This is a genomic window from Bacillus sp. TH19 (assembly GCF_016651075.1).
GTDB lineage: Bacteria > Bacillota > Bacilli > Bacillales > Bacillaceae_G > Bacillus_A > Bacillus_A mycoides.
Window position 1 is genome coordinate 2,137,774 of sequence record NZ_JAEKEO010000007.1, and the last position, 57,671, is coordinate 2,195,444.

The window sequence follows — 57,671 nt, forward strand, 5'->3', positions numbered from 1 at the left end:
GTTAGATCCTTTGGGGACAATTGAAATATTAATGAGTAACGAGCTGATACATATTAAGGGGAGTTTACTTTATAGTGAACTGCTCTTTTTTATTTTGGATAGATATTGAATTATAAAAAAATAAAATGTTATGATTATGGAAACGTATGAACATATGAACATGTATTCATGTATTTGTGATAAGGAGGAATTGGAATGAAAGATATAATTATCGTTGGAGCTGGTCAAGCTGGATTAACAATGGGATACTACTTGAAGCAGGAAGTATATAGTTTCTTATTACTTGAGGCGGGAAACCGAATTGGCGATTCTTGGAGAGACCGCTATGATTCTTTGCAGCTCTTCACACCAAGGGAATATAGTAGTTTACCAGGTATGATATTAAAAGGAGAAGGGAGTGGATTTCCATGTAAAGATGAAATTGCAATTTATTTAGAAGAATATGCAAGGTATTTTCAATTGCCGGTACAATTACAGACTCAAGTTTTAAAAATAAGAAAAGAGAAAGAAATATTTGAATTACACACTCCTACAGAAATTTTACAATCGAAAAAAGTTATTATCGCATCAGGTGGTTTTCAGCAACCATTCATCCCCTCATTTTCACAACATCTTTCATCACATATTTTTCAAATACATTCATCACAATATAAATCACCATTACAAATTCCAAAGGGAAAAGTACTTGTAGTAGGTGGTGGGAATTCAGGCATGCAAATAGCAGTAGAACTTGCAAAAACTCATGAAATTACAATGGCTATAAGTCATCCGTTAACCTTTTTACCGTTATATCTTTTTAGAAAAAGCATTTTTAATTGGTTAGAAAAAATGGGTTTATTGTATGCCGAAATACATACAAAGAGAGGAAGGTGGTTTCAGAAGCGAAAGGATCCCATTTTTGGTTTTGAAGGTAAGGAACTTATTCGTAGTGGAGCAATAAAACTACAGGGAAAAGTGGTAAGTGCATCAGGAAATAATATTATGTTTCAGAATGGTGGCACGTATAGTGCACAAAGTATTATATGGTCAACTGGTTTTGTTCAAGATTATAAATGGATTGAAATAGAAAAGGCAGTGAATATGAATGGATTTCCTAATCATACAAAGGGAATGAGTCCAGTAAGAGGATTGTATTATATTGGGCTGCCGTGGCAATCTCAAAGGGGTTCTGCGCTTATTTGTGGTGTAGGAAAGGATGCGGTGTATTTGCTTTCTGAAATCAAAAAATAGATCAGTAGCAACAGCTACTGATCATCCATATGTACATGAATTAGGAGAGGTCAAACATTTCAAACGTTTATTAGCTTTAGTATAATAGATTTTCATGAAATAAAAAACTGAAAATTATAATTTTTTGTTGAGAAAGTTTTTTGTATCGAAATATATAAAAAAACGGGGATTTCTATTGAAAGAAAATATGATATTTATATTTTAGTAAATTATGATATAGTCTATATAAGAATATTTTCCTTAAATTAGGTTTTTTGTATAGTAATTACATTCGCAGTTGGAAAGGGGAAAAAATTGTGAAGTTTGATGATCAACGTCTACTAGGAATACGATTAGGTTCTGTACTCATAACAGAAGAAAATCAATATTTAGTAATTAAGAAGAAAGATCATTATGCACTATTAAACATACATAATTTAGAATGCACACATGTCGAAGTGCAGTTAGAGCATATTGAAGAACTGCTGCATGAAGATTTCCAAGAAAGTATAACGGAAATTATCGCACCAGAACATATTAAAATTGTGGTGAAAAATGTTATATAAAGAAAGAAGCTGGGAGAATCAGCTTCTTTCTTTGTTTTATTTCGTTAATTATAAGGATAACATTTTTAAAATCTCACCAATAATCCCATCCTTTTGATGAACACCTAAATCCGAGTTCGTCATAATAACAGCGCCATTACCTCGGTGTGGATTACATATCATCATACATTGAAATCCAACACCCCAGCCAAGTGAATGAATTTGTAAGTCTTCATTAGAATACTCTAGAAAAACACCTAACCCAGTCCATTTGGTGCATCCTTGAGGAGAAATCATATCTTGTACTGTTTTTTGAGAAAGTTCCAGTTTGCTATTTCCCTGTAAGGACTGAATGATTTCAATAATTAAAGTTGATAAGTCAGTTGGTGTTGTCCAAATGCCTGAAGCAGCTGCGAATGGATAAAATGGATACTTCTCATTTGTAACGGTGCCATCTTTATTATGTCCACAAGCAAATGTATCTAATTTATTTATATCTTCAGTAGGGAATACCGTACTATTCTTCAGTTGAAGTGGTTGAAAGATATATTCTTCAAGTAAAAGGTTGAATGATTTTCCAGTAATATCTTCAAGTAGTTGTTCGATAATACAAAAATTTGCGTCAGAGTAGTGGAATTGGCTTTCTGGTGCATAAGTTACTTCTATAGGTACTGGGCAATATAATGTTTTACCAGCAAGAAGTTCAGGGATTTTAGGTATTCCTTGCACTAGCTTATAATGTTCAAAACTATTGGGGGGATCAATGATTCCAGATTGGTGACTTAATAAGTTTCGCAGCGTGACTTTTTTCTGTGAAGTAAATAAATTGGTAGGGATGTTCCAAGATGTGAGTCTATCATTTACGTCTTCATCTAAATATACGATTCCTTGATCTGATAACGTTAGTCCAAGCATTGAAGTGATGAATTTGCTAATAGAACAAGAATTGAATATGGAATTCGTAGTGACAGTTCTAGTTGTTCCAGATTCAAGTGTTCCGAAAGCAGTAGCTTCATCAAGTTTACCGTCACGTATAATGGCAAAGCTTAACCCTGCAATAGAATATTGGTTCATTTTCTCATATATATTGTTACTTTTTAAGTTCATAGTGACTCCTTTCTTTTAAAAACAGAATATTAACTTTATTATACAGTAGTAAATAGAGAGAAAAGGAAAACACTTCATTTTTTATCGATGAAGTGTTTTCATAGTTTAAGTTAATTCGAAGTAAATGCTTTAAAAAATTTATCTCTGTACATGTACATAAGCCATGAGGCTGTTATAAAGGAAATAAAGATTTGTTTGTTTTTAATTGGTGCATTGAAAATAAGCCAACCAACTATATCAAATAACAAATGTAGTGCAATTGAAAGAACTACAAATTGTAGTAACGTCTTAAAAAATCTTTTCATAAAGTGTCCCCCTAAAATAAAAGGTTTTATCCCGCATTAACGGGCAGTAAAACTCCCACCTCAAAATTCAACTGGGGCAAAGAAGTTAGGTGGGAGTCGGGCTGCCCGTAAACGCCCGATTGGTGAAGACTAATAATCAGTGGGGGACGAACAAAACCCCCACTGATTAAAGTTTCATTTTATCAACAATGTTGTATATTACTATTATACATTAAATGTGTCTTGTGGTAAAATTTACATAAGTTACTTAAATAAAACAATGCTAGTGAGGAGGAACAGTCTTGGAATTTTGGATTGTCATACCGATAGCGGCCTTTGGATTTATGTATCTCGCTGAAAAATTAAATAAAATCGAAAAAAAAACAGATACGCGTCTAAAGAGGATGGAAGATAGATTACAATTAATTTCGAAAGAAATGGGAATTATAGATAGAGAACCCGAAATTAATAAAGAGTTGCGGCAGCTTATGGAAGAAGGAAAAACAGTTACGGCAGTTAAGAGAGTGAGAGAGGCTTTTGGGTTTTCCTTACTAGAAGCGAAGCAATATGTTGATAAATTATAAAAAAGATCATCCATTTGGGTGATCTTTTTTCACTGCACCATACGTGTATTTACATAAGCAGCTATTATAACGTGGCCAATTATAATGATAGGAAATACGATTTTTGCATTAGGGGTAGTGAAGACACTACCAATTGTGGCGATAACACCAGCGGTTAAATTATAAAGACCAACTATCTTCGATAACTTAAATTTATCTGACACACGGCGTTCATTGAAACCTGATAAGAGCCAAGTGTATTGTTTTACTCCGATGAAATAAGCTAGTGCAAATGAAATGATTGCTAGTATGAATAATGATGGGGAAGCGAAGAGAGTCATTGAAAACACCTCCGTTAATGGGCTATAAATAAATTATAGTATGAATGTTATAATTTAACAAAATACAATTTTGATTTTAAGTTTATTAAAAATGAGATATTTACGATGAAGGGAGATTATATATGAATATTTCGGAATTCCAGCAATATGTATCGAGTTTCAGTAAAGAAAAAGGATTTCAAGATACAACAATTGAAGAGCGTACGATGTATGTGATGGCGGAATTAGGTGAATTAGCGGAAGTTATATTAAAGCGTGATAAAATACAAGATTCGAAAAGAGAGATTGGTTTAGAAATGTTTGATGTAATTTGGAATGTATGTGATTTAGCAAACAAGTTAGAAATTGATTTAGAGAAGGCGTTTGAAGAAAAAATGATTATTAATAAAAAACGTGAATGGTAAAAGGAAAGTTAAAAAGCGCACAAAATTTTGTGCGCTTTTTATTAATGGTATGAAAAATATGTAAAAAAAGATGGAACAAACATTTGAGACGAATTGTCTAATATAGGTAATAACCATTTAATTTGAAAGAAAGGATTGATAAAAATGAAAAAGAATACATTATTAAAATTAGGGGTATGTGTTAGTTTACTAGGAACAATTCAATTTGTTAGCACAATTTCTTCTGTGAAAGCGGAACAAAAGCTAGAGCAAAAAGTAATAAAGAATGAGACAGGAACTATTTCAATTTCTCAGTTAAACAAAAATGTATGGGTTCATACTGAGTTAGGTTATTTTAATGGAGTAGCAGTTCCTTCGAACGGTCTAGTTCTTAACACTTCTAAAGGGTTAGTGCTTGTCGATTCTTCTTGGGATGATAAGTTAACGAAGGAACTAATAGAGATGGTAGAAAAGAAATTTAAGAAGCGCGTAACGGATGTTATTATTACACATGCGCATGCTGATCGAATTGGCGGAATTAAAACGTTGAAAGAAAGAGGCATTAAAGCGCATAGTACAGCATTAACTGCGGAACTAGCAAAGAAAAATGGATATGAAGAGCCACTTGGAGACTTACAAACAATTACGAATATGAAGTTTGGAAATATAAAAGTAGAAACGTTCTATCCAGGGAAAGGGCATACAGAAGATAATATTGTCGTATGGTTACCGCAATACAACATTTTAGCTGGAGGCTGTTTAGTGAAATCTGCGGAAGCTAAAGATTTAGGGAATGTTGCTGATGCATATGTAAATGAATGGTCCACATCGATTGAGAATGTGTTGAACCGATATGGAAATATGAACTTAGTAGTGCCTGGTCATGGAGAAGTAGGGGACAGAGGATTACTTTTACATACATTGGATTTGTTGAAATAAGAAACTGTGGGAATATAAAAGCGAGGAGAAATAATTTTCTCCTCGCTTTCTTCTAACTATATTTAAATGCGAAGCTATCAATTATGCCTGCATAAGTTACTGAGATTTTAATTCCAAGTATACAAATACCAGTACCGTCATAATTGCTATAACAACGTAAGTAACATCAAGCATTATAAGTGTCTTTAAAGTTTCAGTCATCCTAATTCACCCCTGGTATGAAAATGTAACATAATCTCTTATCAATCAGTTAAGAGATTATAAAGATAACAATGTACATGAAATTTCTTAAGTAGTTCTATATAAATATATCATATAAATAATGTAAAAAATGTTAAGGTAGTGTAAATGTAATGTAAATAAAGCGATTTCCATAAAATCTTTAATCAAAAAATTGATAGTTCTTCAAAATGAAAAAACGCTATTCTTTCTGTTGAATGATAGAAAGAATAGCGTTTTTGTATGCTTATTAGTTGCTAATAGTTCTCTAAATCAATCATCTAGCTATTTGAAAGCATTAACAAAGGTGTCCATTTTTTAGCGCCAATAAAAATATTATGTCAACAATATGAACTGCCACAAATTTATATATATTATTGTGATTCATATCACATCCTTTTTTCCTAATGGGTATTATGCTTGATTTGTAAGGAATGATTGGGAGAGGGTGGGATGATATGTTTTGTTATCAATGTGAACAAACGCCAACAGGCGGATGTAAAGTGATGGGTGTTTGTGGTAAGAATGAAACAATTGCAAGTTTACAAGATACGATTGTGTTTGGATTAAAAGGAATTGCTGCTTATCGTACTCATGCTGCTCAGCTAGGGTATACAGATGCATTTGTAGATGCTACAACTCAAGAAGCGCTATATATGACATTAACAAATTCTAACTTTAATGAACAAGAACATATTGATATGGCTATGAAAGTAGGGAAATCGGCTTTACGAGTAATGGAGTTATTAGATGAGGCACATACGAATCACTTTGGTGTTCCGGAGCCTGTTCAAATTACGCAGAACCATGTAGAAGGTAAGGCAATTGTAGTTACTGGTCATAATTTATTTGCATTAGAAGAGTTATTAAAGCAAACAGAAGGAAAAGAAATTAATATTTATACGCATTCTGAAATGCTACCAGCACACGGATATCCACAACTGAAAAAATATAAACATTTAAAAGGAAACATCGGTAAGGCATGGTATGATCAACGACGCCTTTTCGAAAAATTTACAGGTGCCATATTAGCTACAACGAACTGTGTTATGCCAATTAAAGGATCATACTCTGATCGATTCTTTTCATATGATATTGCAGGTTTAGAGGGTGTACAAAAAATTGAAAATGATGATTTTGCACCATTGATTCAAAAAGCGCTTGAACTTCCAGAAGTACATATGGAGTCGGATGAGCAGTTAGTAACAGGGTTTCATCATAATACAGTATTATCATTAGCTCCGGAAATTATTAATGCAGTAAAAGAAGGAAAGATTAAGCGTTTCTTTGTCATCGCAGGTTGTGATGCTCCGGGAAAAGGCGGAGAATATTATCGTGAATTAGCAACGTCGCTTCCGCCAGAAACGGTTATTTTAACAACTTCTTGCGGGAAATTCCGTTTTAATGATGTGAGTTATGGTGTTGTACCTGGTACGGAGATTCCGCGTTACATTGATTTAGGACAATGCAATAATTCAATTTCTACAGTGAAAATAGCGGCCGCTTTAGCTGATGCTTTTCAATGTGAAGTGAATGAATTGCCAGTGAGTATTGTTCTATCATGGTTTGAACAAAAAGCGGTTGCCATTTTACTTGGGCTATTTAGTCTTGGTATTCAAGATATTCGCATTGGTCCAAAGGCACCTGAATTTATTTCACCTGGTGTGCTTGATGTATTACAAGAGACATTCGGTTTAAAACTAATTACAACCGCAGCAGAAGATATGAATATGATGTTATCGTAACAAAAAGGATGTCCTATATGTAGAGTTGACTTTATAAAGAGTTTGTATGTATTCACAAGCTCATGTATTAGATGCACAGGTGCATTAGTAGAAGAACAAAAAGATGATCCGTCTTTTTAATAAGGAGAGCTATCTACATTCATTAACTTCGGAATATTATAACGCCCAAAATAAAAATGCGGAATTTTTGTTTTGGGTATTTCCTTTTCTTAGCTGGATAGGTATGTGGTGAGGTTTCTTAAGAAGAAAATAGGCAGTATCCAATAGATAATAGCGGATTTAAGAAAAAATTTAAAAATCGAGTTGACATTCCATCTACATAGTCATACAATGTAGTGGTAATGAGTAATACTAAATAGCGTAGGTTTTAAAAATATATTCAGTATCCAATAGGCAAAAGCGGATTTAAGAAAAAATTTAAAAATCGAGTTGACATTCCATCTACATAGTCATACAATGTAGTGGTAATGAGTAATACTGAATAGTGTAGTTTTTAAAAATATATTCAGTATCCAATAGGCAAAAGCGGATTTAAGAAAAAATTTAAAAATCGAGTTGACATTCCATCTACTCAGTCATACAATGTAGATGTAATAAGTAATACTGAATAGTGAGGCTTCTCAAAAGCTATTCAGTAAAAATTAGCCTTAGTACTCTGTGATACTGAATATAAGTCAGACAGAATAGGGGGTAAAGGAGGATAAGAATATGGAAAATTTAACTGAAATGCTGAAAGGTTCGTTGGAAGGATGTGTTCTGGAAATCATTAGCCGCCGTGAAACTTATGGCTATGAGATTACCCGCCACCTGAATGATCTTGGGTTTACTGAAGTCGTGGAAGGAACGGTCTATACCATCCTTGTGCGATTAGAGAAGAAAAAACTTGTGAATATTGAAAAGAAACCGTCAGACATGGGGCCGCCTCGCAAGTTTTATTCACTAAATGAGGATGGCCGTCAGGAGCTTGAATTGTTTTGGAGAAAATGGGATTTTGTATCATCAAAAATTAACGTCTTGAAGTCAAACTAGCCTCATAAGATTAAATATTCGGCCGATATTTTGGGAGTTTCTTGTTCTGCTTTATAAAAAAGGAGGAAAAATAATATGTTGGAAATGTTCAAAAAATTAATTGGTGATAAAAAAGAGTACAAAATGATGATGGCACGGGTTGGAGCTCTGCCAGAGGACTATCAGTTTGTGTTTAAGAAAATTCAAAACTACATGTGGAATTTCTCAGCTGGTAACGGGATGGATATGCTACACATACAGTATGAACTAATCGATTTGTTTGAAGCCGGTGCGGCGGAAGGCAGACAAGTGCTAGAAATCACTGGGGAGGACGTGGCATCCTTTGCTGACGAACTAGTGGCAAATGCTAAAACTTATGTTTCCAAGTATCGTGAAGATTTGAACGAAAGTATCATGAAGCAATTGAGAAAAAAATAAATGCAACAGGTAATACCGACTGATTAGCTGGTTACAAATGTGAATTGACGCCATTGCTATTCAGTTATATTTTTAAATCAGTACTAAGTAATACAGATTATCAGTAATACTAAATAGAGGGTGTAGGCAGTCTATCTTTACAAAACATTTTTTAAGGAGGAAAAAAGTATGACCAATACAGCGATTTCTGTAAAAGGATTAAAAAAATCCTTTAAAGATAAGGAAGTGTTAAAAGGGGTAGATTTTGAAGTGCAGCGTGGCGAAATTTTCGCACTGCTGGGCTCAAATGGAGCGGGCAAGACGACGATAGTCAATATCCTCTCGACGCTGATGAAGCAAGATGGCGGCGAAGTAGGTATTTGTGGTTTTGACGTTCAGCGTCAACCGGATCATGTTCGTCAAAGTATCAGTCTGACAGGGCAGTTTGCAGCTTTAGACGGTATGCTCACGGGGAGAGAAAACTTGATAATGATTGCCAATTTGCGTGGAGTTTCTAGTCCTGCTCAAGTCGCTGATAATTTGCTTGCAAGATTTAGCCTGACTGATGCAGCCAACCAGAGGGCAGACCAGTATTCAGGTGGGATGAAGCGCCGGCTTGATATCGCCATGAGCTTGATTGGGACGCCAGCAGTCATTTTTCTCGATGAACCGACGACAGGGCTTGACCCCGAAGCGCGGATTGAAGTGTGGGATACCGTCAAGGAACTTGCCGGCGGCGGCACAACCATCTTGCTCACGACCCAGTACCTCGAGGAAGCCGAACAACTGGCGGACCGTATCGCTATCTTGCATGGCGGAAAAATTATTAAGACTGGTACTCTTACAGAACTTAAAGAGATGTTCCCGCCAACAAAAGTGGAGTATATCGAAAAGCAGCCGACATTGGAAGAAATTTTCCTTGCGATCATTGGCAAAAAGGAGGAGATGTAAATGAAGAGCAAAACAGGGGTATTATTAGGGCGCTTAATGCGCAACATCATGCGCAGTCCAGATACAATTATTACGGTAGCGATTACGCCGATTATGATGATGCTGTTGTTTGTCTACGTATTTGGCGGCGCCATAAAGACAGGAACGGATAACTACGTCAATTATTTATTGCCGGGAATCTTGCTGATGGCTATCGCATCCGGTGTCGCTTACACTTCCGTACGGTTGTTTACGGATGTAAAGAGCGGGCTGATGGCACGTTTCATTACTATGCCTATCAAGCGTTCGTCGGTATTATGGGCTCACGTATTAACATCACTTGTTGCTAATGTGCTTACTATCGTGGTGGTTATTCTTGTTGCGCTCTTAATGGGCTTCCGTTCCAGTGCTAATATTCTGGATTGGCTCGCAGTAGCTGGAATACTCGGGATGTTTACGCTGGCGCTGACATGGCTGGCTATCATTCCTGGGTTGACAGCGAAGTCTATGGAAGGGGCGACAGCCTACTCGTACCCACTAATTTTTCTGCCCTTTATTAGTTCGGCCTTTGTTCCTACCGAAACTATGCCAAAAATTGTTCGTGCGTTCGCTGAAAACCAGCCTGTGACTTCAATCGTGAATGCGATTCGTGCCCTCTTATATGAAGGGGCTGTCGGCAACGATATTTGGATTGCACTTGCTTGGTGTGTGGGCATTATGGTTATCGCTTACTTCTTCGCCGGCAAAGCATTTAAACGTCAGTTAGGGTAACACCACCAGTTAATGGCAACTAAATCTTCTGGAATAATATATATATGGGAAAATGGATTTAAATCACATTAATCTTAGTTATTGCTATAATTGTTAGTATTCTTACTGGTTATGTAGTTGGTACGTAAGTAGGCTCAGACGTTGAGAAAAAGCAGACTGAGAGGAGTTAAAAGGGAAGAGGTAATATTTTGATCTCAATTCTAATTGCCATATAATAAATGCAATTTTTATACATGAAAAGCCCACCTGTTTCCGTAGGTGGGCTATATCTTTATTACACAATTCGAAAGTATACTCTCTTTTTCTAAGTATGTAATTATGCATATTTAGAAAAAACTACACTTAATAAATATTACATATAGTAAATGGAAACTTATGGTGTAATTCTTTTAACAGGCTTAACATGATAACCATTATATAAGGTGCGTAGGCTCCTTTGGAAAAGTTCTTCTTTTCTGAAAAATGAATGTTAATTCGTTATATGTAATAAAAATTCATGAGAATAATTTTATGTTTTCTAAATTTATTCCTTTACATCAATGTGTATTATTTATTACAACAGCTTCATGTCAAAGATAAGATGTGAAAGCAAAGGGAAATATAAGTATCTTTATAACGAGTTCCTAATATAATCAATGTGTTAACGAAAGGAACTCTGTATTATGTTTATTTTTCTATTAACTAATACAGCTTCAAAAAATAGACACAATTGCTACATACCAATTGTAATTTATTATCTATTCATAATTCTGTTTATTCTGTCTTTCTAAAAATAAAAAAATATTAGACTCGCAAATATAAACGTTATAATGAGGGCGTCGAGAGGTAACCGATTACCTACGAAGAAAATATCAAACATTTTAAAATTGGACAGACTGAAACGATTAATTACAGAAAGGTGTGTGACCAGAAGGGGGATTTCTTCAAAATAGTTTAGCAGCAGCGGATATCGTATTAGCTGGTGTAAACAATATCATCAATGGTAAGTATAGGGTTGGAGGATAAATGCCTCGCACATTAAGAGAGACAGCTTTAGGTGGAATCGTTTACAATATGGTGCATCAAGTAAGCGGTTCATTTTTTAAGAATGGTCTATATTCTTAAGCCTAAAAAGAGACGTAAAAATAGGATACAAGGGGGATTTATTATATGAATGGGAATACTGCAAAAAAAATAGAATTTCAAGCTGAAAATACTGCAGTGAAAAATGAGAAATATCTAGATCCTAAAAAGTGGCATAAACAAGATACTACCTGGGCATTGAGCCTTTTTGGAACAGCAATTGGAGCAGGGGTGCTCTTTTTACCGATTAATGCAGGTTCAGGTGGTTTATTATCATTACTACTAATTACATTGCTTGCATATCCAGTTATGTATTACTCACATAGGGCACTTGCTAAAATGATTTACACTTCTAATTCTGCTGATGAGGGGATTACAGGCACAATAAGAGAGTATTTCGGAAATAAGGCAAGTATCATTTTTAACATCGTATATTTCGGCTCAATTTATACAATCGTATTGATGTATTCGGTTGCGCTTACAAATACCGCAAGTAGTTTTATCGTGCATCAATTGCACATGCCGGAGCCTCCAAGGGCCATTTTATCTCTTGTATTAGTGCTCGGCCTTATTGCTATACTAAATTTTGGTCAAGATATTACTGTGAAAATCATGAGTATGCTCGTATATCCTTTCATAGCTTCTCTACTTTTCATCGCAATATCTTTAATTCCACAGTGGAATACGTCAATGCTTAGCTTTTCAAGTGTTTCTACTGCTTCAACAGGAACAGGATATTTTGGAACGATATTAATGATTTTACCAATCATCGTATTCTCATTTAATCATTCACCTATGATTTCATCATTTGTTGTGAAACAGAAGGCTACGTATGGAATAGAAGCTACTGATGCTAAATGTGCACAAATACAAAAAGTTTGTTATATCATGACATTCGTTGTAGTTATGTTCTTCGTTTGGAGTAGTACACTGAGTTTGACTCCAGAGGATTTAAAAATGGCAAAAGAGCAAAACTTATCAATCCTTTCATATCTTGCTAATGAGCTTAATTCGCCTGTAATCACTATTGCAGCTCCAATCATTGCTTTTGTGGCTATTACAAAGTCTTTCCTTGGCCATTATATAGGAGCATTTGAGGTAATGCGTGACGTGATTATGAAGTTCGGTAAAACACGTGGAAAAGTTATTGAAGAAAAAACAATTAAGACAATGATCCTTACTTTTGTTGTATTAACATGCTGGTTTGTCGCTTATACAAATCCAAGTATTCTTGGAATTATTGATTCTCTGAGCGGTCCATTAGTTGCTGCTATCTTATGTCTATTACCGATGTATGCGATTAGTAAAGTACCAGTACTAGCTAAATACAAAGGGAAAATGAGCAATGTATTTGTTATTGTTGTAGGTATACTTACTGTCCTAGCAAGTATTAAGTCATTATTCTAATTCGCTATTGTTAGTTCAAGTGCTAAAATAGTGGGATATGAAAAAAGAATGAAAGAGATTATGGATAAGATAAGTCCATATTCGAATTTTAAACAAGCTGTTTTATGAGGGTTAAACTCTAATATAAAAAGACATGAACAAAGATTAGTTCATGTCTTTTTTTGTGTTGGCGTTATTCTTAGAAGAGCGTTTAAAGTAGGTAGCGAATAAAATGTTTTTACTAGGTATTTAAATAGAGGTAACTGGCATCTAGTCAAACTCAATATTATTTTGGGTTTAACTGGCCACTGCTTATGGGCAGTATAAACATAATCTCTCTTTTAAACCTTCTAACACTTCTTCAGGAACTTCCCTAATTTTGATATCTTTACCTAGGAAAAGTATCCAATTCGTTATTTCTGTTAATTCATCGGGATTGTTAACATTGATAAAAGTTTTTAGAATGGCTGTGGATTGGTAAGGATTTGTATAGGAAATAGAAATTTTTAAAGGATGGTATTTTTTGAACTGGGCAATCGCTTTTGGACCAAGTTCAAGTACAAGGTTGAGTGCTTCGTCCTTCTTACTTAGTTTTTCTAAAATCTTTTTCTTACTTAACCTCTTTTTCGTCGTATAGGGTTCGGCATTAATGAGATGATCGACAAGAAACATCTTCTTTTTTTCTTCTTTTATGTCAAAGCCTTCAATTATCCAATGGCTTTTTTCTTGATAAAGGTGTAGTAGATAAATTGGATAAGACTTGGTTTCCTCCTCTTCTTTTACGGTAATCAATAAATGGCTATCTAAAAGAAGGATTTGGATGAGTTTTTCTAACATAGGATGGGGGAGGTCAGAAAGCTCAAGTAGGTCAGGATTATGAGGGTTAGTCCCTTCAAAAAGAAAGATTTGATTTAAAAGAACAAGGTCATCCTGCTGGATTTCTGAGATGAGTCCTAGTAGTTTTTCGGCTAAAGACTGACGACTCTTTAGATAGGGAAGTTGTTGATTTCTTGTGGCCATAAAGGCAATAAAAAGAGCTTTGACCTCATTATCAGTAAAGCGAACAACGGGCAGGATAGAGTTATGCATGACAAAATATCCCCCATCCCTTCCAACTTCAGCGACGAGCGGCATCCCCATGGCTTCAATTTCTCTAATGTCTCTAATTGCTGTCGATCGTGAGATGTTAAATTCTCGTATGATTTCAGAAATTGTAAAGTGGGAGCGGTTGTTAATATAGCGCATGATCGTATTAATCCGTTCAACTTTTTTCATGGTGGTCTCCTAAACAGTATCATTTTTTGACATGATTTAAAGATATTATAAACTCATCAAGTGAAAAGATAAATCGTTTGATTAATTTAAAAGTGAGGAAGGTTTTAAATATGAAAAATTATACAATAGAAGAAAAAGATAGCTTTATCGTGTTAGGTATTGGAACTGAACTTAAGAGCCACTATACAGACTTTGCGGGCATAAACAAGGAAAAGGCAGACTTTTGGCTGGCCATCGAACAAGATGGAAGGTTGGACACTTTAAAAGCTTTAGCTACAAATGATTACATTTTTTCTGTGAGTGAAGCGGTGAATAACAAGATGATGTATTACGCTGGTGTCATGACAGAGGCAACGATACAAGAAGAATCTAGAGTTATCCAGTTTCCGAGGGGAGAATACCTAGTAGTTAAAGGGGAAGGCAATACAGCTGAGGAGCTAAGTAATAAGCTTACTGGTATTGCATTTGGTCAAGCATTAGCAGAAGTAAAAGATTTTGCCTATGTTGGTGGGCCAAATACAACAGTTGAGATGGGGCAGCGAAACGGCTTAGTATTTGGTGAAATATGGATTCCAGTTGTTAGGAAGTAAAGTGTTAAAAGGAGAGATGGAATTGTCCGATATAGTTGATTTTAAAAACGTAACTACAGCTGGCATGGAGTCTTCACCTGTAGCAGAAGCACTTGCTGGTTTACGTGCCCATGAAGCACGTTACTTTATGAATAAATACAAGCATGAATTTACGGTTGTGCCAGCTAGTGAAAGCGAGAAGACTCTTGATTATGTGAACCGCATTTTGAAAGAAGAACGTGATATTGAGTTTGCGGCAAAACCTTTAGAAACATCGTGTTTTCAAGTGGAAAATATTAAATTTGCCTATGTCTTCTATGAGGATGGTCTTGCAGTCAACGTCATGTATACGTTGGATAACCCAAAGAAGCGGGCTGTTGGATTTAAGCTTTCTGAGGGAATGGAGATACCAACGGAGTTAGTAGAGAAGTTTAAGTTTGCTAGACAGAAGTCTAAACTTGCTGGAACAATTCGAGGTTCGTTTTTTGTAATTAAAGGAGAATATATTGCAAGTTGAAGAATCAGTCATTTGTTGTATTGAGTTATTCTTTTAAAAGGCGCGATTAAGGCTAACAATCTTGAATTGTTAGCCTTTTTTACATAAGTATAATATTCATAGTCTGCTACACACTATGTTCAGATAAAATAAAACGAAAGGAAATTACTGTAGGCTGGTGGTATGAGATTTTGAGTCGATGGGCCTGTGGTGCTCCCCCATACCCATCAACTTAAGAATTCAGAATTACCCCGAAATGAAAAAATGAGCATTTTTGTTACAAGTTAGCACAAAATTTCGTTCTGGGGGTACTATAAAATTGTAGCTTGATGGAGATTTGACGTTACCCCTATAAAGGTATGGTTTTCGTACTTTTAAATACAATCATGTCACTTAAGTAATGTGAGCGTCGCTGCTATTACATTGTCCACAAATGAACGTTGGGGGCGAGATTTCATCATAACCGTTAGACCGATTAACGATACAATCAGTGCCTGTGCCAAAGACTTTGCATCTGTGTTGACTTCCAGCTCACCTGATTGAATTCCTCGTTCGATCGTCTCCTGAAAAATGACGGCGAGGTACATTTGATGTTCTCTGGTCAAAATTTCAAATCTCTCATCATGAGGTGCTAGTTCAACCATTGTATTGATACAAAAACAACCTTTACTAAGATCCACTGCGTATTCTTCATTGACGACATCGGCAAAGAAGATAGAAAATGCCTCTTTTACAGAGGAGTGACTTTGAAGCCTATTTCTTATATCAGAGGCCCGAGACATTGTATACCTGCGAAGTGCGGCTTCAAACAATTCTTTCTTATCTCCAAAAGTCGAATAAATACTAGGGCGTTGAATGCCCATTCTAGAAGTAAGATCACTTAATGAGGTAGCCTCATATCCCTTCTCCCAAAATAACTGCATTGCTGCATCTAAAACTTGATCCTCATCAAATTCACGGGTTCTTGCCATTAAGAATTCTCCTCCTCAAACTTTGATTTTATTAATTGTTTTAGGATAGGTGTGTAGGTAATTACAATTGTTGTTTTTGTTACCGAACAGTATGTAATTATTATATAATTAGCCATTCTTCCTGTCAAATCAAGCTCCATTCATTTAATGTAATATTAACTTTAGTGCAAAAAAATCGTTGACATCATGAATGAGGCTAAGTTATATTTACCAGTAATCATATTGTACTGAACGGTATGTTATGATTAAAAATCTAATGTGATTGGAGGTTAAGGGATGTGCAAAACAGAGACAAATATAGAAGATGATCCACTCTACACTAAGATAAGTCATAAATCTTCCGTAACAAAACCTAATTTGAATCAACAGCCATCCATGTCTCACGCTTTGGCATTATTGTTTGCGACTGCCTGTGGAATGTCTGTTGCCAATATTTACTTTGCACAGCCGTTGCTTGATCAACTATCTAATGAGTTTGGTATTAACCATTCCATTATTGGTGTTGTTATTACCATTACACAAATTTTTTATGGATTGGGATTACTACTACTCGTACCGCTTGGAGATTCGCTAAACCAGCGACGTCTAATTGTCGGTCAGATGCTATTATCTACAACAGCTCTGGTTATAGTTGGTACTGCTTCTTCCAGCATGGTACTTTTCGCAGGTATGGCTTTGGTGGGTCTGCTTGCAGTTGTGACACAGACTCTCGTGGCGTTTGCAGCGACCATCGCTTCCCCTACAGAAAGAGGACGTGTCGTTGGCATTGTAACAAGTGGGATAGTTATTGGCATACTTCTCGCACGTACTTTTGCTGGTATATTAACAGATGTTGCGGGATGGCGTTCTGTATATCTATTTTCTGCAGCGCTCATGCTTTTGATGGTTTTTATGTTTATAAAGATGTTGCCCAATGTTGAGCGCGAGGTAAAATCGCTATCCTACCCTCAGTTGATTAGATCGGTGCTTGCTTTGTTTATTCAAGAACGAACGTTACGCGTTCGCTCCGTTCTAGCCATGCTGATTTTTGCTGATTTCAGCATTTTGTGGACTTCACTAGTACTGCCACTTAGTACACCGCCAATTGCTCTATCTCATAGTGCAATTGGCGCATTCGGTCTTGTAGGTGTGGCTGGAGCCTTGGCTGCGGCACGGGCAGGGAAATTGGCCGATCAAGGTTACGGACAACGAACGACAGGCATTGCTTTAGCTCTATTATTGATTTCATGGTTGTTCATCAGCTATATAGAGCAGTCATTAATCGCATTAGTGATAGGGATAGTTTTACTTGATTTGGCCGTACAAGCAATACATGTCACGAATCAAACCATGATCCTTCCATTGCATACAGAAGCACGGAGTCGACTTACTGCTGGATATATGGTGTTTTATTCTATCGGCAGTGCTGGTGGTTCAATTGCGTCGACTCAAATATACGTACACTTTGGCTGGGGAGGGGTTTCCTTACTCGGAGCCTCTGTCAGTGCTTTAGCTCTTCTTTTTTGGGCTATGACCAGACGAGTTAAGATTTTATGAAATAAACGTGTGTTAGCCAATATGAGAAACACGTTACTACCATAAAGGAAATGATTAATTTTTTTGACTTAAATCTAATTGGACTAGGAGAGATAACAAATGGAAATAGGTATTACGTCTTTTGTAGAAACGAAACCAGATGTTCATAGTGGTGAAGTGATAAGTCACGCACAGCGATTACGTGAAGTTGTTGAAGAAATCGTTCTTGCTGATCAAGTAGGACTTGATGTGTTTGGTGTTGGTGAGCATCATAGGAAGGATTATGCAGCATCCTCTCCAGCGATGGTTCTATCAGCGGCGGCACCACAAACGAAAAAGATACGGCTCGCGAGTGCAGTAACCGTGCTTTCTTCAGCTGATCCTGTGCGCGTTTTTCAGGATTTTTCTACACTGGATGGCATTTCAAATGGACGCGCAGAGATTATGGCGGGTCGTGGCTCCTTTATCGAATCTTTTCCATTGTTTGGCTATAACTTGAAAGACTATGAAGAACTGTTTGAAGAACATTTGGACCTACTGCTCAAAATACGTCAGTCCGAAAAAGTGACTTGGGAAGGCGGACATAGACCAGCAATCAATAATTTAGGTGTATATCCAAGACCTGTTCAAGATCCTTTACCGATATGGGTTGGTAGCGGTGGGAATCAGGAATCTGCTATCCGTGCTGGTTTTCTGGGATTACCACTTATGCTGGCGATTATTGGTGGTAGCCCAATGCACTTTGCACGAATTGTACAGCTATATAAGAAAGCAGCGGCTCACGCTGGTCATGATGTATCAAAGCTTCAGGTGGGATCTCATTCAATTGGATTTGTTGGAGAGAATACGGAATCGGCAGCAGATACATTTTTCCCTTCCACTCAGGCAGGCATGAATAAACTTGGTAAAGAGCGGGGGTGGCCTTATTATGATCGTTCCAGCTTTGATGCTGCACGAAGTTTTGAAGGGGCGTTGTATGTTGGTGATCCAGATACAGTCGCCGAAAAAATCATTCATCTTCGTAAGCATGTAGGGATTACACGCTTTATGATGTATGTACCATTAAGTACCATGCCACATGATCAAGTCATGCGTGCCATAGAATTGCTTGGAACAGAAGTTGCCCCTCGTGTAAGAGAGGAAATTGCCAAATGGGAAGCTGAAGGAGAACAGGAGACACATCTATTCCGTTAATTATTCCATAAGGATTGCATCAAGTTTCATTATTTAATTGGAGGAATTTATATGAAAATTGACAGTCGAGTATTACCAGAATTAAAACAGGCTTTCTCGCAATTTCCAGGCTTTCAATTAGAGGAGGATTTAGAGGCGAGTCGAAGTCTCTTGTCGAATCCACATTTGGAAAAATCAGAGCTTGTAAACATGACCAAGCGAATGATTCCTGGCGCAGCCGGCGATATGTTAGTTAAAATTTACGAACCCGTTGAGAAAAATCTTGATAAACTTCCAGCTATGCTGTGGATTCACGGTGGTGGATACGTAATGGGCCACCCTGATATGGACGATGTTTTGTGTGAACGATTTGTTCAGACTGCTGAATGCGTTGTTGTGTCTGTCGATTATCGACTTGCACCCGAACATCCTTATCCAGCGGCTATTGAAGATTGTTATGCATGCTTGGTTTGGATGACAAATGAGGCAGACTCGCTTGGAATTGATGTGAATCGAGTTGCGATCGCCGGTGCAAGTGGAGGTGGTGGACTAACAGCAGCGCTTGCGTTAATGGCTCGTGATAAAGGAGGTCCATCTATTATTTTTCAGATGCCGCTGTATCCGATGCTTGATAGCCACAACATAACACCATCAAGCTATGAGATTATAGAAGACAATGCAACATGGAATAGATCAAACAATTTAACGGCTTGGAATATGTACTTGGGAAAGAAGAACGATACTAACGAACCATCTCCCTATGCCGTACCTTCGAGAGCAGACAACTTAGCGGGACTACCGCCAACTTATACATGTGTAGGTCAACTCGATTTATTCCGAGATGAAATTATTGAATATGTAACACGACTTGCACAAGCAGGAGTAGATGTTGAATTTCATCTCTACCCCGGCTGCTTCCATTGCTTTGAAGTGCTTGTGCCTGAAGCCGAAGTGAGTCAGCGTGCCAGTCAAAATTATTTTGATGCGATGGCACGGGCGCTTCATCCATAACTTATCTTAGTTCAGTCATCGGGGTGTTCAACTGAAGGCATGAGTGATAGCTCTAAATTTATTCGATGAGTAGAGATTACAGAAAGAAGTACAAATAGTGTCACCATATACTTTAAATTTTGGCCCATTCTCATTGATTAAAAACAGGAAATACTTCAAAGTTGGAATAGTTAACCGAGTTTTCAAAATAGTGTGCTAGAAATTCAACTTTTTTACTGCGGTTACGATGATAAGCGCAATCAACACTTTGGAGCGTTTTTTTTCGTAAGTCGAGTTACTTTTTTAATCGCATTCATACTAAACAGCAGCAGGAAAGGGCGCCAATTGAACATTGGCACCGTTTATAAGAAGCGATAGAATGCATCCTTAGCTGGATCTTCATTTCAAGCTCGGAAAAAATAGAATTAAGTTCTTTTGGTAGTTGATGATATTGGTTATTTTGAGCTATTGTAGTTAAGGCACCTCTTCTGTGGTAGTGATTTCTAGGTAATCTCACTATACCAAGGATCGAGGTGTTTTTCATTTACTCAAGTTGTACAGTACACAATTGATAGACTCTAAATTCAATATAGCTAAATCTCCCCGCTTATTTTATAGGTGCGAAAGTTGAGTTATTTGATTCCCATCTTAATGAAGAATTATTGAAATATATTTCTCCATTAGAATGGGAACACATTAATATTCTAGGAAAATACCGATTTAGTATAAAAGAAATTGCATCATTAGACTCCCTACAATCACTACAAACAACTTAACAGTAAAAAGCCAATTATTCTCTTAGAGTACCGGAAATCGGCTTTTTCTTATGAAATTTTGCTTAGCGTACGAAATTCGCGTTTTGATGGTGCTACCCCATTATGTTGAAAAGGAAAAGAACATCTGAGGAACTAGTGGTGACAATAGAGTTGTTCCACAAATGAGACAGAAGAATAGTGTGCTCTATCCGGGAAAATTGGAATATTTATGATTATAGAAACTGTAGCTATTGAAAATAGAACAAATAAAAGCTAAATAACAATAATATAATCTCTTTTCTAGATATGCCTTTATCAAGAATCAAAAAACTTAATACCACTTAGTACAAAAGCATCAGAACTTGGGCTATAACCAACTAACTTTCTTGTTCCTTCAATATCAATTCGTTTAAACCTGTTGTTAGATACACCATGTAAAATTGAAAATGGAGGTAAGTTCTTTGCCGTCATCGACTTTAAGAGAAGGTCCATAAAATCTTCTGGGCTTAAGTATGCACTCATATCTCTAGCTGTTAGTGGTTTACCATATGGATTATAATCATCATATGCACCTATACGAATAGCAAGACTTTGTAACCCTTCTTCATAAGCAAAATAAGAAGCAACAGCCTCTGCAAAACACTTACTTACCCCGTACATATTTTTGGGTCTCGTGGGTGAATAAGCATGTGGTTGATAATCCAAAGGATAGCCTTCAATTGTTTGAGCACTGGAAGCAACTATCACTTTGGATACATTATTATCACTAGCAGCTCTAAAAATATTATAGGTTCCCTTTATATGATTTTCTAATAAGGAGCCATAAAAATCAGCATTTGGCGAAGGATTACCTGCCAAGTGTATAACTATATCTATACCTTTCGTAAATTCTTGACAAGCAGCTAAATCAGAAACATCTAAATATATGATTTCATGATTTGTATCTTTAAAAGTTTCTAAAGCAGATAAGTTAATATCTGCTAGCCGTAACTGGTAATTCCCTTGCTTATCTAGGAATCTTGTAACATCTTGGCCAATCTTACCTGCAGCACCTGTAACTAAAATTTTTTGCATTTCACTTCATCCTTTCATAAAAAATACATCCCTTGTCAAGGGTCATATAATAGAGCATGCACTTATTGTATGTTGGTAATGGCATTAAATAAAACGAAGAAATATAATGGAGACATGAATAAAATTCATGAGGAGGACCATAGTGACTTTAACAAAATATGAAATATTTAACAAAGTGGCAGAACTCAATAGTTTTACAAAAGCTGCAGAAGTTTTAGGTTTCACCCAATCTGCTGTAAGTCATGCAATTAGCAGTTTGGAAAAAGAGTTTTCCTTTCCTTTATTTATTCGTAATCACTCTACTTTAACATTGACCAAAAATGCAGAGGAGCTTTTAATTACCGTTCGGAAAATTTTATACTATAACAACATGCTGAAGCAGGAAGTAGCCGCTATCAATGGGTTCCAAAAAGGAACAGTAAGAGTGGGGGTTTTTTCGAGTATTTCTAAAAACTGGATTCCTGGTATTCTTAAAAAAATGGAGGAAAAGTTTCCAAATATTGAAATCGAATTACTGGAAGGAAACTATGCTGAGGTTGAGAATTGGTTACAAAACGGGAGATTAGATTGTGGATTTATTAATAATGATACTTACTTTGAATCATTTGAAAAATCCTTTGAAATCGTACAATTGAAGAGGGATCGACTTTTATGTGTTGTATCTAACCAATCCCCATTATGTAAGGAAAACCAAGTATCAATGCAACAAATAGAAAATGTACCTTTTATTATGCCAACATATCAGTGTTATGATGATATTCAAAAAATATTTAGGGAGAATAAAGTTAGCCCCAATATTCGATTCGAAAATATGAATGAATACTCAGTGATCTCCATGGTGGAGAATAATCTAGGAATTAGTATATTGCCAGAAATGATTATACCGACATCAAAAATTTCTTTTGCAGCCATTCCACTTGAAAGTGATAGCTATCGAACTATTGGATTAGCTATAAGAAAACCAACCTCACTCGCGACTAAGAAATTTTCTGAGATTACTAAAAGGTGGGTATCATTTGAATCAATTTAATTTTGCCAAAATCTGAGTTATTTAAACTGATAGGGTTCTTCTTGAACGGAGTAGATTAGTTCAATAAGCAATGAGAAAAAGTTATATATTATGTGTCGATGTAGAACTATAATATACAAAAATCAGGAGGTAATTATATAGTAATATATAAATTATATGACAGAACACCCTAATAACTTTGACTAATTACTAAACCTATATAAATCTTTATGATGGAATTCACTTAAATTAACAAGTAATGATTTGGAACGAATGTGCAATCAAAGTTGATACGCCATACGCATTTGATGAAAAATAATTAGTGGGTATGGGACGTGTTATTTCAGATGGTGTAATTACTGGAGTAGTTTGGGGAATGTATGTTCTGTCAATCTGTCTGTCCGAAGGAATCGCCGCCATGTACAAATCGCGCTGGGCAATTGAATCATTTTTCCGCTGGATTTAGCTGAATTTGAACGTTCCCGTATTGTTTGGCACAACATCCAATGCGTTGTTCAATCAGTTATTCACAGCTATAATTGCCTATGCTTTGCTGAAATTTCTTCATGCACAAGGCCAAAAGACAAAATAAACGCTTGTCATTTGCAGGTTTCACATGCCTGTTTCTTTGTGAAGCCTTGTCAATTGAGTGGCAAATTAGTTTGAAAGAAACACTTGAATTCTACAGGTCGATAAATCAAGAAACTGTATTACTTTGGTTAATCAACATACGTGTTAATTTATAGTATAATGATTGCTTGAAATAATGCGGTGGAAAACAGGGAAAAGAGGGAACCGATGCCTACTATACTAGTTGCTGACGACGATGCGAACATTCGCGAACTCGTCTGTTTATTTCTACGCAACGACGGATTCGCAACAGCTGAAGCAGCGGACGGCAAGGAAGCACTGGCCGTCTACATCTCAACGAATGTCGATCTTGTCGTACTTGACATTATGATGCCGATTATGGATGGTTGGACGTTAAGCAAGGAGCTCCGAAGAGCCAATCCTGATCTACCTTTACTTATGCTGACTGCGAGAGGAGAAACATGGGAGAAAGTGAAAGGTTTCGAACTTGGGACGGACGATTATTTAACCAAACCATTCGATCCGTTAGAGTTGACGGTTCGTGTTAGGGCACTACTCAAACGATACAAGATTGGCTCCACGCAGAAGATCCATTTCGGGAACGTCATCCTTGATCGACAGACCTATAAGGTGATGAACGGGACGGAGTCGCTTAAGTTGCCGCTAAAGGAGTTCGAATTGCTGTATAAGCTCGCTGGAACACCCGGACAAGTCTATACGCGCGTGCAGTTGATCGATCAGATTTGGGGTATCGATTACGCCGGAGATGATCGAACGGTAGACGTACATATTAAACGGCTGCGTGAACGGTTCGCGACAACACCCGATTTTCGGATCGAAACGGTGCGCGGGCTTGGGTATCGGCTTGAGGTTTATGAATGATCAGATCCTTATATATACGTGTTGTCCTGACATTTTTAGTCTCCATCATCGGGGGCACGATCATTTCTTTTTTTGTGTCAACTTGGATATTCGAAGATAAATTGAACGAAAACGCTCAAATCAACTCACGTAACTTTGGCCAAGACATCGTCCGGATTTACAAGACCTTTCCGTTACGTGAAGCGGACTTGTTCGTAAGTGAAATGAAGCAGCTCGATTCTTATTATATTCGAATTTACGAAGCAACGGGTCAGTTCAAGTCTTACGGTAAAATTCACGGACACAAACCTGCGCCTGTGACGATGGAGCAACTAAAGAAAGTATTAGATGGAGGTGTTGTTCAGGACACTCCTAATGGTATTGCCACGGTCCTCTTAGGGTTGCCATTGAAAACAGAAATGGGAACGAAAGCGATATTTTTGGAAGCGCTCGCTCCTCCTTCAGCCTCTTTTGTCACAAAGTGGGCATTGGTCTTTGCAACATGTTCGTTGATTGCAGGAAGCTTATTGATTCTAGTTGCCTCTGTATTCCTGGTAAGACCGATAAAAAAGCTGACAAAAGCGACCAAGCGGATAGCATCTGGAGATTTCAACGTCAAGTTGAATATTAAGCAAACGAGTGAGCTGGGTACTTTGGCTCGCAGCTTCGAAGAAATGATGCACGATCTGCAGCAACTTGAGCAGATGCGCAGGGAATTCGTAACGAACGTGTCGCACGAGGTTCAGTCTCCGCTCACTTCGATATCCGGTTATGCTCTAGTGCTTAAGCAAGTTGACCTTTCAGAATACGAACGAAGCCGTTATCTTGATATTATCATCGCTGAAGCGAAAAGGATGTCCAAAATGAGCGATAACCTGCTAAAGCTGAGTTTTCTTGAATCGCAGTCAAAGCAACTGCGGCTCGTCACACTCAGCCTCGATGAACAAATCCGACGGATAATCGTGGCGCTCCAGCCACAATGGTCTGCTCGCGATATACATTTCGAGCTTGATTTACAGACAGTTAAAGTAACGGCTGATCATGACCTGTTAAATCAGGTATGGACGAATATCCTCAGAAATAGCATCAAATTTTCCGAGGATGCCGGCGTGATTAACGTAAGCATCAAACAAGATATCAAAAACGTGACAATCCTAATATCCGACACTGGTATTGGTATTCACCTTGACGACCAGAAGCGTATATTCGATCGTTTTTTTAAGGCCGATCGTTCCCACAGTCGTAAGTATGACGGAAGTGGTATGGGACTCGCTATCGTTAAACAGATCGTGTCGCTTCATCAAGGTGACATCCGAGTGAAAAGTGAACCTGGTCAAGGAACGACCTTCATTGTCACCTTGCCAATCACTACACCAACAGATTAGTTAGATTCATTCTCTATGCTACGACTCATATGCAAGCTTACTTGCATATAGAGCCGTAGCATTTTTTTTGGCAGTTCATATTCAGTTCATATTGTCGTCATGGTGAGTACATCTTCATTGGTTAAGTTTTCATTACAGGCACATGAAGGAAGGCAAACAGATCAGGACAGGAGAAGATGACAGTGACACAACAAGAGGAAAAGAAAACGCTGAGCGGAATGAAAATAAAGAAAGTGCGAAACATCTTACTTAAAATCATAGGAGCAATCGTTCTAGCCATTGTACTTTTTTTAGGTATTGTTTATATCGTAAATGTGATGAGTAGTCATTCGGAGCAAAAACGAATAGTGCCCTACGGGCAGCACGTATCTGTAGACGGGAAAAACATGAATGTGTTAATTCAAGGCGAGGGCGAGGAAACGATCGTGCTCCTGCCTGGTTATGGAACAGCTACTCCAGGGCTTGATTTTAAGCTTCTTATCGATGAATTATCTCCATTTTACAAAGTTGTTGCGGTAGAGCCTTTCGGTTATGGATTAAGTGATGAAACTGTAAAAGAGCGAACCACGGAGAATATGGTAAGTGAAGTTCATGAAGCTCTACAGCAGCTTAATATTAACAGATACATGCTCATGGGCCACTCCATTACAGGTATTTATGGAATTGATTATGTGAACAAATATCCAAACGAGGTGACTGCATTTGTCGGAATCGATAGCAGTGTTGCAACACAACCGGGTATGGATATCAATTTCCCATTAAAAACGTTTGCATATCTCAAAAAATCAGGCCTCTTAAGATTGGCTATGAAAATCAGTGCTGACCCCTATGCTGGACTGGCATTTGATGAAAAAACCGTAGAGCAAATGAAAATGATTTCGAATAAAAACATGTATAATGACACAACCTTGAATGAGATGGACCATATTTCGTCTAATTTTAAAGGGGCTCAAGGTTTAATCTTCCCTAAATATCTTCCACTTCTTCTCTTTGTACAAGCGAATAGTGAAGATGTAGCAGGATGGATACCTCTGCATGAAGGGCAGATCAAAGACTCGGTACATGGAAAAGTAGTAACCATGGATGGATCACATTATTTACACCATACCAAATTCAAAGAAATCGCTGAAAACGTTAGACTATTTATGAAAGAAGTAAAGTAAGTGTTCAGAGAAATGTTCATCCGTTATTTTATGCATTTGTCTACAGTCTGCAAGACCATCATTTCGATGGTCTTTTTTATGTCCAAACAGTTGTATATTTCCAAACGAAGATTATACTTTCGCCTGAAAGACATTGGGTTTCATTTTCATATTAACTAACGAGGCAGGTGTGCGGCCAAGCCTAGGTCGTATCATATAACGGGTGGGATTCCCGTCGAGTAAGAACTAGCCATTCGCTCGTAGCGAGTCTTGGAGGGCTAAAGGTAACTTTAAGCGTTAACAGTTAGGTGGCGGATTTGCTTTACTGATCGTTCTATTCATCCTGTTAATCATTATAGGATGTAGTTGTTGGGGCGGATTCGGTTACTAAAAAAAGGGGCACTCATAAGAGTGTCTTTTTTCTCAATATAAGAACTCTAAGAATATGATATTATTTTAATGCAAATTCCCTTTTGTGCAATGAGATAGTAATGCCCAACAAAAAACCCACCTATTTCCGTAGGTGGGCCTTATCTTTATTACACAATATCAAAGTATACTCTCTTTTTCTCGTAAATTTTATGTAATTATACATATTTGTAAAAATTACATAAAATAAATATTACATGTAGTAAAATATAAATTGTGGACACGTTCTATAAAGCTGATTCTCCGATTAGAAGGCGTAACACATCTCAACCATATAGGTGTGGCGTTGCTTTAATCTAGCCAAACAAACGATCTCGATTCTCTTGTATTTGTACACTAACAATCTGTTGAAAATAAATGATTCTGTTTTATAGGACGTGTTTACTTAATGTCCAATACATATTATTAAATTAAAGTGGTTCAAGTCGGAGGAAGGCACCTTAGGGTGTCTTTTCTTTATGGGGTCTCATCAAATCGGTATCTGACTTATTTTTTATGTTTATCATGCAATTTTTTGTTGTTGCATTTCTTTTTATTAGCTTGATAGCGATGTGGCGGTACCCCGTTAATAGAAAACTACTGCAAGAGTTATAGTTTTATGTTTTCATTTCCCTTTTGGCATTTATCTTTTAATCAGATGAATGCTTTTTTTAGTACATAATAAAAAATAACCAGAAAAACTGTCACAAAATCGGTTTTTCTGGTTTCTCTATAATACAGGCATCAAATTGAAAGTGAGGTTTAAACTAACATGTTAACCATAGAAAATGAAGAAAGTCATGCTTCTGATATGCCTTTTGAAGATTTATTTAAGCAGTACTATGCTTATGCTGTGAAACAGATTATATGGATTGTTAAAGATCAATCTATCGCTGAAGAGTTAGCACAAGAAGTGTTTTTACAATTATATCGTAGCGACTGGAAAGTAATTGAAAACATACCTGGATGGTTGATTAAATCTTCTACTTATGTAGCTTATAACCATTTGCGATCTGAAAAAAGGCAACAAGCGAAGATTGATAAAGAAATACAATACCATGAAGTACAAAATGTTTCATCATTAGACGATGATTGGATAAGAAAAGAAGAAATTACAAAGGTACAAACGATACTAAATAAAATGAATGATCGAGAACGAACCCTTTTACTAATGAAATTCTCTGGTTTTCAATATAAAGAAATTGCAGAAATACTTCAAATTGAAATATCTTCTATTGGAACATTATTGGTCCGAGCCAAAATGAAATTTCGCAAGATTTATAAACAAATGGAGGAGGCATAACAAATGAAATGTTATGATATCGGATTTATTCAAACATATATTGATGGAGAACTTTCTCATGATATAAGAAAGGAATTCACAAAGCACCTAGATACATGTGAAGCATGCCAAGATTTATTAGTAGAAATCAGTAAATTAAATCAATGGGAAAACGTAATGCTAGATGAAGAATCTGCAAATTCACCACAAGAAATCAAAATTGATATAGAACAAGCATGGAAAACATTTGAAAGTCGTTCCAAGCTAGACAATGTTTCTAATATAAATCACAAAAAACAACAGAAGAAGGGACTCTTTACAAACATGAGTAAAAAATCAAAACGTTTCATGTATACAGCAGTAGCTGCAGCAGCACTGTTCACAACAGCAATGATTCCACAAGTACAAGTAGCGGCTACAAATGCTGCCTCATATTTTTCTGATGCAATTACAAATGATAAAGTTGTAAATGAAGGAATACAAGATGAAAATGGTGTCACACAAGATATGATGAAGAATGGTAAATATATTCCTATTGATGAAAAAATTACAGATCAAAGTATTACTGTACATTTCAAAGAATTATATATCGCAGATTCACGTATATCAGTTCATTATAGAATGGAAAAAGCTGACGGAAGTTTAGTACCATTTGAATTTGATACATCAGGATTAGAGCTCGAAAATGATGGTAAAATTAATGGGCAACAAGAGGAAAACCCTGAGATTAAACATGAAGGGAGACTATCATTTATCCATGATTCAGATGACCGTCTTCCTTTTGAACTTATGGCAGCAGGTAAAAAATTAAATGATGTAGGTATTCGTGATAATGATAAACCCGAAGGTGTTGCTACATTTGTTATAGTTTCTGGGGGAAAAGACGATTTTAAACAGCCCCTTACTTTAGATGTAAATATAAATAGAATTGGAAAAGTAATTGGATCTTGGAAAGGTGAAATTCAAATTGATACTTCACATCTGAAAAATAATACTAATTAAAATGAAAAAAAGAATAGAACAATATGTATCTAATGCTCAGTTTATATGTTTTCTTGTTTTCGTTACATTTATTTCTTATATAGTTTTTACTCTATCTTTTATTTATGATTTAAGTTTATAACCTTAAATCAATCATTTAAGACCATTACAAGAAAAACCTCCCTAAAAAAGTAGGAAAATAAATAACCGGTCCCTTAACGTATAAGGAATCGGTTATTTTGTATCTAAAATGTGTCTAAACTTACAATTTTCTTTTTTGATATGGTGCACCTATAGAGAAAGAATTTTTTCGTTTAGGGGGTACTTCAAAACCTTAACTTGATGGCGATGGGGTCCCGCCAACATAACGCGAATTTCGTACGCTAAGGAACTTTTTATTTAAAAACTTGGTTTTCCGTACATTAAGAGTGTTCCATAAACGGTATTTGATGTTTGATATAAAAATTTGTTTTTGGTCATGAGTTTTTGAACTGAATTTTAAACATATTTCAGTCAGTTTTGATAGATATAAATAAAGTTCCTTAAACGACCGTTTTAGGGACTATTTGGACTGGTTAGTCAACATGTGATACCGCCAGCATTTCGAAAAAAACACGCTAAGCAAATTAAATAAGAAATAAGCAGGTTTTATCACGTTAAGAGTAAACCTATTTATGAAAAATAAAATTCTTAAAAAATGGAGAGCCGATACCATAAACCTGCATTATTAATGTAGAATTTTGATGTTGGCTCTTTATTTACTAAAATAGCAAGTTAGTGAATAAATTGTTCATATTTTTTCGAGAGGAGGTTAAGCAATGAGAGCACCGTATCAAGTATTGATATTTCCTTATATAAAAACTGATGATTCCATTCAATATGGCATTTTTAATCGAAGTGATTATGGTTATTGGCAAGGAATAGCTGGTGGTGGAGAAGATGGTGAGACTCCTATTGAATCAGCAAAACGGGAAGCGTTTGAAGAGGCTGGTATTATAAGAGAATGTCCATATATAAAACTAGATTCTGTGTCTTCACTACCAGTAGAGGATGTAGTTGGTGAATTTCTTTGGGGAGAAGATGTTTATGTAATAAAAGAATTTTCTTTTGGAGTTAAAGTTCCTACAAAAAATATTAAATTATCTAAAGAACACTTCAAGTATAAATGGTTGTGCTTTGAGGAAGCCGTAACGCTTTTAAAATGGGATAGTAACAAAACAGCTTTGTGGGAATTAAACAAAAGGCTGTTAAAATAATTTAAGTGTTAGTTAACAAAGCCGATAATAGAAATCACACATTAAACATATATTTATACGCGTCGTTACTACACGTTAAGGAATAGTAATAAAAAGATGATGCCGATAAAACTATATAAAAACCAAAAGAATCCTAAGATGGGGAATGTTTTATGAAAATTAAGCATAGTAAACCTCCTTGGGTATATAAAGGATTATAATACATCGTTGGTCTATTTAGAATACTAACCATGAATTGGATGGCATTAGGTATGGTTAAACTAATAGAAATGATACATTAAACGTATTTAATGAGTCTGCTAGGTATAAAGATAATTGATAATCATACAATGATATGGAAGGGCCTTTTCTAACGTGTTAGTTACCTCAACGTATATGTATCTCTTGGCGCCTGGGCGAGGGTGCTTTTTTTATTGCACATTTATAATATGGACAAGCATAATATTATGTAACAGGACGAGTTCTTCGTGTCCTATTCAATGCTCAGGATAAACCCCAATTCACATTGAGAGCACCAATAGCGAGGGTACTCTCTTTTTATTGAATCAACATTTATTTTTATGCCTAATGAATTCGCTAAGTGGATACTATTTCATGTAAAATGGTGATTTTATTTATATTCTGGATAGATTTCTTGCGAAATATGTAACTAGAGCCGTATTTAAATTGAAATATGATACGATAGTTGTATATATACATTTAGATGGTAAGAGGGGATAAAAGTTGATGAAAAACCATATAAAAGTAAATGGAAAACTCCTTCAAACAAATATATACAATTTTAATTTTTTTGGAGGCGTTTTTCAATAAGCTTTGCTTTTTCATTCACTTTTGTTGTATATGTGAAATCACCGTAACAATATGGATATCTAAAATTTTGTTTATTTCCACCACAAGTGTATGTAGCTGGATTCTGATCAACTTTCAACTTAGAAAACTGTTTAGCTGTATCTTCCGAGTGTTGTTTAGCTTCTTGATTGGCAATAAAATCAATATAGCCCGGCCCCATATTATAGCTTTGAATAATTGTATCCATGCTAACACCTTTTTCTTCTCCATATCTATACATTTGAACAAAGTGTTTTACCCCTTGTTTAATGCTCAAGTTTATCTCTTGGATTTCATTTGGCTTTAATCCAAGTGATTCGGAAGATTGCATAGGATCGTTGCCCTCACCCCTACTCTCGTGGTACATAATTCCTAGTAAAATTGCTGTTTTTTCTCCCAAATTATATTTTTCTAATTCTTTTTTCATGATGGGCTCATATTGCAATAAACGTTCCTCGGTAGCAAACGCTTTATTTTTTTGAGTATTGGTTTTGTCATTAAAATATAGTATCCCGATTATTGTTCCTAACCCTAAAATACTAATAAAGAATAATATAATAGTTTGTACTTTTCTCTTATTCTTCAAATATTACTCCTCCTTTTACAAGAAACCCTATTTTCAATGGTGGCTGGTTATTAAAAAATTCAATAATTCTCTATTTTCTAGCTTTTTTAGACTCGAAAATTTTTTTCTAAATGCTAAGTTTAATAGAAAAATTTAAAGATAAGGTAAAGATAAGATAAAGATAAAATAAAGTCCATTTTTTAGGGTATCTATTATGTGTTCTAAAGGCTCCAGGTTCAAGAGATATATTATCTACATAACCCATAAGAGAGAAGGAGGTAAGCAAAATATCACTTGAAACAGATATAATTCTTTCTTTATTAGATATAAAACTGTGGATGGCCCATCATTCGGAAATTAGTCGCTTAAAAATAAAAAAAATTAAAATCAGAACCGTACCTCAATAAGTCTTCAAGTGTTAATAAAAGAAAGCTATATAAGGTGAGGGAATAAAGATTCAACACCAATGATTATAATAAAAAGAACCTTCAATAGGCTCTTTTTTATAGTTGGTAAATATGTTATCAACAATAGATGGTAATAAAGATAGAAATTTAGACACTTTTTATTAATGGGCTAAGTTTTCTTAGGAAGAAATCTATTTCTCATGACTGATCGCTAGATATAACAGGATATATCATTTATTAATTTGGGTGGGTGATTTAGCTTTTTGAGTTTACTACACTAAAATTTAAATTTTGTTTAGGGACAAAATGTTAAAGTGTTACATTCTGAATTAACAGAAAATTAAAGTGGTAAAAATCCTATTAAATCTTTTATCAGGTAACTCATATTTCTTTGGCCTTATTTTCATGGTATTACCGAACGTTTATATGTCTCTAAGGGAAAGAAATACTTTAAGTTTTATTACCATCTAATGTTTGATTAAGATGGTAACATGAAAATAAAACGTTTACAACTAGAAAGTAAAGAAAAAATATAAAAATTCGACTTTTTTCGACATTACGACTATGAGAGAAAGAATCTAAATTAAGTAAATCTTATATTTAGAGGGGATATTTACCTTATACATAACGGTTAAAACATTTGCAAATGTTTCACGAGTAATTAAAAACGTCGAATATAATATTATATTGTGACAATTTTAAACAAATATACTTTATAATTCATACTTAGACTAATAAATTAATTACTAATAAATTAAATACGCTATATTTAATAGAGTATAATACGGAATATTTAACTTTAATATTCCATATTATATATAATTATGAATCATTTAACATATTTGTTGCGGGAAATTTTGACATAAGATATTTTAAATATTAAGCACAGAAACATTTCAAAGAAAAAGAGCTATTTTAAAATGTACCCTAAAAACGTTTTTCCTAAAAGTAGTAAGATTTTGCAAAAATGTTTCTGTGCCTAATTAGATGAAAATAATATGATAAATTGTAGTTTGCAAATTACATTTCAAAGTATAAAGGGGGCATTTATTGCAGCTCGAATATCTATTACTGATTTATTGCATAAAAAAGTAGCTGCACAAAAGTACAGCTACTTTTTTCTTGAAAACATTATTATGCAAATAGCATACTTAACGTAAACTTGCGCTTAACGGTACTTGTGAATAAATTGTGAAATTGCTACTCTATGTTTCTAACTAACATTTTTGCACCAAAACCATATAAAAAAAGGACGAATAGTTACGTCTTCTTTTTATATGGTTATATTAGCTACAAAATAATATCATTTAAATACATCTTCTATTATATTAGCAGGGGATAGTGATAGAAAAGTGTGTTCCTTTTCCTAGTTCACTTTCTACCTCTATATCTCCGTTTAATTCTTTAATAATACTGTACGCAATCATAGTACCAAGCCCAGTACCTTTTTCTGTTGTTGAATAAAATGGCAAGGCAATACGTTTTATTTGTTGGGAAGACATTCCTATTCCTGTATCAATAATATCAATTACAATATTATCTTTTATTTTTTGTATATTTATTTGTAATACGCCACCATTTTTCATAGCCTCAATTCCATTTTGTATGATGTTGGTTAGACATATTTTTAATTTTTCAGTATTAGCATTTATGTAAAGGGAATCTGTTGTAATATGCTGTTTTATTTCAACATTATATGAAAGAGCGAGTGGTGAAATATTATCTTTCACTTGATTTAATATGTAATTAATATCTAGTTCCTCTTTTATAATGTTTTGTGGTTTGGTTAAAGATAAATAGTTATTAATAGTAGATTGTATTTGCTGCATTTCAAGTAACATAATTTCTAAGTACTTATCTTGAGACATCTTAGCACTCTCATCTTCATTTAGTAATTGAGTGAATCCACGTACCGTGGTCAGTGGATTATGAATTTCATGCGCGATCGATGCAGCTAGTTCGCTAGCTATATAAAATTTTTCTGCTCTTTGCATTCTTTCTTTTATTTTATATTTCTCGATCATTCCTTCTATTAAATAAACTGATAATAATACTGTGAAAATATTTATGATTATATAATTGAATAAAAATTCAATGAGAGTAGAGTCAATTTTACCACCTGTATTTATTTGCGTTACAATACCGCAGATAGAAAGGGAAGTTGTACATATCAAAATAAGTAGAATACTTAATAATATCTTCTTTTCCTTGAAATAAGTAGGTGACAAGTAACGAAACATGATTGTAATAACAGAAATAATAGTAAAGATAATAAATGATGGGAAGACTCCGCTTCCACCTAAGTAAAATCTATAAGAAAGATATAAAACTCCAATACAAATAATGCTCTTTGTATTTCCATATAGAAAAACTAATATAATGGGAATAAAACGTAAATCATAAATGAACCCAGCGTGTAAATGAAAAGGAAAAGTCATACAAAAAATAATTGCAATGGAGGAAAGTACAGAAATTAATATATTATTACATGCCATTTTTTCTTTATGTTCTAGCCAAAATACTTGGTAACTAAGGATACAAATAATAATAATAAATGTATTTAATAATAGTGTAGGAATTCCCATAGTTTATACCTCTCTGAGAGTTTGTAAGTAGGATTATGTATGTGTTTAATCTAGGTGTTTGATTTTATTAGATTTTCTATCTTTAAAAAAGAAAAGGAAGGGCACTTGAAAAAGTGCTTTTTTACCATTTATATTAAAATCGATGAGGAAGATAGAAATAAAAAGTTACTTTTACTTATGAACAAAAAAAATTGAAAGTAGCCCTTGTATAGGTAAAAGATGAAGCAAATTACTGAAATAGTTACGTTTCTCTGGAGTGAATATTCCGAAAAAACATTGTGTATGGCGAAATCCATTTTATAACCTTCGCCATATTAACATGCAACTTATTAAATTACAAAGAAAAAATTAAAAATTATTATTTTTTTGTTATTTTAATTTATTTAAAAACGTAAAAGTATTCAAGAGGTTACCATTGAGATGCTAGGGTACTTAGACCAATATCCGAACTTCGTAATAACGTTGTTACTTTTTACTAATATTCTTAATACTAATTTTAGTATAATTAATTGATTGAAAGTTCTAATAATTATTTACGTACCCCTTTTTTTATATCATTTTATATTAAATACAATGATATTTATTGTCACATAATAATGCAAATTTCCAGTAAACTAATAGAAAAAATCCTATAAAAACATAATTTACTATCTTTTATATAAACATTGCAGGTGTAAATGCAATAAAATTTCATTATTAATACATATATTCAATCTGAAAATATCTGTTTACATATTAAAATATCTTTGGAGTGGTCCTTCATGCGAAGAATCGTTTCCGTACTCCAACTACCGTTATTCTAGTATTTTACCAAGTTTCTTATTTTGTTAAGGTATCCTAATATTGTTACTTTTGCGAAATGTAATGTTTTAATATTATAATTTATAGTGGTTGTTGAGAAAATAAATAATTTGTAAAAATAATATAATATTTGTAACTTTATGTCTTATAATATGAAATATCTTCGTTGTGATTATTTTAAATATTTGAATAATACATCGGGTTCATTTTATCTAGGGAGGTTTTAAAATTGGGGAGAAGAGTTGTTAAAAGAGTTTTTGCATTATTATCAGTACTAGCATTATTCTTTAATGTGTTTCTACCGAAGGCAAATGCGGAGGTTATGACGCATGAAAAGTATTCAATGAACTGGAGTTATAGCAACAGTTTAGGTAAGTACATTCGAACTGAAATTATTAAAAATTCAAGCGGTCAAATTGCTTATTGTTTAACTCTTGGCTTAAAATCACCAAATGGTGAAGATCTTCCTGAAATGGGGAAAACAGATAATGTAGTATATAGGGTTCTATTAAATGGTTTCCCACAAAAAAGTATAGAACAACTGGGGGTAGCTAATAAGAATGAAGCACATTATGCAACTCAGCTTGCGGTTTGGAATGCATTAGGTCAACTTGATGTAAATGAATTAAAGCATGAAAATAAAAATGTTGAAAAAGCGGCTAAGACAATTATTAATGCTGCAAATACAAGTGAAGATACTCAAGATATTTTTATGAATGTGATTCCTGCTGAAAAGCAAAAGGCAGAATTAAAGGGTGAGTTTTTTGAAACAAACCTATACACAGTACAAACAAATGCTAAGAGTGGTTCTTATAAAGTAGTAGCGAAAAATGCACCTAATGGAGTTAAAATTGTTAGTGAAAATGGAGAAGTGAAAGATCAGCTTTCACTTGGGGAAAAATTCCGTATCCAAATTCCTAAAGATACAAAAACGGGTGAATTTAATCTAAGTGTTGCTGCAAATGTAACTAAAGTTCAAGCAATTGCTTATCGCGGTACTGATACTGTTCAGAATGCTACAGTGCTACTAGAAAGAAATGAGGAAAAGCTTAGTAGTGACCTTGCAGTAAATTGGGAAGCTGCTGGTTCTTTAAAAATTAAAAAGGTTGGGGAAAATGGAGAAATATTAGCTGGTGCAGTATTTGAAGTCTTTAATGCAAATAATGAATCAGTTGGAAAAATCACGACGGGTGCTGATGGTACTGCAGAATTAAATAACCTACCAATTGGTACCTACACAGTAAAAGAAATTAAAGCACCAACAGGTTATGTTTCAGGTGATAAACCACAAACTATTGAAGTTAAGACAGGGGAAATAGGAGCTGTTCAAGTAGTAAACAACAAAGTAAAAGGTAACATCGAAATAAAAAAACTTAGTGATTCAGGTAAGATGTTGCCTAATGTTGAATTCACGGTCTTTACTGAAGATGGAAAAGAAGTGAAAAAAGTAGTAACAAAAGAAAATGGAATTGCAAATGTTGATGGTCTTACGTATGGTAAATATTATTTCTTAGAGACAAAAACACCTAATGGATATATTGGAAATAAAACAAAGTATCCTTTTGAAATTAAAGAGCACAATAAAACACTTACTTTTACAGTGGAAAATACAGAAGTGAAAGGTAGTGTGAAATTACTAAAAGTAGATAATGAAGATATCAGTAAAAAATTAGAAGGTGCAGTATTCGAGCTAAAAGATGCAAGCGGGAAAGTAATTGGGGAATATAAGACAGATAAAAATGGTGAAGTTAACGTCAAAGATTTAGCGTATGGTAAATATTCATTTGTAGAAAAGGCTTCTCCAAATGGTTACGTTCTTATTACAGAACCAATTGTGTTCGAAATAAAGGAACACGGAAAAATTATTGAGTTATTAGCAGTTAATCATCTTATCAAAGGTGATCTAGAAATTACAAAAGTTGATGTAGCTGATGGAAACAATAAGCTTCCGAATGCAGAGTTTACTATTTATAATGAAGCAGGAAAAGAAGTAGTTAAAGGGAAAACAGACGATAAAGGTATCGCGAAGTTTGAAAAGTTACCATTTGGAAAATACACATATAAAGAAACTGTTGCACCAAAAGGTTATGTATTGAATGAAGAAATATTCTCTTTTGAGATCAAAGAGAATGGTCAAATCATTAAACATATTGTCAAAGATGAAAAGATTCCATCAGTAAAAACAACAGCTACTGATAAAACCGATGGTACAAAAGAAATGCACACTTCTAAGTCTGTAACAATCCAAGATAAAGTGGAATACAAAGACCTACAAGTAGGTAAAGAGTACACTTTAAAAGGTAAATTAATGGATAAAGAGACTAATAAACCATTAGTTGTAAATGGTAAAGAAGTAACTGCTGAAACTAAGTTTACACCAAAAGAAGCAAATGGTTCTATTACACTAGATTTCACTTTTGATGCAACTGGTTTAGAAGAAAAAGAAGTAGTAGTATTCGAAGAGTTACTGAAAGACGGAAAAGTTGTTACTACACATGCTGATATCAATGATAAAGGTCAAACAGTTAAGTTCGTTAAGCCATCAGTAAAAACAACTGCTACAAACAAAGCTGATGGTGGAAAAGAGATTCATTCAAAGGATTCTATCACTATTCAAGATAAAGTAGAGTATACTAACTTAGTTGTTGGTAAAGAGTACACTGTAAAAGGTAAATTAATGAACAAAGCTATTAACAAACCATTATTAATTGATGGTAAAGAAATAACAGCAGAGACTAAGTTCATTGCAAAAGAAAAGAATGGTTTTGTAACATTAGACTTTACTTTCGTTGGTGCTGAACAGCAAGGAAGAGAAGTAGTTGTGTTTGAAGACTTATTGCATGAAGGTCAAGTAATTGCAACTCACGCTGACATTAACGATGTAGGTCAAACAGTTCGATTTGTAGAGCCTTCCATTAAAACAACAGCTACAAACAAAGCTGATGGTTCTAAAGAGTTAGACGCTTCTAAATCTGTAACAATCCAAGATAAAGTGGAATACAAAGACTTAATCGTGGGTAAAGAGTACGTTGTAAAAGGCAAACTAATGGATAAAGCAACAAAAAAACCATTATTAGTTGATGATAAAGAAGTAACAGTAGAATCTAAGTTTACTGCAAAAGAAAAAAATGGTTCTATCACACTCGATTTCACATTTAATGCATCTGCATTACAAGGTAAAGAAGTGGTAGTGTTTGAAGAATTGTATCAAGATAATGTTTTGGTTGCTATTCATGTTGACATCGAAGATAAGGGTCAAACGGTGAAATTTAAAGAGGTAAAACCGGAACAACCAAAACCAGAACAGCCGAATCAAGATAAAAATACTCCAACATCAGAGCAACCTAAAGAGCAAGTAAAAGAGCAACCACAACCTAAGAAAGAAATTCAATCTAAAATTGGATGGTTACCGCAAACAGGCGCTGACCTTACAAGCTGGATCTCTATGGCTGCAGGTGCATTATTGTTAATTGTTGGTGGAGTGATTTTCCTAAAACGTAAAAATGCATAAAAATTAAAAAATAAGCACATCTGTTTTTTTACTAGATGTGCTTATTTTTATGTTAATAATTTAGTCCTAGTTACAGTATTTTAATCTATTTGCTTATTTTTGAGTTGTTGTAATAATTCCAGGACAGCAAAACAGTCAGCAGCTGCTCGGTGTTTAATCGTTAATTTCGTTGCATCACTTAATGAAATCCATCTTTTTGAATCTACATAATCGGCGTACATTTCCATAATACATGTGGATTTAAAATTCTTAAATTCTACATTTAATTGATTCATAATTACTTGGTGTTCGTAACAGCTAGGGCAGAGACCTAGACGTAGTTTAGCTTTACTTTGAATGACATGGCCACACTGTTTACAAGTCCGTTGCTCCAAGCACCATACAAAAAGCTGGGGCATCACTTCATAAACAAGCGGTAATGGCTGATGGACTAATTAATAGTGTCTCAACGCATGTTGCAGAAGCTCAACAAGCATTCCCAACCTTGCATACAGATATCATGTCTGGATTAGATGCTGCCAATAACATTATGGACTCTGCTAATAAGATTTCAGGCTATAAAATAGATACGTCTAATATGGCTAAAAATGTTGGAAACATGGATGGTTTATCTACTCGCCTCAAAGATTTTGGTGTACCACCTGAAAAAATGGAAGAGTTTTTGGCAGAACAGAAGCGTACAAATGAACTTGGATCGATGTCACTTGATTTCATTCCAGTTATTGGGCAAATCAAACAAGGGCTACAACTCATTAACGGCAAAGAATATTTCGCTGATAGAGAGTATGACAAAAATGACTATGTATGGGGAACCGTTTCTACTGTTTTTGGTGGGGCTCCTAAAGTTATTGGACGTGTATTCGGTAAATATGGTGAGTTAGAACAAAAAGCGAAGGATTTAGGAAAAGTATCAAAGGTAACTGAAGAGATTGGATGGAGTATGCCAAGAGGCGGAGGGGTCATTGATGGGCGTAAGTATACTGAACATGCGCTTGAAAGAATGGCACCTGATACAATTCAGGTTCGGGCAGAACTTACGAAGCGTGCACGTGAAAGAGCTGAAAGGAATGGTTACACATTCGGATCAAAAGAATATATGGAGGAATTAAAAAAAGTTGATCCGCGAGGTGTAACACCAAGCGTAGTAGAAGAAACAATTAAGCATGATACTAAAAAACCAGGAAATAAACCTGGTCTATGGCAATACGATGGGAAAGATGTTAGAGTCGTATTGAATGATAGTGGCGATGTTGTTTCCGTTGTACCTAATAAATCGTGAATATTATAAATAAAGTAGATTGAGCCCATTCACGAAAGGAGTTGTTAAAATGAATATTCAATATGATGAATACGAATTATTAGAAATATTCGAGAGTGAACCAGAAGATTATTTTATTCCTGGTGCAGGTGCATATAGATATAATAAAATAGATAAATTAGGATTTGAATTAGTAATGATTATGTGTTATTACGAGGAAACTGTTGAATTACAATTGTATTACAAAAATAAATGCATATTTGAAACCAAGATACATTCGGCGAAACGAATCTATACCCGTAATGACTCATTATATGTCCAAGGCGGCGTAGAAAACAAAACAATCGAAGTAAAATTCAAGCCACATTTTACAGTTCAAATAGAGAAGTTCTAGATAGATGAAATAAGAAAACACCTTATGCATATAAGGTGTTTTCTTATACAAAAAGCGCCTACATAGACGCTTTTTGTGCCACTTAAAAGGATTTAAGATACGTTTACTTGAGTTCTTTAGGTAGCTAGGGTTTGAAATACTAACTTAAAAGAAAAATGTTGAGCAGTTCATCTTTATTATTAATATATCTGAATTAAAGATGCAATTTTGCATCCCAATTTCTGCGGCATCAATTACATGCTACCCTCACAAATATAGAAAAAGGTGCGAAGTCAATTCTATGACTTTGCACCTTTTTATTTCACTTGAACTTTGTTTAAGCGCGTTTATCTACTCATTGTTACGCGTGAATTGCGTTTAAAATCGACACTTTATTCGTAGTAAATAATACATAATTTTGTTTTACAGTTTTAATTAATATACGATCAGTTGTCCCATATGCTGTTCCGATACGGATTGCACTTGGTTCTTCAACACCCGCATAGGTAGCATCTTCGGTAACCTCAATCACATCACGTAATGGAATCGTGACCTCCGCAAATTGCCATGAAATAATTAACTCCTCTTTTGTTTTTTTGACATCAATGCCTAGCATTATACCAAGACCTTTCTATAACAGAATGCTACACTTCTTATCTTATTATACAAATCTTTAGATTATTTTTCTACATCTATAAATAGAGCTGATATTTTAAGGGTATCAAAAGAACGGGAAGATATACTATCAATCTATTAAGGAATGCGTTATGAAGAAAAGTTCACAAGGAATTAATATGGATTTGATATGGTTGAAGTATGATGAATGAGTAACAGTAGGAGTTGCAGGAAGGAAATGAATGATGAGACTTAAATTAGTAGGAACCTTAACTTGTATAGTAGTAATGCTAGGTATCTTTATCATTTACACCAATATATCTATTGGTAAAGAACCATATAAGACAAACCATGAAACTAGTGAAAACTCCATAAATAAAGAAAAAAATAGTAAGCAAAATGGGACTTCAAATAAGATAGCAAGTTCCTTTGCTAGTATACAGGCTGTAGTAAATAAGGAATATGGTTTACCCGAAGACTATATGCCAGAGGATTTAGTTGTACCAAATGTACCGTTCTCATTTAGTGGAACGGTAGAAAAGAGTCATCTTCGTAAAGAAGCAGCGGAAGCGTTAGAAAAACTATTCCTTTTAGCTAAGCAAGATGGGATCCAGTTGAATGCTGTTTCAGGATTTCGTTCCTATGAGTATCAAAAAGGTCTGTATGCCAACAATGTTAAAAAGAAAGGGCAAGAGCATACGGATCGCTTCTCTGCAAAGCCAGGGCATAGTGAACATCAAACAGGGTTAACGATGGATGTTTCTTCTAAAAGTGCGAACAATGAACTAGAGCTATCCTTTGCGAATACGAAGGAAGGAAAATGGCTGAAAGAAAACGCGCATCGTGCAGGGTTTATCATTCGTTATCCTAAGGGGAAGGAAAGTATTACGGGTTATGCATATGAACCTTGGCATATTCGCTATGTAGGAGATATTGCTGAAAATATATATAAGGAAAAACTGACTTTAGAAGAATATATGAATCTGTGAAAATAGAATTGAAGAGTTAAACTGTATTCATTGTTTATGAATGCTACTTTTTCTATTAAAAAGCCTAATTTCTCAATGTTTTGTAGAGAAATTAGGTTTTTTTCATCACTTCATTAGAGTTTTTTAGGCTTCGTTCGTTGGTATACTTCACACAATATTATAAAGGAAATAGAACTTACTGAAGATAACATATGAATGTTTTATAAATGTATCAAAAAAGTGAACAAAATCGTTATTTTGCACAACAAGGTAGTCAGCTTAATGAAATAACTGCTTGTAAAAAAAGAAGCCCTACAGGAAATATTACAGGGCTTCACCAAGTTGAGTTATGTCGTATTCACAAGGGATTTTAACATGATATTTGTGTTGAATAAACTGGTAAATGTGTCCAAGTAATTTGGAGCTATTTTATAAAAAAAGAGAAGCGCTTAATCAGGACGCTCCTCTTAATGCCAATACACAATAACTATCCCATTATACTGTATAAGCGTAAAATATTTAACAATTACCTTCATGGTAAATATTTCATTTTGTCTTAGTACCTTTAAATCACGAAAAAAGGTTCTGCTGTTTCCAACAGAACCTTTCCTAAAATGGCAAAGAGTAACTCTTACCTTACTCTTTGTTCATATACTACAGGAGTTTTAATGAAAATCCAAGGCTCCTTATATTGAGAAATAAAGAAGAATCATTATAAAAATTTTTATCTTTTTTCATAAATAAAAGAGCAGCTAGCAAAAACTAACTGCTCAATACAAGGAGATACAGAGAAAACTAAATGGATTTTGGCATACAGCCTATCAACATTATGGACATAATATTGATTTTTATTCGAAGGAATTCATGTTTTACAAATCAGATTATGATAGTCGATATTCTCCATATTGACCAGAAAAGAACCAAGAATTCTAGTGAAATTCCAAGTGTTCTTTTCCTAGTTTTTTGAAATTCTTTTACTAAATAGCCAATAGCGCTAATTGCTAGAAGAATGAAAAGAATAAGTTCTAGTGTAACTGGCATTTGATCTACTCCTAATCCATTATTTTAATTTATTATATAACGATTATAAGATATTTTTTGTGGTTAGTGGTGAGAAATTAAACAAAACCATCTCTTTACGAAAAAAGGTCCTGTTGTTTCCAACAGAACCTTTCCTAAAATGGCAAAGAGTAACTCTTACCTTACTCTTTGTTCATATACTACAGGAGTTTTAATGAAAATTCAAGGCTCCTTATATTGAGAAATAAAGAAGAATCATTCTAAAGAATCTTATCTTTGTTATAAATATAAGAGCAGTTAGCAAAAACTAACTGCTCATCTCCAAGGGGGAACAAGGAGAAAAATCTAATGTCATCTATATTATTGACGGAATATTGAGTTTTACTCATAAAAAACTACGTTTAACTTAATGCATAACCCACAATCAAAGTTAGTGTTAAAAACACTGATAATAACAATGTTAGTAAGACTGTTGCTACACTCCTAAGCATCGCAATCCAATTATTTATCTTAGAAAATCCTATAATGCCAGCAAAAAAGTTCCTATTGTTAAAACTAGTAATATAAATAAAGGGTGAATGTGTAATGAATCCGTGAAAAATTTGAATAATTCAAGTGGAATTTCAAAATATAAACGGAATAGTCCAACGCAAATCAAAGAGCATATAAAGGACCATAGATTGAGGTTGTGCTTCATAGCTTTCTCCTATGTTTTCAAAATAGTTTTACTCAATTTTAATGGGAAATGAAGGAAAAAGATAGAGGTTATAAATTAGAATCAATTTTTTAACAAAATAATCCTTTTAATAGAAAGCGAGGAATAACAATGGGACTCGGAAACCGTGGGATGGCATTTGAAATGCTTATCAATCTAGCGAATGAAATGTATCATAGAAACAATTAAAGAAAAAGGCGCTTCTATTAAGTCGTTAAAAGACAATTGGCTTGATACTACAAGCGATAATCCATACAGCACTTTCCGACTCACTGTAATGGCTGGTGTTAATCAGTTAGAACGTGACCTAATTCGAATGCGGCAACGAGAAGGTATTGAACTAGCTAAAGAGCGTGGTGTTTATAAAGGGCGCCCTAAGAAGTACGATGATGATTATCCTAATATGGAACATGCTTTAGATCTGCTTGCAAACCGAAAGGAAAACAAGCTTACAGTAAAGAAGATATGTGTAGTTACAGGTGTAAGCCGCACGGTTCTTTATGAGAGAGCAAAAGAAAAGGGAGTTATGTAGATTTTAAAGCAGCGAATCCGCTGCTTTTTTATTTTATCAAATAAATTGTTCTTGAGTAGAAATGAAAATAGGGGTTGCCTTAAACATTTATTATTAATCAAGAATATGAGTATAGAAACAGGTTTAAATTTTGTAATGGTGGAGGGGATTGTTGTGGACATAACTCAAAGTGTGGTAAGAATAGTGGTTAATGGGAAAGACCTTCCGTTCACTTCAGTTCAAACCTCTGCATGGAATCATGGACCTGTAAATGATTTAATCATTTCGACGAATCAGAGAGTGAATGAGCTTTATCAATTCATGTGGTCACAAGTACCAGTTACGATCTCGGTGTATTTTCTTCAAGGGGCGGACTTAATGAGATTCGCTAGGATCGCTGGAATTAATGAACGTGTAACGGGAGAATATATATATCATTTCATTTGGGGATAAGAAGAATTCAAAGTAGCTTAACAGCTGCTTTTTTATTTTGCATAGAAAAAGGAACCATAATAGGCTCCTTAATTTGATTCAGAAGTTGTGTAGTTTTTCTTGATGATATCTTTTATGTTGATAATTAAGGATATAAGGAATCCAGCAGCTAGGATACCGTTTACCCAGTAATATGTATTCCCGGATGTAAATTTATTATAAAAGGAATCGATATTATAATACACTAAGCCTGCTGAAATGACGGTAGAGATTACTAACGTACCAAAACTTTTCATGACGCCGCCCTCTGATTCTGAAATTTTAGACTTTTAATACAATTATACATTTAAATAAAAAGTTTACAAAGGAATTACCATAAGGAGGAGTTATAACGAGTTTCTTCCAATTGATGGTTTTTATTTTTAAAAAAATAACTATTTTATAAAAAATATTTTTTTGACCCCCATAAAATTATTTATTCCTTCGAATATATATAAGTAGAAGAAAATAAATGAAAGAAAAAGCTAAAATTACCAAAAATATAGCGAAGAGTTATTCAAAGATTGCAGCTAAAATAGAAAAGAGCAAGTGGTATTGCAAAAGAAAACAAGAAAGTAATACAAAATACAGACTTCACTTTAGTACAAGTGGAAAAAATAGTCATATAAAAAAATCGGCCTCGAAAAATATGAGCAATAGCAAGTAGACAAGCCCAAAGAAAAGTACTAAGAAAATGTGGTTAAATGGTCACTTGTTTAGTGACCATTTTGCTATTTGAAGCAGAAGGAGGCAGGGAGATTACTAGTGTTGAGTTTAGTAATGAAAATCTTAAAAAAAACGAAAATAGAAGATATCGTATTTAACATACAAAACAACGGTGGAGATAAGGAAGCTTTTATCGTACAGTATCAGCCGTTTATTAGAAAATCAATATCGTCTGTCTGCCGCAGGTACATTACAGAGCAGGATGATGAATATAGCATTGGATTATTTGCATTTAACGAAGCAATTGAACAGTATTCATATAAAAAAGGAAAATCTTTTCTAGCGTTTGCTGATCTTCTTATAAAAAGAGATGTAATTGACTATATACGCAAGGAGTCTAAGCATAATCTTGTCTTTTTAAAAGAAGATAAGCAAGAGGAAATATTAGAAATACAAGTATCGCTTACGGAGTATATGAAAGAGATGGAAAATAGTAACCGTAAGGAGGAAATTCTTCATTTTCAAAGTGTGCTAGCTGAGTTTAAAATCACATTTTCAGAGCTTGCTAAGGAATCCCCTAAGCATCGTGATACGCGTGAGCACTTAATAGAAATTGTAAAGATTATTATAAAAGACGAGAAAATGATGGAAGAGCTGTTCCGAAAGAAAAAGTTACCCCTTAAACATATTGAACCACGTGTTAGGGTAAGTCGTAAAACGTTGGAGCGACATCGAAAATACATTATTGCGATGTGTATTATCTTTGCAAACAACTATACATATATTCTGGATTATATAAGAGGGGAGAAGCATGATGAATAAAGGAATTGTGATGGATATAAAGAAACATAACGTAGTTGTTTTAACTCCAAATGGAGAGTTTATTACGTTTAAAAGAAAAGTACACTCTTACATGATTGGAGAGGAAATCTCGTTTAACGAACAAGAGCAAAGAGCACCGCGTTTTTCAATGCCACCTTTCTTAAAGCCTACAACAGTAATTGTTGCTGGTTTTCTATGCGTATTGCTGTTTTTCTACAATCAACCAGAAGAAAAAGTGTTTGCTTATGTCTCAGTTGATATAAATCCAAGTTTAGAGGCGAGCGTAACGGAAGATCTTCGTGTTATAGATTTGCGGGCTTGTAATGATGACGGAAGGCGTATTTTAAAAGAAATGAAAGGGTGGGAAAATAAGCATCTGCAAGATGTGATACGCACTATTATAAAGCAGAGTCAAGAGGATAAGTACTTAACGAATGATAAGCAAGTTATGCTAACAGCTGTTGCAAAGGACAAGTCGCTAGAACCACAGTTGGAAAAGGTTATGCAGGAATTAAAGAAAGAGTATGAGATAAAACATATTACAGTTGAATATCAAAGCAGTACGATGCAAATGCGGGGGGATGCCAAGAAAGCAGGGGTTGGAACGGGCGTTTATATAAAACAAGAGAATGAGAAGCAAAAATCGCTTACTCCACCTGCACCTCCGTCTAATCAAGAACAACAAAAGTCATCTTCTGATGCATCATCGGACGCATCTCCTGTAAAAGAAGAAAGCAACGAGAAGAAAGAGCATATAGAACAAAAGCAATCTAATGAACAACAACCGAAGCAAATAAAAGAAAATAATGGGAATCAGCAAGAGAACAACGGAAGAGGATCACAAGGAAATAATGGAAATGGGCAAGGAAACAACGGCAGAGGGTCACAAGGAAATAATGGAAATGGGCAAGGAAACAACGGCAGAGGGTCCCAAGGAAATAATGGGAATGGGCAAGGAAACAACGGAAGAGGGTCACAAGGAAATAATGGAAATGGGCAAGGAAACAACGGCAGAGAGTCACAAGGAAGTAATGGAAATGGGCAAGGAAACAACGGCAGAGGGTCCCAAGGGAATAATGGAAACCAGCAAGGGAACAACGGAAGAGAATCGCAAGGGAATAATGGACATCAGCAAGAAAACAACGGTAGAGGTCCACAAAAAGAAAATAATGGACACCAGCAAGAAAACAACGGTAGAGGATCACAAGGGAATAATGGGCATCAGCAAGAGAATAACGGAAGAGAATCGCAAGGGAATAATGGGAATGGTCAAGGGAACAACGGAAGAGAATCGCAAGGGAATAATGGGCATCAGCAAGAAAACAACGGTAGAGGATCGCAAGGGAATAATGGGCACCAGCAAGGGAACAATGGCAGAGGGTCTCAGTAAGGAAAGCTCCTACCACATAATATTTAGTGAAAGAAAAATCTATAGAATATTGAACGGAGGGGAGATTCCTTCCATCTGAAGATATTTTTTAACATTTTTTTAAAATGACGGACATAAAATCGTATATCCTTTCGAATTATATATATGGATATCATTAATAGTTATATAAAAGGGGAGAAAAAATATGAAAGAAATGTATGAAGAAATCACTGAAGTATTAAAGGTGTTGGCGCATCCTGTCCGTTTATCATTAGTAAAGATAATGCTTGCAAAAGGTCCTATTAACGTAACGACAATGTATGAAACATTACAAATGCCTCAAAGTACAATTAGTCAACATTTATCTAAACTAAAAGCTACAAAGGTCGTTACAGGTACTCGGAAAGGATTAGAAATTTATTATGAAGTAACAGATAATCGTACAAAAGCGATATTATTAAGCTTGGCTTAAAGGGTAACTGTTTAGATTTCAAAATTAAGTAAGCAATTCAGCGACTATAATTTTCTTATTAACATTAGTCGTATGTGTTGTTGTTTTTAATTTGTTTAATACATTTCTTTATTAGGGTCTTGCCGTATCACTATCAAGCTAAAGTTTAAATGGATTATAAAAATGAAAGTTTTTTTATTAGGGTCTTTTTGTTAGCTTGATAGTGATGTGCCATTCCCACTAGTATGTAAAGAATTTGGTAGTTTTTTTTAGTCATTTAATCTTTTGATCTGATGGTCTTTTCCCCATTCAAATAGTTCATCCATAATTTGCATTAAAGATTTTCCATGTTCGCTTATTGTGTACTCAACCTTTGGTGGTACTTCTTGATATACAGTACGATGGATAATCCCATCAGCCTCAAGTTGCCGAAGTTGCTGTGTGAGAACTTTTTGTGTAATGTTTGGAATTTCTCGTTTTATTTCATTTGTTCGCATTTTTTCATCCACCAAAACACATAAAATATGAATTTTCCATTTTCCACCGATCACGTCGAGTGTCGTTGCGATTGGGCAATTATCATTTTGATTCATATAACACCTCCAAAGGTACTTTAAGGTTCCTATAGCACTTTAAAGTACGTACTTTTCAATTATATGTGACTCATTCATACTAATACTAAAGCGTTTGAATTATTTATAAGGGGGAAGAAAATATATGAAAACACTTGTAATTGTAGCACATCCTGATATTGAAAAGTCTCGAATTAATAAAAGATGGGTAGAAGAACTTGAGAAATGTCCAGATGAAATAACGGTGCATGAATTATATAAAGTGGCACCAAATTGGGAATTTAATATTGAAGAAGAACAAAAGCTGTTAGTAGAGCACGACCGATATATATTCCAATTTCCACTCTACTGGTATAGCTCACCACCATTATTAAAAAAATGGTTCGATGATGTATTAACATATGGATTTGCCTACGGATCAAAAGGGGATAAAGTGAAGGGGAAAGAATTAGGTGTAGCTATTTCTATAGGTGGGTTAGAAATAGACTATAAAAATAGCGGAATTACAATGGATGAATTAACGAAACCATTCCACGCTACGAGCTTATATACAGGAATGGAATTTATACCATCATTTTATTTATATGGTGCGGAATATGAAATCAGTGATGAAGAGATTGACAAAAGTGCACCTGAGTATGTGAAATATGTGATGAATAAGGAGTTTTCTAATATATAAGGAGAAATAGCCATTTACTTGTTAAGTAGATGGCTATTTTTGTTTATCCCGCATTAACAGCCCGTAAGGTGTGGACTAATAATCAGTCGGATGAACACCCCACATCGACTAAAGATTCACTTCATTTAAATTCACCAAGTTTAATCTTTAGTAAATTAATAATTAATCTGGTAAAATAAAAACCCTAACATATATAAAGGGGAGTTTTACTTGAGAACGATGCGACAATTATTACAAAAAAGAGCAATGCAGTCACCAAATTTGGAAGCGCTTATCGGTGGAGAGAAAAGGTATTCGTTTCAGCAGTATAATGAACGAGTAAATCAGCTTGCACATTATTTGTTACATACCGGTGTGAAAAGAGGGGATCGTATAGGAATTCTATGCAAAAATAATCATCCGTTTCCAAGCGTTATGATGGCAAGCTTAAAAATTGGAGCGATATTTATTCCGCTTAATCATCAGCTTACAGCTTATGAATTAGAATCGATTGTAAAAGAAGCGAGATTAAAAGTATTAGTTATTGATGATGAATTTAGTGAAGTTGTATTAAAGATTAATGCAGTTAAAGAAATTCCTTATGTAATTGAGACGACAAAAGAAGGATTTGGCTCATTTGAATTAAAATTAAAGGAACAGCCAATAACAGAGCCGAATGTGGAAGTTCATGAAGATGATGATGCCATTTACTTATTTACTTCAGGAACGACTGGACAGGCAAAAGCATGTGTAATTGGTCATAAAAACTTACACCATTATTTTACTGAAATTGCGGGGCAAAGAGAAATTCCAGCAGGTGAACGCTTTTTATCAGTGCACCCATTGTTTCATATGAGTGGCGTGCTTTCTATTTTAAATTGTATTTATCATGGCGTTACGATGGTCTTTTTAGCTGATTCGAATCCTACTCTTATTTGGGATAAGATTGAAGAAGAGAAAATTACTACGATGCTTGCGTTCCCAGCTGTTTATAGTTACATGCTTGATGAATTAGATAATAAAGAGCGCAACATTTCGGCCTTTAAAGTAGCGCAAAGTGGTGGTACAAAAGTGCCAGAAACACTCATTCGAAAATATATGGAAAAAGGCATTTATATGGTGCAAGGTTATGGGAGTACAGAAGGTTGGGTAGTAACTTCTTGGCATCCAAATATGGGAAAAGAAAAAATGTCTTCTGTAGGGAAAACACTTAAGCATGTTGAGTTGAAAATTGTTCATCCAGAAACAGGTGATGAACTAACAACAAATAAAGTTGGAGAGATTCACGTGAAAAGCCCGTACATGTTTAAAGGATATTGGAATAATGAAGAGGCAACAAAGAAGGTAGTAAAAGATAATTGGTTTAACATGGGTGATGCCGGTATGATAGATGATGATGGATTTCTACATATTATGGGAAGATATAAAGATGTTATCGTACGCGGTGGTGACAACGTATATCCAGATCAAGTAGAAGATGTAATTCATGAAATAAATGGCGTTTTAGAAGTTGCAGTAGTTGGGATTCCAAATGACTTTTGGGGGGAGGTTCCAACAGCTTACATTGTAAAGGATATTCAAACGTCTTTAACAGAAGAAGAGATTATTCAGCATTGTAAAGAAAAACTAGCAAGCTATAAAATACCAGAAGTTGTATTTATGGACGAATTACCGAAAAACGCTTTAGGGAAAGTGTTGAAGAGGGAATTAAGGGATGTTTTTCTTGTAAAATAAAAGGTTATTAAATAATGAAGAATCCAGTTATGTAAAAAGCATAACTGGATTCTTGTTTATAAAAAACATAATAATTTACTAGATTTTGTATTTTGTGTAAGATAATAAAGAATATTCAATTAATAATTAAAGGAAGAGATATAAATGAAGCTGCCACTATTACAAGTAGAGACAGAGAGACTGATTATCCGTCCATTTCAAAAAGAGGATTATGAAAGTTGGTTAGATGGATTCAATAAGAGGTTACCATCTCAATATAAATACGATGATGGCTATCATGACATGTCGTCTTCAACGAAAGAATGGTTTACGGAATGGATAAGAGGATTTGATGAGGCGGCACGACGGGATGAAATGTATGTGCTAGGTATTTTTCAGAAAGAAGATGGCGCCAATATTGGAAAGCTAGAACTTATAAAAATTTTACGTATGGACTATCAATGGGCGATGATGGGTTACTCTATTCATAATCAACATTGGAAAAATGGATACGGAGCAGAAAGTGTAATAGCTGCGCTGCCGTTATTTTTTAATGGCCTTCAATTTCATAGAATCGAATTACATATACATATCGATAATGAGCCATCTATTCGTCTTGCAGAAAGAGCTGGTTTTTCATTTGAATGTACGAGAGAGGCATTTTCTATGGGGAATGGTAAGTGGGCAGATTTTCTTATTTATTATAAAAATAAGGAGATGGATATATGAGGGTACTTATTACAGGTGGAAATCGTGGATTAGGGTTACAGCTAGTGAAAGTGTTTCATGAAAATGGACATATTGTTTATCCGCTAGTTAGAACTGAGGTTGCGGTAACGCAATTGAAGAAAATGTTTAGTTCTAGATGTTTTCCTATATTAGCAGACTTATCGATTGATGAGAGTACGGAGCAAATTAAGAACCAGCTGGAGGAATATACAAAGTATATTGATCTAGTTATAAATAACGCTGGAATTACTGGTAAGGAAACCGAGATTTTACGTACAAATTCTGAAGAGTTAATGGAACTATTTAATGTTCATTGCTTAGGAGTTATTCGAGCTGTAAAAGGTACATATGTGGCTTTAACTAAGTCGAATCAACCAAGAATAATAAATGTATCCTCTCGTTTAGGTTCATTGCATAAAATGGCGAACAAAGAGTTTCCACAAGGTAAGTTCTCATATTCATATCGGATCGCAAAAGCCGCACAAAATATGTTAACGCTCTGCTTACAACAAGAGTTTGAGAATAAAGGAATTCGTGTAACCGCAATTCACCCTGGAAAATTAAAGACTGACATTGGTGCCTTTGATGCGAATATGACTCCGGCTGAAGGAGCACAAAATATATATGATTGGGTAATAGATTCAAATGAGAAGGTTTCAGGGAAGTTTATTGAGCCGGGTGTAGGTGAAATAAAGTGGTGAAGTACGATCTTACAGTTGTCCAAAATTTATTTGGTCCTTCGAGAAAAGTATTAAATGGTTTACCAAATGCAGTAACGATTGAAGAAATAGAAGAAGATGTTTTTTATAGCGCACAAACTTACAAAGAAAAGGTAAGTAGATTTGAAGAAGTTTGTTTTAACTGGGAGTTAAAAAGAGCGAGTATTGTATTAAACAAAAGGTTTAGTAGTTATAACGCAAGTGTAAAAGTATTACTTGATGAGGGCTTTGATTTGTACGCGGCAAAGATAGAAGTGTGTAGAGAGTTGAACAATATAGAGGCGCTTGAAAAACAATATACATATCGTTCGATAGAAGAAGGGACATTATCGGAAAGAGAATTCACATGCATTTGGGAGCAATGTATGTTGGAATCAGGAAATCGACCGTCAATTCTGAATGTCGATGAACATTTGCATTCAGTGCAAACAGAGTTAGGTAAAGGTTGGGAAAAGTCATGCATTGTTTTTTATGATAAAAATGAGCCGATTGGTTTGTCCATACCGCATATAGAGCCTGGAACAGAAAGTGAAGGACGATTATTTTACTTTGGGGTAATGCCTTATTATCGCGGGAAAGGAATTGCTTCCCAACTGCATCTTCAATCTTTACATATGTTAAAGGAAATGGGGGCTACTTATTACATCGGAAGCACACATACTTCAAATGAAAAGATGCAGAGGATATTTTGGAGAAATAATTGTTCGGTGAAAACGGAGATAGAGAGTTATTATAAATTATTTAAAAAGGGTAAGGAGATAGGTAAATGAAGAACATAAACGTATTTCATTACGACGCATTTACGAATAAACCAAATATGGGAAATCCAGCAGGTGTTGTACTAGAGGCGGATGGATTAACGGAAGAGAAAATGCAGCGTATTGCTGAAAAGGTTGGATTTAACGAAACAGCTTTCGTTCTTTCTTCAGAAGTAGCAGATATAAGAATTCGCTATTTTACACCTGGGCATGAAAATGATTTATGTGGTCATGCGACAGTAGGGACAATATATGCACTTCATAAAAGAGGAATATTGGGAGGGAAACATAATTTAACGATTGAAACGAAGGCGGGGGTTTTACCAATACAAATAGGTGCGAATGAAAATGGGGAAACTTTTATTAAAATGAGACAAGCAATACCTAAGTTTCAAAGTTTTGCAGGTTCCAAAGAGGCATTAGCTCACAGTATTGGTCTTGAAGTGAATGATTTAGATGAAAATTTACCGATTGTATATGGAAATACTGGTATTTGGACTTTAATTGTACCTATTAAAAAAATTGATGCATGTGAAAGAATGAAACCTAATAATAATGAATTTCCATCTGTGCTAAAAGAAATGCCAAAGGCTGCGATTCATCCACTTTGCTTAGAGACATATGATGCAGAAGCAAAAATGCACGGTCGTCATTTTTCATCACCTTATTCTGGAACGATTGAAGATCCAGTGACAGGAACAGCTTCAGGTGTAATGGGAGCGTATTATGCGACGTATTTGGAGAAAGATTTTGACCATGAACTGGAGTTAATCGTTGAGCAAGGACAGGAAATAAATAAAGATGGTCGTGTAATGGTTTATGTAACGAAAGATGTAGAAAATGATAACTTACAAATTGATATTGCTGGAACAGCGGTGTATGTAAAAGAGTTTGAAATTTCAATATAAAAGAATGAAGCCCAGTATATAACCTGGACTTCTTCTTACCTGTTCAACACTTCAATATACGAAGCATCCCCAGCTGTTCTAATAGTAGAGCGGAAATTATTGTTTTCTAACGTTTCAGCAACTTGTTTTAATTGCTGTGCATCATCGTGATGAATGAGTAAACTATCTGCACCACTTTCTTCTATATGAATATGCTCAACATTTCCAATCGCTTCATGTATAGCTTTTAAAAATTCAGGTTTCATATTGTCCTCCTATATGTATGTAACGTTGTTGTTAGTATTTCCTTATTTTTGAAATATAAAAGTAAATGATTTTTTGTTATATTAAGATTTTGGAAGGGGTTTCCTATTCGTTTGTCAAATAATAGTAAAGTTGTCTTTTAATTGAGGGAATCTTCGGAATTAAAGGGTGAGAGAATGGACATTTCAATAATTGCTACACAACTAGTTAAGGAGAAAGTTATTTCACATGATCCAAATAGCGTAAAATCGTTGAACGGAGGAACGACAAGTACTGTATATTTGTTGGACGAAAAATATGTAGTAAAGCTGAATGAAGCGGAAGTAATACGTGAAGAAGCTAATTTTCTCTCATTTTATGAGGAGAATAGTTTATTTTCAAAGCTTTTGTATAAGGAACCTTTACATACATATTTCGTGTATTCTTTCCTTGAAGGTAATACTTCGTGTAAACAAGGATATAAACGAAGTACGCTTCGTACACTTGTAAAAGAAGTTATCAATAAGTATAAAATGGTTCCAGGGGCAGAAGGCTGGGGATGGAAAGAAAGTCCGGTTCAATCTTGGAATGAATTTTAAACGGCAAATGTGATGGAAGCTTATGAAAATGTAAGACGTTACATAAGTGAGGAAGAGTATAGAATTGTTCTTAAACTAGCGAATAGTCCAAATAGGGGGACTGGAATAAATCAGCCATTTTTATTACATGGTGATTTCGGATTTCATAATTTTATATTCCAAGAGAATGAGCTGTATGGAGTAATTGATCCATTACCAGTACTAGGAGATCCTATATATGATTTAATTTACGCGTTCTGTTCAACTCCAGAAGATGTAACAAAAGAAACGATTGATTATGTGATAAAACAATGTGTATTTCATAAAAAAGAACGAAATTTATATGAGGAAATAGTCATAGGCTTATATTTACGTATAGATACGTGTATAAGACACCACCCAAAAGATTTAGAAGATTACTTAGGAGCTTGGCGTTATTGGATGGGCGAAATTGAGACGACTTGATAGCACAAATATTGGGAGGGGGAGATAGTGAAATGAACATTTCAGAAGCAAAAAGAGATTTAGCACAAAAAACGAAGAAGGGATTTCCTGTTATAATAGCTGGTCTTTTATTTTGGATTGTAGCGAGCATAACGGGTGTTCTTCTTTCAGAAAAGCAAGTTGTGTGGGTATATTTAATTGGTATGGGCTGTGTGTTTCCTTTCGGCTTAATGATAGCTGCTATATTAAAAATTGACATGTTTGCGAAAGGAAACCCGCTAGGGACTTTAGCTGGAGTAATTGGTGGGATAAATGTATTGAATATCCCGTTTGTATTACTTGCATATTTTCAATTTCCGGAGTGGTTACCTTTTGTAGTAGCGATGTTAATAGGTGTTCATTTTTTACCATATGTATGGATTTATGAAAGTAAAAGTTATGGTTTTTTATCAATAGGAACTGTATTAGTAACGTCAGTATGTGGGATTCTTTTTGCGGAAAAAGGATTTATTGTAATTCCTATGGCGGTTACAGTTGTCTACTTTATTACTCTTATAAGCGTATCACTTGAAAATAAAAAAGCAGAAAACGATCAACAAATATCAGCTTAATAAAAAATTAAAGGGATAGGGGAATAACTATGAATAATTTCGTTTGTACAACGTGTGGAGTACAGTATGCAGCGAGTGTGGAAGAACCGGTAAGTTGTGTTATTTGTGATGAGGAGAGACAATATGTTAATCCGAAAGGGCAGTCATGGACAACTTTAGAAAACTTGCAAACGAGTGATACATATAAAAATGAAATTATAGAAGAAGAAAATGGGCTTTATAGTATTACGACAAAACCAGAATTTGCGATCGGTCAGACGGCATTTGTAGTAAAAACAGAGTCATATCGTTTGCTGTGGGATTGTATTACTTATTTAGATGAAACGACGATTGAGAAGATAAAAGAGTGGGGCGGATTAGATGCGATTGCACTGTCGCATCCGCATTATTATTCAACGCAAGTAGAATGGGCAGAAACGTTCGATGTACCAATTTATATACATGAAGACGATAAAGAGTGGGTTATGCGCCCGAGTAGTCGTATTATTTATTGGACTGGTGAGTCTTTACAATTAGCAGATGGAATTACTGTGCATCGTCTCGGAGGGCATTTTAGTGGCGGTTCTGTATTACATTGGGAAGAAGGAAATGATGGGAAAGGTATAGTATTAACAGGTGATATTATTCAAGTTGTAGCGGACCAACAGTGGGTGAGTTTCATGTATAGTTATCCGAACTTAATTCCACTACCAGCAAGGAAAGTGGAAGAGATGGCGAATCGAGTGAAGCCGTTACAATTTAATCGTCTATATAACGCCTTTCACCGAGTAGTAAAAGAAAATGCAAATGAGGCAGTTGAACGTTCTGCGGAAAGATATGTGAAAGCGATAGAAGGAAAGCTGTTTCATACGTAAAAGGAGTGCTAGATTAATGAAAACGTTAGTATGCTTTGGCGATAGTATTACAGCTGATGAAACATTTTTTGATGGAACGCCGAGGTTAACACCACGTTTGCAAGAGATGTTTCCAAATTGGAAAGTGGTTAATGCAGGTGTTCCGGGTGATAATACGCTCGATGCACTACAAAGGATTGAAGAGGATGTATTATCGCATGAACCAGACTTTGTAACAGTTTTTATCGGTACGAATGATTCGGTATTATTTGATCCAGTTCCATTACAGTCGTACAAAGAAAATTTAGAGGGAATTGTAAATACGATCTCACCAGAAAAAGTATTACT

Annotated in this window: 54 protein-coding genes and 9 pseudogenes (2 of these 63 only partly in view); 49 read left to right on the forward strand and 14 right to left on the reverse strand. The window is 34.8% G+C overall.

Going from position 1 to position 57,671, the window contains the following annotated elements:
• The 3 genes and pseudogenes from JFU54_RS30215 to JFU54_RS14815 form a co-directional block, all read left to right on the forward strand.
• Positions 1-64: pseudogene (locus JFU54_RS30215) on the forward strand (metallophosphoesterase family protein) (its annotated part extends 114 nt beyond the left edge of the window); the annotation flags it as partial.
• 131 nt (positions 65-195) lie between these two features.
• A complete protein-coding gene (locus JFU54_RS14810; protein ID WP_201064985.1) occupies positions 196-1,230 on the forward strand; it encodes a flavin-containing monooxygenase in 1,035 nt (344 codons plus the stop codon).
• Positions 1,231-1,526: 296 nt separating this feature from the next.
• Positions 1,527-1,775, forward strand: a complete 249-nt coding sequence (locus tag JFU54_RS14815; protein WP_002087603.1) for a hypothetical protein — start codon at positions 1,527-1,529, stop codon at positions 1,773-1,775.
• Between the two features lie 48 nt (positions 1,776-1,823).
• Here JFU54_RS14815 and JFU54_RS14820 read toward each other — a convergent pair whose 3' ends face one another.
• Both JFU54_RS14820 and JFU54_RS14825 read right to left on the reverse strand, forming a co-directional pair.
• The gene (locus JFU54_RS14820) at positions 1,824-2,861 is read right to left on the reverse strand and encodes a serine hydrolase domain-containing protein (RefSeq protein WP_201064987.1); all 1,038 of its coding nucleotides are present in this window, start codon (positions 2,859-2,861) and stop codon (positions 1,824-1,826) included.
• Between the two features lie 110 nt (positions 2,862-2,971).
• Positions 2,972-3,166: a hypothetical protein gene (locus JFU54_RS14825; RefSeq protein WP_063218578.1), complete on the reverse strand. Its 195-nt coding sequence runs from the start codon at positions 3,164-3,166 to the stop codon at positions 2,972-2,974.
• A 281-nt stretch (positions 3,167-3,447) separates the two neighbouring features.
• Here JFU54_RS14825 and JFU54_RS14830 point away from each other — a divergent pair, with 281 nt between their 5' ends.
• Positions 3,448-3,729 carry a hypothetical protein gene (locus JFU54_RS14830; protein ID WP_061675403.1) on the forward strand — a complete coding sequence of 94 codons (282 nt, stop codon included), beginning with the start codon at positions 3,448-3,450 and terminating at the stop codon, positions 3,727-3,729.
• Between the two features lie 29 nt (positions 3,730-3,758).
• Here JFU54_RS14830 and JFU54_RS14835 read toward each other — a convergent pair whose 3' ends face one another.
• Complete coding sequence (locus JFU54_RS14835; protein ID WP_016100932.1) at positions 3,759-4,049, reverse strand: DUF3784 domain-containing protein; 291 nt, start codon at positions 4,047-4,049, stop codon at positions 3,759-3,761.
• A gap of 122 nt (positions 4,050-4,171) precedes the next feature.
• Between JFU54_RS14835 and JFU54_RS14840 the strand changes: the two genes are divergently transcribed.
• From JFU54_RS14840 to JFU54_RS14875, 9 genes and pseudogenes are all read left to right on the forward strand, one after another.
• Positions 4,172-4,453, forward strand: coding sequence for a MazG nucleotide pyrophosphohydrolase domain-containing protein (locus JFU54_RS14840; RefSeq protein ID WP_016100933.1), 282 nt, complete (start codon positions 4,172-4,174; stop codon positions 4,451-4,453).
• Between the two features lie 144 nt (positions 4,454-4,597).
• Positions 4,598-5,371, forward strand: a complete 774-nt coding sequence (gene bla2, locus JFU54_RS14845) for a BcII family subclass B1 metallo-beta-lactamase (protein WP_016100934.1) — start codon at positions 4,598-4,600, stop codon at positions 5,369-5,371.
• Positions 5,372-6,048: 677 nt separating this feature from the next.
• Positions 6,049-7,335, forward strand: coding sequence for a hydroxylamine reductase (gene hcp / locus JFU54_RS14850; RefSeq protein ID WP_002137545.1), 1,287 nt, complete (start codon positions 6,049-6,051; stop codon positions 7,333-7,335).
• Positions 7,336-8,043: 708 nt separating this feature from the next.
• Positions 8,044-8,364, forward strand: coding sequence for a PadR family transcriptional regulator (locus tag JFU54_RS14855; RefSeq protein WP_002087595.1), 321 nt, complete (start codon positions 8,044-8,046; stop codon positions 8,362-8,364).
• 75 nt (positions 8,365-8,439) lie between these two features.
• Positions 8,440-8,781 carry a DUF1048 domain-containing protein gene (locus JFU54_RS14860; RefSeq protein WP_002014108.1) on the forward strand — a complete coding sequence of 114 codons (342 nt, stop codon included), beginning with the start codon at positions 8,440-8,442 and terminating at the stop codon, positions 8,779-8,781.
• Positions 8,782-8,949: 168 nt separating this feature from the next.
• Positions 8,950-9,711 (forward strand): ABC transporter ATP-binding protein, encoded by a 762-nt coding sequence (locus tag JFU54_RS14865; RefSeq protein ID WP_002190261.1) that lies wholly within the window; start codon positions 8,950-8,952, stop codon positions 9,709-9,711.
• Complete coding sequence (locus JFU54_RS14870; protein ID WP_002190260.1) at positions 9,712-10,461, forward strand: ABC transporter permease; 750 nt, start codon at positions 9,712-9,714, stop codon at positions 10,459-10,461.
• An 848-nt stretch (positions 10,462-11,309) separates the two neighbouring features.
• Positions 11,310-11,463, forward strand: a pseudogene (locus JFU54_RS29755) (L-serine ammonia-lyase, iron-sulfur-dependent, subunit alpha); the annotation flags it as partial.
• Between the two features lie 147 nt (positions 11,464-11,610).
• Positions 11,611-12,930 (forward strand): aromatic amino acid transport family protein, encoded by a 1,320-nt coding sequence (locus tag JFU54_RS14875; protein ID WP_016100936.1) that lies wholly within the window; start codon positions 11,611-11,613, stop codon positions 12,928-12,930.
• Positions 12,931-13,221: 291 nt separating this feature from the next.
• Here the strand turns inward: JFU54_RS14875 and JFU54_RS14880 are convergent, their stop codons facing one another.
• The gene (locus JFU54_RS14880) at positions 13,222-14,184 is read right to left on the reverse strand and encodes a helix-turn-helix transcriptional regulator (RefSeq protein ID WP_201064989.1); all 963 of its coding nucleotides are present in this window, start codon (positions 14,182-14,184) and stop codon (positions 13,222-13,224) included.
• Between the two features lie 110 nt (positions 14,185-14,294).
• On the opposite strand from JFU54_RS14880, the gene JFU54_RS14885 reads away from it, so the two are divergent.
• On the forward strand, positions 14,295-14,774 hold the full coding sequence (locus tag JFU54_RS14885) for a GyrI-like domain-containing protein (RefSeq protein WP_201064990.1): 480 nt from the start codon (positions 14,295-14,297) through the stop codon (positions 14,772-14,774).
• Positions 14,761-15,270, forward strand: a complete 510-nt coding sequence (locus tag JFU54_RS14890; RefSeq protein WP_078176688.1) for a phage tail protein — start codon at positions 14,761-14,763, stop codon at positions 15,268-15,270. Before JFU54_RS14885 ends, JFU54_RS14890 begins: the two co-directional genes overlap by 14 nt.
• 368 nt (positions 15,271-15,638) lie before the next feature.
• On the opposite strand, the gene JFU54_RS14895 is transcribed toward JFU54_RS14890, so the two are convergent.
• Positions 15,639-16,220 carry a TetR/AcrR family transcriptional regulator gene (locus tag JFU54_RS14895; protein WP_016100940.1) on the reverse strand — a complete coding sequence of 194 codons (582 nt, stop codon included), beginning with the start codon at positions 16,218-16,220 and terminating at the stop codon, positions 15,639-15,641.
• A gap of 276 nt (positions 16,221-16,496) precedes the next feature.
• Here JFU54_RS14895 and JFU54_RS14900 point away from each other — a divergent pair, with 276 nt between their 5' ends.
• From JFU54_RS14900 to JFU54_RS14910, 3 genes are all read left to right on the forward strand, one after another.
• Positions 16,497-17,756: an MFS transporter gene (locus JFU54_RS14900; RefSeq protein ID WP_201064992.1), complete on the forward strand. Its 1,260-nt coding sequence runs from the start codon at positions 16,497-16,499 to the stop codon at positions 17,754-17,756.
• Positions 17,757-17,855: 99 nt separating this feature from the next.
• Positions 17,856-18,929 (forward strand): LLM class flavin-dependent oxidoreductase, encoded by a 1,074-nt coding sequence (locus JFU54_RS14905; protein WP_061689660.1) that lies wholly within the window; start codon positions 17,856-17,858, stop codon positions 18,927-18,929.
• A gap of 51 nt (positions 18,930-18,980) precedes the next feature.
• Entirely contained in the window at positions 18,981-19,919 is a 939-nt protein-coding gene (locus tag JFU54_RS14910) for an alpha/beta hydrolase (protein ID WP_098636365.1), read from the forward strand.
• Between the two features lie 1,049 nt (positions 19,920-20,968).
• Here the strand turns inward: JFU54_RS14910 and JFU54_RS14915 are convergent.
• Entirely contained in the window at positions 20,969-21,727 is a 759-nt protein-coding gene (locus tag JFU54_RS14915; RefSeq protein ID WP_002014092.1) for an NAD-dependent epimerase/dehydratase family protein, read from the reverse strand.
• A 142-nt stretch (positions 21,728-21,869) separates the two neighbouring features.
• Between JFU54_RS14915 and JFU54_RS14920 the strand changes: the two genes are divergently transcribed.
• From JFU54_RS14920 to JFU54_RS14955, 9 genes and pseudogenes are all read left to right on the forward strand, one after another.
• Positions 21,870-22,757: a LysR substrate-binding domain-containing protein gene (locus tag JFU54_RS14920; protein WP_002142572.1), complete on the forward strand. Its 888-nt coding sequence runs from the start codon at positions 21,870-21,872 to the stop codon at positions 22,755-22,757.
• A 156-nt stretch (positions 22,758-22,913) separates the two neighbouring features.
• Positions 22,914-23,148, forward strand: a pseudogene (locus tag JFU54_RS29760) (GNAT family N-acetyltransferase); the annotation flags it as partial.
• Between the two features lie 386 nt (positions 23,149-23,534).
• Positions 23,535-24,209, forward strand: coding sequence for a response regulator transcription factor (locus JFU54_RS14925; protein ID WP_002084315.1), 675 nt, complete (start codon positions 23,535-23,537; stop codon positions 24,207-24,209).
• Positions 24,206-25,573: a sensor histidine kinase gene (locus tag JFU54_RS14930; protein WP_201064995.1), complete on the forward strand. Its 1,368-nt coding sequence runs from the start codon at positions 24,206-24,208 to the stop codon at positions 25,571-25,573. Before JFU54_RS14925 ends, JFU54_RS14930 begins: the two co-directional genes overlap by 4 nt.
• Positions 25,574-25,755: 182 nt before the next feature.
• Positions 25,756-26,736, forward strand: coding sequence for an alpha/beta hydrolase (locus JFU54_RS14935; RefSeq protein ID WP_016100944.1), 981 nt, complete (start codon positions 25,756-25,758; stop codon positions 26,734-26,736).
• Positions 26,737-27,022: 286 nt separating this feature from the next.
• Positions 27,023-27,106: pseudogene (locus JFU54_RS14940) on the forward strand (YjcZ family sporulation protein); the annotation flags it as partial.
• A gap of 789 nt (positions 27,107-27,895) precedes the next feature.
• Complete coding sequence (locus JFU54_RS14945) at positions 27,896-28,426, forward strand: RNA polymerase sigma factor SigX (RefSeq protein WP_002016748.1); 531 nt, start codon at positions 27,896-27,898, stop codon at positions 28,424-28,426.
• A gap of 3 nt (positions 28,427-28,429) precedes the next feature.
• On the forward strand, positions 28,430-29,407 hold the full coding sequence (locus tag JFU54_RS14950) for a DUF4179 domain-containing protein (protein ID WP_201064997.1): 978 nt from the start codon (positions 28,430-28,432) through the stop codon (positions 29,405-29,407).
• Between the two features lie 797 nt (positions 29,408-30,204).
• On the forward strand, positions 30,205-30,642 hold the full coding sequence (locus JFU54_RS14955; protein WP_002066317.1) for an NUDIX hydrolase: 438 nt from the start codon (positions 30,205-30,207) through the stop codon (positions 30,640-30,642).
• Between the two features lie 781 nt (positions 30,643-31,423).
• Here the strand turns inward: JFU54_RS14955 and JFU54_RS14960 are convergent.
• A complete protein-coding gene (locus tag JFU54_RS14960; RefSeq protein ID WP_098636368.1) occupies positions 31,424-32,056 on the reverse strand; it encodes a lysozyme family protein in 633 nt (210 codons plus the stop codon).
• Positions 32,057-33,455: 1,399 nt separating this feature from the next.
• On the opposite strand from JFU54_RS14960, the gene JFU54_RS14965 reads away from it, so the two are divergent.
• Positions 33,456-33,602 carry a hypothetical protein gene (locus tag JFU54_RS14965; protein ID WP_002035241.1) on the forward strand — a complete coding sequence of 49 codons (147 nt, stop codon included), beginning with the start codon at positions 33,456-33,458 and terminating at the stop codon, positions 33,600-33,602.
• A 168-nt stretch (positions 33,603-33,770) separates the two neighbouring features.
• Here JFU54_RS14965 and JFU54_RS14970 read toward each other — a convergent pair whose 3' ends face one another.
• Entirely contained in the window at positions 33,771-35,027 is a 1,257-nt protein-coding gene (locus tag JFU54_RS14970; protein ID WP_201065000.1) for an ATP-binding protein, read from the reverse strand.
• 1,030 nt (positions 35,028-36,057) lie between these two features.
• On the opposite strand from JFU54_RS14970, the gene JFU54_RS14975 reads away from it, so the two are divergent.
• Positions 36,058-39,339: a VaFE repeat-containing surface-anchored protein gene (locus JFU54_RS14975; protein ID WP_201065003.1), complete on the forward strand. Its 3,282-nt coding sequence runs from the start codon at positions 36,058-36,060 to the stop codon at positions 39,337-39,339.
• A gap of 80 nt (positions 39,340-39,419) precedes the next feature.
• On the opposite strand, the pseudogene JFU54_RS14980 reads toward JFU54_RS14975, so the two are convergent.
• A pseudogene (locus tag JFU54_RS14980) lies at positions 39,420-39,713 on the reverse strand (hypothetical protein); the annotation flags it as partial.
• Between the two features lie 44 nt (positions 39,714-39,757).
• On the opposite strand from JFU54_RS14980, the gene JFU54_RS14985 reads away from it, so the two are divergent.
• Both JFU54_RS14985 and JFU54_RS14990 read left to right on the forward strand, forming a co-directional pair.
• Entirely contained in the window at positions 39,758-40,618 is an 861-nt protein-coding gene (locus JFU54_RS14985; protein ID WP_242489428.1) for a hypothetical protein, read from the forward strand.
• Positions 40,619-40,667: 49 nt separating this feature from the next.
• Positions 40,668-40,991, forward strand: coding sequence for a hypothetical protein (locus JFU54_RS14990; RefSeq protein ID WP_002185308.1), 324 nt, complete (start codon positions 40,668-40,670; stop codon positions 40,989-40,991).
• Positions 40,992-41,331: 340 nt separating this feature from the next.
• Here JFU54_RS14990 and JFU54_RS14995 read toward each other — a convergent pair whose 3' ends face one another.
• Positions 41,332-41,586 (reverse strand): SunI/YnzG family protein, encoded by a 255-nt coding sequence (locus JFU54_RS14995; protein ID WP_002128348.1) that lies wholly within the window; start codon positions 41,584-41,586, stop codon positions 41,332-41,334.
• Between the two features lie 244 nt (positions 41,587-41,830).
• Here JFU54_RS14995 and JFU54_RS15000 point away from each other — a divergent pair, with 244 nt between their 5' ends.
• Positions 41,831-42,574: a M15 family metallopeptidase gene (locus JFU54_RS15000; protein WP_033709884.1), complete on the forward strand. Its 744-nt coding sequence runs from the start codon at positions 41,831-41,833 to the stop codon at positions 42,572-42,574.
• A 1,400-nt stretch (positions 42,575-43,974) separates the two neighbouring features.
• Here JFU54_RS15000 and JFU54_RS29765 read toward each other — a convergent pair.
• A pseudogene (locus JFU54_RS29765) lies at positions 43,975-44,270 on the reverse strand (hypothetical protein).
• Between the two features lie 129 nt (positions 44,271-44,399).
• Here JFU54_RS29765 and JFU54_RS29770 point away from each other — a divergent pair.
• From JFU54_RS29770 to JFU54_RS15010, 3 genes and pseudogenes are all read left to right on the forward strand, one after another.
• Positions 44,400-44,468: pseudogene (locus JFU54_RS29770) on the forward strand (Holliday junction resolvase RecU); the annotation flags it as partial.
• A pseudogene (locus JFU54_RS15005) lies at positions 44,461-44,820 on the forward strand (recombinase family protein); the annotation flags it as partial. The pseudogenes JFU54_RS29770 and JFU54_RS15005, both read left to right, overlap by 8 nt.
• Positions 44,821-44,955: 135 nt before the next feature.
• Positions 44,956-45,252, forward strand: coding sequence for a hypothetical protein (locus JFU54_RS15010; RefSeq protein WP_242489439.1), 297 nt, complete (start codon positions 44,956-44,958; stop codon positions 45,250-45,252).
• A 68-nt stretch (positions 45,253-45,320) separates the two neighbouring features.
• Here the strand turns inward: JFU54_RS15010 and JFU54_RS15015 are convergent, their stop codons facing one another.
• Positions 45,321-45,527, reverse strand: a complete 207-nt coding sequence (locus tag JFU54_RS15015) for a hypothetical protein (RefSeq protein WP_000834521.1) — start codon at positions 45,525-45,527, stop codon at positions 45,321-45,323.
• Between the two features lie 215 nt (positions 45,528-45,742).
• Between JFU54_RS15015 and JFU54_RS15020 the strand changes: the two genes are divergently transcribed.
• The 4 genes from JFU54_RS15020 to JFU54_RS15035 all read left to right on the forward strand — a co-directional run bounded on the left by JFU54_RS15020 (position 45,743) and on the right by JFU54_RS15035 (position 48,599).
• Positions 45,743-45,937 carry a hypothetical protein gene (locus JFU54_RS15020; RefSeq protein ID WP_033708374.1) on the forward strand — a complete coding sequence of 65 codons (195 nt, stop codon included), beginning with the start codon at positions 45,743-45,745 and terminating at the stop codon, positions 45,935-45,937.
• 98 nt (positions 45,938-46,035) lie between these two features.
• Positions 46,036-46,758: an RNA polymerase sigma factor SigI gene (gene sigI / locus JFU54_RS15025; RefSeq protein WP_002128341.1), complete on the forward strand. Its 723-nt coding sequence runs from the start codon at positions 46,036-46,038 to the stop codon at positions 46,756-46,758.
• Positions 46,751-48,148 (forward strand): anti-sigma factor domain-containing protein, encoded by a 1,398-nt coding sequence (locus JFU54_RS15030; protein WP_277956402.1) that lies wholly within the window; start codon positions 46,751-46,753, stop codon positions 48,146-48,148. The genes sigI and JFU54_RS15030 overlap by 8 nt, the downstream gene beginning before the upstream one ends.
• Positions 48,149-48,332: 184 nt before the next feature.
• Positions 48,333-48,599: an ArsR/SmtB family transcription factor gene (locus tag JFU54_RS15035; RefSeq protein ID WP_000661861.1), complete on the forward strand. Its 267-nt coding sequence runs from the start codon at positions 48,333-48,335 to the stop codon at positions 48,597-48,599.
• 248 nt (positions 48,600-48,847) lie between these two features.
• On the opposite strand, the gene JFU54_RS15040 is transcribed toward JFU54_RS15035, so the two are convergent.
• Positions 48,848-49,171, reverse strand: a complete 324-nt coding sequence (locus JFU54_RS15040) for a winged helix-turn-helix transcriptional regulator (RefSeq protein WP_201065014.1) — start codon at positions 49,169-49,171, stop codon at positions 48,848-48,850.
• A gap of 124 nt (positions 49,172-49,295) precedes the next feature.
• On the opposite strand from JFU54_RS15040, the gene JFU54_RS15045 reads away from it, so the two are divergent.
• The 6 genes from JFU54_RS15045 (at position 49,296) to JFU54_RS15070 (ending at position 54,635) form a co-directional block, all read left to right on the forward strand.
• Entirely contained in the window at positions 49,296-49,829 is a 534-nt protein-coding gene (locus JFU54_RS15045) for an NAD(P)H-dependent oxidoreductase (RefSeq protein WP_201065016.1), read from the forward strand.
• Positions 49,830-50,039: 210 nt separating this feature from the next.
• Positions 50,040-51,542, forward strand: coding sequence for a class I adenylate-forming enzyme family protein (locus tag JFU54_RS15050; protein ID WP_201065018.1), 1,503 nt, complete (start codon positions 50,040-50,042; stop codon positions 51,540-51,542).
• A 144-nt stretch (positions 51,543-51,686) separates the two neighbouring features.
• Complete coding sequence (locus tag JFU54_RS15055; RefSeq protein ID WP_061689120.1) at positions 51,687-52,250, forward strand: GNAT family N-acetyltransferase; 564 nt, start codon at positions 51,687-51,689, stop codon at positions 52,248-52,250.
• Entirely contained in the window at positions 52,247-52,951 is a 705-nt protein-coding gene (locus tag JFU54_RS15060) for an SDR family NAD(P)-dependent oxidoreductase (protein WP_088039858.1), read from the forward strand. Before JFU54_RS15055 ends, JFU54_RS15060 begins: the two co-directional genes overlap by 4 nt.
• On the forward strand, positions 52,948-53,739 hold the full coding sequence (locus tag JFU54_RS15065; protein WP_201065020.1) for a GNAT family N-acetyltransferase: 792 nt from the start codon (positions 52,948-52,950) through the stop codon (positions 53,737-53,739). Before JFU54_RS15060 ends, JFU54_RS15065 begins: the two co-directional genes overlap by 4 nt.
• A complete protein-coding gene (locus tag JFU54_RS15070; RefSeq protein ID WP_098636509.1) occupies positions 53,736-54,635 on the forward strand; it encodes a PhzF family phenazine biosynthesis isomerase in 900 nt (299 codons plus the stop codon). The genes JFU54_RS15065 and JFU54_RS15070 overlap by 4 nt, the downstream gene beginning before the upstream one ends.
• Before the next feature lie 35 nt (positions 54,636-54,670).
• Here JFU54_RS15070 and JFU54_RS15075 read toward each other — a convergent pair whose 3' ends face one another.
• On the reverse strand, positions 54,671-54,880 hold the full coding sequence (locus JFU54_RS15075; RefSeq protein ID WP_000801639.1) for a hypothetical protein: 210 nt from the start codon (positions 54,878-54,880) through the stop codon (positions 54,671-54,673).
• A 174-nt stretch (positions 54,881-55,054) separates the two neighbouring features.
• On the opposite strand from JFU54_RS15075, the pseudogene JFU54_RS15080 reads away from it, so the two are divergent.
• The 4 genes and pseudogenes from JFU54_RS15080 to JFU54_RS15095 all read left to right on the forward strand — a co-directional run.
• Positions 55,055-55,900, forward strand: a pseudogene (locus JFU54_RS15080) (phosphotransferase family protein).
• A gap of 32 nt (positions 55,901-55,932) precedes the next feature.
• Positions 55,933-56,490: a DUF7010 family protein gene (locus JFU54_RS15085; RefSeq protein WP_201065022.1), complete on the forward strand. Its 558-nt coding sequence runs from the start codon at positions 55,933-55,935 to the stop codon at positions 56,488-56,490.
• A 29-nt stretch (positions 56,491-56,519) separates the two neighbouring features.
• Positions 56,520-57,344, forward strand: coding sequence for an MBL fold metallo-hydrolase (locus JFU54_RS15090; protein ID WP_201065025.1), 825 nt, complete (start codon positions 56,520-56,522; stop codon positions 57,342-57,344).
• A 16-nt stretch (positions 57,345-57,360) separates the two neighbouring features.
• Positions 57,361-57,671, forward strand: partial view of an SGNH/GDSL hydrolase family protein gene (locus JFU54_RS15095; protein ID WP_098636513.1) — the 5' portion only. Its footprint extends 256 nt past the window's final position; the window shows 311 of its 567 coding nt (coding positions 1-311); it begins with the start codon at positions 57,361-57,363; the stop codon falls past the right edge of the window.

Excerpts from the sequence above, each read along its gene's own strand:
- JFU54_RS14810 (WP_201064985.1), top strand. The coding sequence starts at position 196 with ATGAAAGATATAATTATCGTTGGAGCTGGTCAAGCTGGATTAACAATG.
- JFU54_RS14820 (WP_201064987.1), bottom strand. The coding sequence starts at position 2,861 with ATGAACTTAAAAAGTAACAATATATATGAGAAAATGAACCAATATTCT.
- JFU54_RS14825 (WP_063218578.1), bottom strand. The coding sequence starts at position 3,166 with ATGAAAAGATTTTTTAAGACGTTACTACAATTTGTAGTTCTTTCAATT.
- JFU54_RS14835 (WP_016100932.1), bottom strand. The coding sequence starts at position 4,049 with ATGACTCTCTTCGCTTCCCCATCATTATTCATACTAGCAATCATTTCA.
- JFU54_RS14840 (WP_016100933.1), top strand. The coding sequence starts at position 4,172 with ATGAATATTTCGGAATTCCAGCAATATGTATCGAGTTTCAGTAAAGAA.
- bla2 (WP_016100934.1), top strand. The coding sequence starts at position 4,598 with ATGAAAAAGAATACATTATTAAAATTAGGGGTATGTGTTAGTTTACTA.
- hcp (WP_002137545.1), top strand. The coding sequence starts at position 6,049 with ATGTTTTGTTATCAATGTGAACAAACGCCAACAGGCGGATGTAAAGTG.
- JFU54_RS14855 (WP_002087595.1), top strand. The coding sequence starts at position 8,044 with ATGGAAAATTTAACTGAAATGCTGAAAGGTTCGTTGGAAGGATGTGTT.
- JFU54_RS14860 (WP_002014108.1), top strand. The coding sequence starts at position 8,440 with ATGTTGGAAATGTTCAAAAAATTAATTGGTGATAAAAAAGAGTACAAA.
- JFU54_RS14865 (WP_002190261.1), top strand. The coding sequence starts at position 8,950 with ATGACCAATACAGCGATTTCTGTAAAAGGATTAAAAAAATCCTTTAAA.
- JFU54_RS14870 (WP_002190260.1), top strand. The coding sequence starts at position 9,712 with ATGAAGAGCAAAACAGGGGTATTATTAGGGCGCTTAATGCGCAACATC.
- JFU54_RS14875 (WP_016100936.1), top strand. The coding sequence starts at position 11,611 with ATGAATGGGAATACTGCAAAAAAAATAGAATTTCAAGCTGAAAATACT.
- JFU54_RS14880 (WP_201064989.1), bottom strand. The coding sequence starts at position 14,184 with ATGAAAAAAGTTGAACGGATTAATACGATCATGCGCTATATTAACAAC.
- JFU54_RS14885 (WP_201064990.1), top strand. The coding sequence starts at position 14,295 with ATGAAAAATTATACAATAGAAGAAAAAGATAGCTTTATCGTGTTAGGT.
- JFU54_RS14895 (WP_016100940.1), bottom strand. The coding sequence starts at position 16,220 with ATGGCAAGAACCCGTGAATTTGATGAGGATCAAGTTTTAGATGCAGCA.
- JFU54_RS14900 (WP_201064992.1), top strand. The coding sequence starts at position 16,497 with ATGTGCAAAACAGAGACAAATATAGAAGATGATCCACTCTACACTAAG.
- JFU54_RS14905 (WP_061689660.1), top strand. The coding sequence starts at position 17,856 with ATGGAAATAGGTATTACGTCTTTTGTAGAAACGAAACCAGATGTTCAT.
- JFU54_RS14910 (WP_098636365.1), top strand. The coding sequence starts at position 18,981 with ATGAAAATTGACAGTCGAGTATTACCAGAATTAAAACAGGCTTTCTCG.
- JFU54_RS14915 (WP_002014092.1), bottom strand. The coding sequence starts at position 21,727 with ATGCAAAAAATTTTAGTTACAGGTGCTGCAGGTAAGATTGGCCAAGAT.
- JFU54_RS14925 (WP_002084315.1), top strand. The coding sequence starts at position 23,535 with ATGCCTACTATACTAGTTGCTGACGACGATGCGAACATTCGCGAACTC.
- JFU54_RS14930 (WP_201064995.1), top strand. The coding sequence starts at position 24,206 with ATGATCAGATCCTTATATATACGTGTTGTCCTGACATTTTTAGTCTCC.
- JFU54_RS14945 (WP_002016748.1), top strand. The coding sequence starts at position 27,896 with ATGTTAACCATAGAAAATGAAGAAAGTCATGCTTCTGATATGCCTTTT.
- JFU54_RS14950 (WP_201064997.1), top strand. The coding sequence starts at position 28,430 with ATGAAATGTTATGATATCGGATTTATTCAAACATATATTGATGGAGAA.
- JFU54_RS14955 (WP_002066317.1), top strand. The coding sequence starts at position 30,205 with ATGAGAGCACCGTATCAAGTATTGATATTTCCTTATATAAAAACTGAT.
- JFU54_RS14970 (WP_201065000.1), bottom strand. The coding sequence starts at position 35,027 with ATGGGAATTCCTACACTATTATTAAATACATTTATTATTATTATTTGT.
- JFU54_RS14985 (WP_242489428.1), top strand. The coding sequence starts at position 39,758 with ATGGCTGATGGACTAATTAATAGTGTCTCAACGCATGTTGCAGAAGCT.
- JFU54_RS14990 (WP_002185308.1), top strand. The coding sequence starts at position 40,668 with ATGAATATTCAATATGATGAATACGAATTATTAGAAATATTCGAGAGT.
- JFU54_RS14995 (WP_002128348.1), bottom strand. The coding sequence starts at position 41,586 with ATGCTAGGCATTGATGTCAAAAAAACAAAAGAGGAGTTAATTATTTCA.
- JFU54_RS15000 (WP_033709884.1), top strand. The coding sequence starts at position 41,831 with ATGAGACTTAAATTAGTAGGAACCTTAACTTGTATAGTAGTAATGCTA.
- JFU54_RS15010 (WP_242489439.1), top strand. The coding sequence starts at position 44,956 with ATGGTGGAGGGGATTGTTGTGGACATAACTCAAAGTGTGGTAAGAATA.
- JFU54_RS15015 (WP_000834521.1), bottom strand. The coding sequence starts at position 45,527 with ATGAAAAGTTTTGGTACGTTAGTAATCTCTACCGTCATTTCAGCAGGC.
- JFU54_RS15020 (WP_033708374.1), top strand. The coding sequence starts at position 45,743 with ATGAAAGAAAAAGCTAAAATTACCAAAAATATAGCGAAGAGTTATTCA.
- JFU54_RS15030 (WP_277956402.1), top strand. The coding sequence starts at position 46,751 with ATGAATAAAGGAATTGTGATGGATATAAAGAAACATAACGTAGTTGTT.
- JFU54_RS15035 (WP_000661861.1), top strand. The coding sequence starts at position 48,333 with ATGAAAGAAATGTATGAAGAAATCACTGAAGTATTAAAGGTGTTGGCG.
- JFU54_RS15040 (WP_201065014.1), bottom strand. The coding sequence starts at position 49,171 with ATGAATCAAAATGATAATTGCCCAATCGCAACGACACTCGACGTGATC.
- JFU54_RS15045 (WP_201065016.1), top strand. The coding sequence starts at position 49,296 with ATGAAAACACTTGTAATTGTAGCACATCCTGATATTGAAAAGTCTCGA.
- JFU54_RS15055 (WP_061689120.1), top strand. The coding sequence starts at position 51,687 with ATGAAGCTGCCACTATTACAAGTAGAGACAGAGAGACTGATTATCCGT.
- JFU54_RS15060 (WP_088039858.1), top strand. The coding sequence starts at position 52,247 with ATGAGGGTACTTATTACAGGTGGAAATCGTGGATTAGGGTTACAGCTA.
- JFU54_RS15070 (WP_098636509.1), top strand. The coding sequence starts at position 53,736 with ATGAAGAACATAAACGTATTTCATTACGACGCATTTACGAATAAACCA.
- JFU54_RS15075 (WP_000801639.1), bottom strand. The coding sequence starts at position 54,880 with ATGAAACCTGAATTTTTAAAAGCTATACATGAAGCGATTGGAAATGTT.
- JFU54_RS15085 (WP_201065022.1), top strand. The coding sequence starts at position 55,933 with ATGAACATTTCAGAAGCAAAAAGAGATTTAGCACAAAAAACGAAGAAG.
- JFU54_RS15090 (WP_201065025.1), top strand. The coding sequence starts at position 56,520 with ATGAATAATTTCGTTTGTACAACGTGTGGAGTACAGTATGCAGCGAGT.